This is a genomic window from Pseudoalteromonas shioyasakiensis, from assembly GCF_001550135.1.
GTDB classification, from domain to species: Bacteria; Pseudomonadota; Gammaproteobacteria; order Enterobacterales; family Alteromonadaceae; genus Pseudoalteromonas; species Pseudoalteromonas shioyasakiensis.
In genome coordinates, this window is record NZ_LRUE01000018.1 from 203,834 (window position 1) to 252,539 (window position 48,706).

Below are 48,706 nucleotides of genomic sequence, written 5' to 3' on the forward strand. Positions count from 1 at the left end.
TTAAGCGTGATGACACAATATTACTGTCACGCAATGCCAGTGATTGATGTGCCGCCAGAGTGCTTTAAACCAGCACCTAAAGTAGATTCAGCGGTTATTCGCTTGATCCCTAAAAAGCCTGAGCAACGTTCAGCTAAAAGCACTAAGCTATTAAACACGGTATGTTTAGAAGCCTTTAATCAACGCCGTAAGACTCTGCGTAATAGTTTATCTAACTTACTTACAGCTGAAGAACTAACAAGCATAGGCATTGATATCACTCTGCGTGCTGAAAGCCTGTCTTTACAACAATTTATTGATATAGCTAATTGGATTTATGACAACAAGCAGTAATTTAGGTTCTCCAATTAAGGTGTCGGTTGAGACCTTCTATGTAGAAGGTCAATCAGAGCCTGAACAAGATAAATACGTTTTTGCTTACTCAATCACCATTAAAAACCACAGTTTATGCAGTGCTAAGCTATTGAGTCGTTACTGGTTAATTACCGATGCCAACGGCAAAGAAGTGGAAGTGCAAGGTGAAGGAGTTGTGGGTGAAACACCGACCATTGCCCCAGGTGAAAGCTACAAATACACCAGCGGTGCAGTGCTTGATACCCCTGTCGGGACGATGCAAGGTCATTACACCATGCGTAACGAATTTGGCACTGAGTTTGAAGCGCCAATCGAGGTGTTTCGTTTAGCCCGCCCAAACATTTTGCACTAGGTAATAATGGCTGACTACGCAATTGGTGACTTACAAGGTTGTTACAGTGAATTTGATGCGTTACTAAAACGTGTCAACTTCAACCCAAGCCAAGATCACCTTTACTTAGTTGGCGATATTGTTGCTCGAGGCCCTGATTCACTCGCTTGCCTCGAGCGCCTTCATACTATGCAAGGCAGTGTAACTATTACTCTTGGTAATCATGATTTACACCTAATTGCTTGTCATTATCTAAATAAACCAGCAAATCCAAAAGATAAGCTTGCAGATGTTTTTGACAGCCCAAAGCGCCCTGAATATATTCACTTTTTGCAACAACAGCCATTAGCTATTTGGCTTGAACGCTATGACATGCTGATAAGCCATGCTGGCTTAAACCCAAATTGGTCAATAAAAAAAGCATTAAAACGCGCTCGCTTTGCCGAAAGTTGCTACCAAGGTAATGATGCCCATCATTACTTTGCCAATATGTATGACCCCCACCCATTAGAATGGCAATCAACGCTACCTAACGAGGCTAAATTTCGTTATATCGTTAATTACTTCACACGCATGCGCTTCGTTAATTTGCTTGGTGAACTCGATTTCAGCAATAAAACCAGCATTAGTGAAGATAGCTCAATAATCCCTTGGTTTGAGCATCCGAGTATAAGTAAGCTCAAGCAACAGATCACATTTGGTCATTGGGCTGCTTTAGAAGGTAAAGTTAAAGCCGAAAATATTCATGCCCTCGACACTGGCTGTGTATGGGGAGGCGCGATGACCCTCATGGAACTCAGTCAAAAAGACTGTTTTGTCGAAAAATCCCACTCTTTTATCTAAATAAACTGAAAAATAGCTGAACATCTGTTAGATTTATAACAATTAAAGTTAATTTAATTTAAAGCTAATTAAATTTAAATACTTAACTAATTGGCAACCTTGCCGATAAGTGATGATTAGTACTATTTTCTGGAATTACATATGAACTTGACCGTTAGACAGCGTATTTGGGGTGGCTTTATTGTTATTACGTTACTCCTGCTATTTATTGGTGGTAACTCGTTGATCAGAATTACCAACATTGATCAATCGACACAGCGAGTTAATCAGCTGTCATTACCGGCTCTCGATAAAAGTTATGAATTGCAGGTTGAATTCATCCTGATGAGTAAATCAGCGCAAGCTAGCTTTTACACCACATCACAAGATGAATTAGCAACTATTCGCAAGAACTTTACCGAGCAGAAAAAACGTTACGATAGCTCTTATCAAGACCTACAACAAATAGTGAGTAACGACCCTAAATTAAAACAAAGCAGTCAAGAAGTTGAGCAAACTTATAAGCGCTTTGCCAAGTCTGTCGATAACCTTTTTAAAGATAAACAAACTCAACTTGAACTTAACAATATGCTGCGCACCCAGCTTGAAGATATTGAGATCAGCGCAGAAGATGCTAACTCTGTTGTGCTTGATATAATTGATATTGATGGCCTTGAAGAAAACAATTCACGTGCCTACCAAGCTGCTAACAACATGGAAAACAACTTCCAGTCGGTAGTGACTAACAGTACCGATATGCTAACGGTTAAAACTCTTAACACGTTAGATATCGTTAAAAACGAACAAGTTTATTATCTAGAAGAAGTAGAGCGAAGCCTTGGCCTAATCCGCCCTGCTATCATTGAAAGTAATGCTGATTTATATAACGACCTAAACAGTTATGTTGAAAACCTTGTAAATAACGTACGTGGCAACAACAGCCTATCAGCAAATAAAAAGCGTTTAATTGATGCAATTGCACAAACTCAAGCTGAGCTAGCCAATGCAGAAAAATCAACCACTGAGGCCCTAAAACAACTTAAAGAGCTTGTTGACCAAGCAACGGTACTTGCCTTTGACTTACAGCAAGATGTAAGTGGTAACGTATCTACGGCAACCATCTGGACTTGGATTGCCATGGTTATCGCCACTTTAATTGCAATTGCTGTTGCAGCAATTACTGTTAGCCGTATTACTAAACCACTTTCTGAAGTAAACCGTATCCTTGATATTGTTGCTAGCGGTGATATGACTCAACGCCTAGACGACTCAGCTAAAGACGAATTCGGTGAGTTATCACGTAGTTGTAATACGCTAATCGAAAGTTTACGTACACTTATTCAAGGCATTATCTCTCGCTCAACCCAGCTTGCTGCGGCCTCTGAAGAAACTTCAGCAATCACTGAAGAATCAAGCCAAGCTATTCGTAACCAACAAGCACAAGTTGAACAAGCTGCTACAGCAACCACGGAAATGAGCAGTACATCACAAGCGGTAAGCAGCAGTGCTCAACAGGCACTTAGCGAAATCAAGAACGCTGATAAAGAAGCTGACCGTGTTAAAGGTATTTCTTCGCAAAACAAAGCGACTATCGAACAACTTGCCCGTGAAGTTGATGATGCTTCACAAGTTATCAATAAGCTACACAAAGATAGCGCATCAATTGGTGGCATCTTAGATGTTATTCGTGGCATTGCAGAGCAAACAAACCTACTTGCACTTAATGCAGCCATTGAAGCAGCCCGTGCCGGTGAACAAGGCCGAGGCTTCGCCGTAGTTGCTGACGAAGTGCGCTCTCTAGCGAGCAAGACTCAAGAATCGACCCAAGAGATCCAAGCGATGATTGAATCGCTTCAGGTTGGCGCTGAGGCTGCTGTATCAGCAATGTCGAAAGGTAAACAACAAGCTGAGTCATGTGTTGAGCAATCAGACCTTGCAAATACCGCCCTTGATTCAATCACTGCAGCAGTTGCGCAAGCTCATAACGTAAGTGAAGAGATTTCAACAGCCGCTCATGAGCAACAGCAAGTTTCACAAGAAATTAGCGAACGCTTAGAGTCGATAGTAGCAATTGCTGAACAAACAGCTGAAGGCGCAAACCAAACCAATATTTCAAGTTCAGAAGTTGCTAAATTAGCGGAAGAACTACGTTTATCGGTGGATGCGTTTAAAGTTTAAGAAGCTGTAAACGAGTTACGAGTTACGAGTTACGAGTTACGAGTTACGAGTTACGAGTTACGAGTTACGAGTTACGAGTTACGAGTTACGAGTTACGAGTTACGAGTTACGAGTTAACAAATATAGAAGCCGTGTTTGTGAATGCAAACACGGTTTTTTTGTATCTATCAACTTTATAAGGTGTTTTTCAGGCATAAAAAAACCGCAACGAGTGCGGTTTCTTAAATTCTATTTGCGTTTCAATTAAAGGCCTGCGCGGTCTTTAATAACAGCGATTAGTGGAGAACCACCGTGGCCGTTTGATTCTGCCCATGCGATGTCTGCACCGTCTTCTAAAGAGCTTTTAGATAAGTTCTTAACGATGTATTCACCAGCATCCGCAGCGCCGCTTTCAATTGCATGACGAAGCATATTGTTGCCGTTACATTTTACAGCATCAAAGATGTTACGAATTTTCACACGTGAGCTTTTAAGCTTACTACGTAAACGGTTTTTATCATCAGCTGCGATGTACTCACAGATAGAAACCGCTAATTGATCATCAGCTTTTGCTGGTGCTGTATACGCAACTGACGCTGAAACAACAGCCGCTGCAAGTAACATATTTGGTAACTTCATCATATTTTGCCCTTATGTAATACTTTCTTCTTACCAAGATTGTGTAATATTGTACCAACTAATTAATTTTACCGCAATAATGTTACGAGTTTTTGTACAGGGTTACAAAAGTATACGAGTAAGGGTTTTTGTTATCAGGCTGATGCTTTTCTTGCTCGGCAACTGTCCAATTAGCAACACTTTCGTAATCTGGGAACTGCGTATCACCGGCCACTTCAAGGTCGATGAATGTTAAGTATAGACGATCTGCTTGAGATAGAAATTGTTCGTATATATTTCCGCCACCTATAATCATTACTTCTTCAACATCAGCAACCAATTCCAGCGCAGCCTCTGGTGAAGTAACCACCTCAATACCTTCAGCTGTGTAATCAGCATTACGCGTGATAATAATATTTTGACGACCCGGTAAAGGCCGACCTATTGATTCAAATGTTTTACGGCCCATGATCACAGGCTTTGCCATGGTTACTTTTTTAAAGTGTTGCAGATCGGCGGGTAAATGCCATGGCATTTGGTTGTCTTGGCCAATTACTCTGTTATTTGCCATAGCAGCAATCATTGAAATTTTCACACTAAACCTTAATACTTTTTTCTTATTAATAAAAAAGGAGCGCATGGCTCCTTTTCAGTTTTAAATTTTATCGTTGGTAGATAACTTCTACATCGTAGTCATCATCATCCCAGTCGTCATCCCAATCATCATCGTCTTGAGATGTTGCTTTCTGATGATAAGTATCCCACTTAAATTCAACTTCTTCTTTCTCTTCTTCAGCGAATTTCTCTTTCGGCATACTATCAAGTAGCGCCATAATGTCGTGACATAGTGCTTGGGTATTTTGCTTATTTGCAGCAGAGATACGGTAAACATTAACCTCTTCACCTAGCTCTTCGGCAATTTCATTACACAGCGCTTCAGCTTCATCTTCTGGTAATAGGTCAATTTTGTTAAATACTAACCAGCGCGGCTTTTCAGCAAGCTTAGGACTATATTGGTGTAGCTCATTAATAATCGCAAAGGCATTATCAACTGGATTTGTGCCATCAACAGGCATAACATCAATGATATGCAGTAATACACGACAACGCTCTAAGTGCTTTAAGAAGCGAATACCAAGGCCTGCGCCATCCGAAGCCCCTTCGATTAGACCTGGGATATCAGCAATTACAAATGACTTATTCGCATCTGGGCGTACTACACCAAGATTAGGAATAAGCGTCGTAAACGGGTAATCTGCCACTTTTGGTTTAGCTGCAGAAACACTGCGGATAAACGTTGATTTACCAGCATTTGGTAAACCAAGTAAGCCAACATCAGCAAGTAGCATTAGCTCTAAGCGTAAGCTGCGAACTTCACCAGGTGTACCTAGTGTTTTTTGACGTGGCGCACGGTTTGTACTTGATTTAAAACGTGCGTTCCCCAAGCCATGGAAACCACCTTTTGCAACAACAACCTTTTGACCATGCTTAGTCAGATCACCTAATGACTCTTCAGTATCAACATCAATGATACGTGTACCAACAGGTACTTTAAGCGTTAAATCTGCGCCTTTTTTACCAGTCATGTTACGGCTTTGACCATTTGTGCCGCGCTCTGCTTTATGAAAACGCTCAAATTGGTAATCAATTAACGTATTTAAGTTTTCATCGGCTTGTAGATAAACGCTGCCGCCATCGCCGCCGTCGCCGCCATCAGGACCGCCATCTGGTACATATTTTTCACGTCGGAAAGATACGACACCGCTGCCGCCATCACCCGCGTCACAACGAATTTCTACTTCATCTACAAACTTCATGATTACTCACTTTAAGATTGGCTTGTTAATAACTCTATTATATACCTAAGTGCCCTATTCAGCACCCAATGCCAAGGCGCTTAGGTATATATTTATACGCACTATTATGTGCCTTAAAACAAAAAACCCCGCAAAGGCGGGGTTTTTCAAATATCGAGATGATTACTCAGCTACGATATTTACGTATTTACGGTTTAAAGGACCTTTCTGTTCGAATTGAACTTTACCATCTGCTTTTGCGAAGATAGTGTGGTCTTTACCGATACCTACGTTTGCGCCAGCGTGGAAACGAGTACCACGTTGACGAACAATGATGCTACCCGCTAGAACTGATTCGCCACCAAAACGCTTAACACCTAGGCGTTTGCTTTCTGAATCGCGACCGTTACGAGTACTACCAGCTGCTTTTTTATGTGCCATTTCTCAGTACCTCTAATTAAGCGCTAATGCCAGTGATTTTAACTTCAGTGAACCATTGACGATGGCCCATTTGCTTACGAGAATGCTTACGACGTCTAAATTTAACAATCTTAACTTTCTCACCGCGACCGTGTGAAACAACCTCAGCTGTTACTTTACCACCGTTTACGAACGGTACACCGATCTCGATTTTCTCACCATCAGCAACTAAAAGTACTGAATCAAATTCAACTGCTGCACCAGTTTCAACGTCTAATTTCTCAAGACGAATTGTTTGACCTTCAGTCACACGGTGCTGTTTACCACCACTTTGGAAAACCGCGTACATAATTAACTCCGTCTGTGCGCCCTCAAATCGACGCAACTAAAATATTCTTCAATAGGGCGCGAAGTTTACGCTAATGTGCAAAAACTAGCAAGCCTCTTTTTCGATAAAATGAATAAAAAATAGCTGCATTGAGAGCAATTCAATATTTTCCCCTATTCTATCCTAAAAACACCACATGCCAAGCGGTTTTTACGATCTCATGACAATTAAATTACGCTAATAATACGCACCTTGAAAATTCAAAAAGCTGATCACTTATTAATCAAGGTTATAAATTTATCTTGGCAAAATTGATCTCAAATAAAAAACTTTACAGTGTTTTTTTACTGAATCATCACAAAATATCGAGCAAGCGCTTTTTTTGTTGTACAATCAGCCCCGTATACCCATAAATATTGGCTCGGAGATCAATGGATATAAAAGCTATCCAGACGTTAATCGAAAATGAAATGGATGACGTCAATCAACTTATACATGCCCAAATGCGCTCAGATGTCGCATTGGTTAACCAACTCGGTTTATACATAGTAAACAGTGGCGGTAAACGCGTTCGTCCTATGTTGGCCATTTTAGCGGCAAAAGCACTTGGTTATGAGGGCAAAGACCATATTACGCTTGCCACTATCATCGAATTTATTCATACCGCAACTTTATTGCATGACGACGTTGTCGACGAGTCACATTTGCGCCGTGGTACGCCTACAGCCAACGCAGAGTTTGGTAATGCAGCGAGCGTTTTGGTGGGTGACTTTATCTATACACGTTCATTTCAGCTTATGGTTGGCCTAGGTAAAATGCCAATCATGCAAATTTTAGCTGATGCAACCAATGTTATCGCTGAAGGTGAAGTATTACAGCTAATGAATTGTAATGACCCTGACACGACAGAACAAAGCTATATGCAGGTTATTTACAGCAAAACGGCAAAATTGTTCGAAGCTGCAACCGGCCTTGCTGCAATTATTACCGAGCAAGACGAACAAACCCTTGAAGCATTAAACTTATACGGTATGCATCTTGGCACTGCATTCCAATTAGTGGATGATGTTCTTGATTACAACGCTGATGCCGAGCAACTTGGTAAAAACATTGGCGATGATTTAGCTGAAGGTAAACCTACCCTACCGCTTATCTACGCAATGCAAAAAGGCACACCAGAGCAAGTTAAGCTAGTACGCGAAGCAATTGAGCTTGGTAATGGTATGGACCACTTAGAGAGCATTCTAGCGGCATTAGCTGACACTAAGGCCCTTGAGTTTGCAATGCAAAAAGCTGAGCAAGAAGCTGACAAAGCAATTGCTTGTATTGCGTTCTTACCAGATACACCGTACAAACAAGCACTAGAGAGTTTGGCCCGTATCGCCGTTGCCCGCGATCACTAAACGCTATTTATTCGAGCCATTAAAAAAGCCTGCATTTGCAGGCTTTTTTGTTTTTCGGCGATTTAAAAAATCGCCTATCATCTGTCGGAATTAACCGTTGATGAAATCAACACCTTCCTGGATGTCTTTGTTAAGTGTAGCTAGCATGTCGTTTTTAGCTTGCTCTTCGAATGCACTTAACTCACCGTAAGAAAGGATTTCTTCAACGCCGTTTTTACCTAGACGAACTGGGTGTGCGAAGTATGCTGCGTCACCGTTTTCAACTGCAACGTATGCGTAATCAACTACTTCTTCACCTTGTAAGCCTTTAACTAAAGACATACAGAAGCGTGCTGCTGCAGCACCCATAGAAAGAGTCGCTGAACCGCCACCCGCTTTAGCGTTAACAACTTCAGTACCTGCGTTTTGGATACGTGGAGTTAATGCCGCAACTTCTTCGTCAGTGAAAGTAACACCTTCAACTTGAGATAGAAGAGGAAGGATTGTAGTACCTGAGTGACCGCCGATCACTGGAACTTTAACGTCAGTTGCGCTTAAACCTTTAAGTTCAGCAACAAATGCTTCTGAACGGATCACGTCAAGCGTTGTGATACCGAATACACGGTTAGCATCGTAAGTACCCGCTTTTTTGAATACTTCAGCAACGATTGGCACTGTGCCGTTTACTGGGTTAGTGATGATACCTACTAACGCTTTAGGACAGTTTTTAACGATGCCTTCAGCTAATGTTTTGATGATACCTGCGTTTACGTTGAAAAGGTCCGCACGGTCCATGCCTGGCTTACGTGGCATACCCGCTGGGATAAGAACGATATCACAACCAGCTAATGCTGCGTCTAGGCTGTCAGCACCAAAGCCTTCAACTTTAACGTCTGTTGGGATGTGAGAAAGATCAACCGCTACACCAGGAACAACAGGGGCAACATCGTATAACGATAATTCAGAACCTGCAGGTAAACTTGTTTTTAATAATAAAGACAATGCTTGGCCGATACCGCCAGCTGCGCCTAAAACAGCAACTTTCATTGGAATTCTCCGTAATTTGAGGTAGGAAATATTTGTGGCCCTAAAGATAATGAAATTAGCGACTAAAAACAAATTTATCCTGCTTATTTCGCGTATAATTTCGACCATAGTTGTAAACTTGCCTGTAAAGACACAGCATTTTGGACGACTTTGTAAACTAATACTGCATAAATATGCAGAGTTGTGTAGAATTACCCTACATTTTATGAATAAAGAAACGGCAACATGCAACCACAAGACAAACAAGAAGCACTGATCAAAGCGTTTAAAGCGCTATTAAAAGAAGAAAACTTCGGCTCACAAGGTGAGATTGTCGAAGCATTAAAAGAGCAAGGCTTTGATAATATTAGTCAAAGTAAAGTCTCTCGCATGTTAAGCAAGTTCGGTGCAGTACGTACTCGTAATGCAAAACAAGAAATGGTCTATTGTTTACCGGCTGAAATGGGTGTGCCAACAGCGAAAAGCCCACTGCGTCAGCTTGTTATTGATATTATGCATAACGAAATGATGATTATTATTCGCACCAGTCCAGGCGCAGCACAATTAATTGCTCGTTTACTTGATTCACTCGGTAAGGCGGATGGTGTACTCGGTACCATTGCAGGCGACGACACTATTTTTATCGCCCCTGCGAAGATTTCTGAAATCGATGTGACGCTTGATCGCGTGCGCACTTTATTTGATACCGTTTAAAGTTGCTTTAAGAAGTTTACTGACGGGGCGAAAAACGCAGATCCCATATCGGCTTGAGTAAAATCGAGCCAATGATCATAGCAATCGCCCTGCCCCAAACGACTCTTTAATACCTGCTCAAACGCATCCCCTTGCGCAGCACACGAAACCATTAAAATTCCCTGCTTATGCACATCACCAAATGGCATGCTTTGGTTTAGCAATAGTGGCTGGCCATGCTCATCTTTTAATTCACTACGAACCGCATGACTGGTTTCTACAGCAGGCACAATCAAGGTGTTATCTAGACGCGTGCGCCCCATGATTTGCTCTTGCTCAGACAACGATAAATGCTGCCAGACACTCAAATCATGCACAAAGCGCTGAACATGAATATAACTGCCTTGGTCTTCAAAGTGACCCGGTTTATCGATAAGTGCTGTACTACGCTTTTGACGGCCATGAGGTGTATCGCCTGCATAAATAAAGCCGTTAAAATCACGTCCATCTAAAAACCGAAAATTACGGACCTGCTCCACCAGCTCAACATCCGGTGTTAATAATTTTAGAATTTGCAGAGCAAATAGATGATTTACATCTTCACGGTCTGAGCGAATTTGCACAAACAAGTCAAATGGCTGAGCACTAATCACATGCTCACTATGGGTCACATTCGGAAAGCTTTGCAATTGACTAGGGATAAACTCGGGCAAAATATGCGGCCAATACTGAGCACCAAGGGCAACCACACACGATAGCATGGCTTCTGAGAACTGATCAGCAAACTCCTCTTGAATTACGCTAACGCGTTTTAGTTTTTTACGTAATGACTCATCATGGCCATCGTAAACATTAAAAAACAGGTGCAAACCATGTAAGTTTGCTTCAGCACAAATCCCAGATTGCGCTTGCGCCATAGTGAATCCTTAGCTTCTCGTTATTTGCACAAAGCCAAGGATTCAAGATTGTTATTTATTACTAATCATGAAAAAAATTGACTGTGTGCGGCATTATTTTTATTTTTACAGGCTGCTCAACAGCTAACACGCGGTCTTGCTCTGCAGCAACTTCACACTCTTGCCCTGCAATATTGATTCGATATACATAACGCGTACCGATAAAGCGCCTGTGCAAGATAGTTAAACTGTTTGCGTCACTGTGCGCAGCTTCACACAACTGAATATGATGTGGTCTTATATACACTTGACCTTGCTGACAATCTGCATTGTTCGGTGTCAATGAGTGAATCACACCAAACGCCGTCTCATATTCAGTTGGCGTTAATACTTTTGCCGTTAAGTATATGCCCGTACCAAGAAACTCTGCAACCACCTTTGAGTTAGGTTGGCTAAATAACTGCTCAGGAGAGCCTTGTTGGGCGATTTTTCCACCATGCATAACCGCAAGCGTGTCGGCAAACGCGAAAGCTTCTTCCTTCGAGTGGGTAACAAATACCGCAGAAACCTGCTGAGCTTTAATAATGCGACGTATATCGGCAATAAGCTCAAAACGCACTTGTGTATCAATATTCGAGAATGGCTCATCAAGTAATAATAAACTTGGTTTGTAAGCAAGTGCACGGGCTATTGCCACTCGTTGCTGCTGTCCACCAGAAAGCTGATGCGGATATCGCTTTGCACAACCATCGAGTTTAACAAGGCTAAGCATTTCATCTACACGCTCGCGCTTTTGCGCTTTACTCATATTGCTTAGCCCAAACGCAATGTTGTCGCTTACCGTTAAATGAGGAAACAACGCATAGTCTTGGAACATCATGCCAATATTACGTTTTTCCGGTGCAACAAACAGTCCACTATCGTTGACCACTTTTGAATCAATACTCATATAGCCTTGCTCTGGCTGTAAAATTCCGGCAATTGCCTTTAAAGTGGTGGTTTTGCCGCAGCCACTTGCGCCAAGCAAACAGACGATTTCATCTTGTTCTACATTGAGGTTTAGTTCACTCAACACCTGAGTCGCATTGTACTGATAAGCTAAGTCTTTAATTATCAAATGACTCATGAGTGATTTTGCTCCATCGAACGATTAACGAAATACAAAGGGATTAACCCAACTAACACGATAAACAAGGCTGAAATTGACGCAAGCTCCAATTGCTCATCACTAACATATTGAAAAACATGAGTTGCCAGGGTTTCAAAATTAAAAGGTCTGAGTAATAAAGCCGCAGGTAACTCTTTCATGCACTCAATAAACACTAACAAGCCAGCTGTTAGAATGCCGCGCTTTAACAGTGGTAAATGTACTCGCCACAAGGTTTGTAAGGGCCCTTTGCCCATTGATTGGCTAGCCATATCTAATGAAGGGCTAATACGTAAAAAACTGCTTTCAAGCGCGCCATGCGCAATCGCATAAAAACGTACAACATAAGCAAAAATCATCGCAAATAAAGTGCCGCTCAGAAGTAACCCTGGTGATAAACCAAAAGGCTCAAGCCAATTGTTTAATGCATCATCTAACTGAGTTAATGGGAGCAATACGGCAATAGCTAACACAGTACCAGGTAAGGCGTAGCCAGTACTTGCTAAACGTCCTGGGATCAAAGGGTAAGCTTGTTTCGCAATGCGTTGATAAAACAATACCAATAAGCTCAATAGGATAGTTGCAATACTCACCACAATAGCCACTTTGAAGCTTTGCCAAGCGTAATTAAAGAATGCCCCATTCCATGCTTCATCTGCATAAACAATGGCGTATTTAACTAACACCCCAACCGGCAGGATAAAAGCCAGTATTAGCACAACGGTACAAGCCAAGCTTGCAGCCCACGCCGCACCGCCTTTTAAGCGATACAAGGTTGCGCTGTTTACGCTTGACTGACGTTCATACACGGCTTGATTACGACGACTAAAGCGTTCAACCATGATGGTTAAAAACAAAATCAGTAACATAATGCCTGAGATTTTCGCCGCAGCAGTTAATGAGTAATAGCCAAGCCACGTATCGTATACAGCGGTAGTGAGCGTACTTACAGCAAAGTAATTGACGGTAGCAAAATCAGCCATAGCTTCCATACTGATTAATGTAACCCCTGCCACAATCGCCCCACGACCAAGAGGCAAACTAACGCGTAAAAAGCTTTGTAATGGTGATAGACCCATCAGCTGACTAGCTTGTACTAGTTTAAAAGACTGCTCTCTGAGTGCCGTTTTAAAAATAAGGAATAAGTAAGGATAGAGTACCAAGGCAATCATAATAATAGCCCCAGTTAATGTACGAATATCAAAAAACCAGTAATCGTCTGGTGATTGCCAACCAAACCAGTCTCTAAGGGTGATTTGTACTGGCCCTGCGTAATCAAGTAAGTCGGTATACACATAGGCGATGAGATAAGTTGGCATTGCTAATGGCAGCATTAATGCCCATTCAAATTGCTTACGCCCAGGAAACTCGCAATATGCGGTTAGCCAAGCTAGCGGCAATGCAATTACACAACTTAACAGCCCTACCCCTGCAATGAGTATGAGTGTATTACGGGTATAATCCCACAGCACAGTATCGAAAAGGTGCTGAAATACATCTGAATCTCCTTGCAGAGATTCAAATAATAAAAAGCCTAATGGCGTAACAAGCAACAGGCCAATAAGCCAGGCTATAAGCTGCCAACGCGACAGCGAAAACTTCACATGCATAAGTGGATTAATACCAGATAAAATAAAAGCTGTTAAAAAACAGCTTTTATAAAAATGTGTTACGAGAAATATCCTCGTTATAAATCAAACTTTACTTCGTCAATCAGCTTCAGTGCCACAGGGCGATATTTGCTGATCTCATCAAGAGGAAGGCTATCTTCTTTAAACTCCCCCCATGATGCAACCATCTCAGATAATGCAACCCCTTGCTTTACAGGGTATTCCATATTAACTGAAGCATACATATTTTGCGCCTTATTGTCGGTCATATACTCAACCAGTTTCAAGGCATTTTCAGGGTTTTTAGCATAACGGGTCATAACAACGCCCGATACATTGATATGAGAGCCACGGTTTGTTTGGTTAGGGAAGTTAATATAAACCGCTTCAGCCCATGATTTTTGCTGCTCATCTTGCATCATTTTGCCAAAATAATAGCTGTTGCCTAACGCCAGATCGCATAAACCTTCTTTTACGGCTTTGACTTGCGCTCTGTCATTACCTTGCGGCTTACGTGCTAAATTGGCTTTTACGCCCTCAAGCCATTGCTTAGTTTTTGCTTCGCCATGGTGAGCAACCATAGAAGCAACTAAACCTAAATTGTAAGGGTGTTTACCAGATCGAGTGCAGATCTTACCTTTGTATTTTGGGTCTGCTAAATCTTCGTAAGTTAATTCAGCAAGTGCACCAACACGCTCTTTTGCAGAGTAAACATTACGTACACGTTTAGTAAGTGCTATCCATTGACCGTCGCCATCGCGAAAAGTGCTTGGCACATTCGCATTAACCACATCACTATTAATTGATTGCGTTAAGCCTAAGTCCTCTAATTGAATCAGCGCACTAAAATTAGAGGTTAATACTAAATCAGCCTTACTGTGCTTACCTTCACGCTTTACACGTTCAATTAACCCTTTTTTGGCAAAAACCACGTTAGTTTTAATACCTGTTTGCTTAGTGAAATCATCCAAAATAGGCTGAATTAAGAATGGTTGACGAAACGAGTAAATATTTACTACATCTGCAGCAAATGTAGGCGCGCTTAATAATGCGCTAAGTAATACTAAGGCTGTTTTCTTCATTTTATAGCACCTAAATAGTAACAATTATCAAAATATTTTACCTAGAGTTAGGGCAAAGTGCACCCGTTTAAACTTATATTTCAATCAACCTAACTGCCATTTAGGAATTTACATGTAAGACATATCTCACCCACATGGCAGTTATTGAGTAAAAACCACCAGCAAACACTGCACAAAACAAGATAAACATTTGAAATATAACAACATACTTTAAATGACAATAAAATAACCAGCAGATTAAGTAAGATTTTGACCTACTCAGCTTTGCCCATTTCTCTATAATTACTTACATCAACTAAGCAAGAAGCTTAATGAGTAGATGGATAAGGAAGCATTACTCATAATACCGCGGAATAAGGTTCATTAGGAGAATAAGGAATCAAGGACAGGCTCAGGAAGAGTAACGCAATGGAGTGACAACCTACGGACAACATCAGGATGATGTGGAATGGCATGACAACAGGACGTTGTTATACAGGAAGTTCAAAAAGTGGAATAAAGGACAGGCCGTTAGGGCATCGCAACGGATTTGCAAATAAAGGGATAGTGTCAGGATGGCACGTAAGGGAGTGGTAAAGTATTTACCAGCAAGGATGTAAAGGACTGACAAGGAAACAAGGCGGGATTGCCTTATATTACACAGAACCAATAAGTAAAGTGTAATAGCATGGATTGGCAAAGTTTAGGGAGTTGATTAGATTCAATTGCAGGATGCAAAAAATTAAGAAGATTCCGCAAGCGCGACTAGAGATAGTACGCGCTTTTCTTTTGCCTACAATAAATTATTACTCCGGTCGTCCCTTATTACGCTTACCTAGCAGATAGGCATCTCTAAACTTAATAAAATGTTGCTCAAGCTTTTGTGTAGCATCTTTCTCACCCGCAAGGGCAAGTACCATAATAGCCACCTCAGCGGTGCCTAGCTGATGCTCATGCGGGGCAACACGTAATCGATAATCAGATAGCTTTTCAGGCGTAATTGAAAGCACAGGAAAATTATCTAGATAAGGGCTTTTACGGATCATTTTCTTTGCTTCGCGCCAAGTCCCATCTAAAAAGATAAACAATGGACGCTTACCTTCAACAGAAGTTACTTCGGTGATCACGCGCTCTTCATCATCAACATCGCTGGCAGGAAAAATAACCATAGGCTGATACTGAGGATCTGCCAACAAGCTTAATAAGGCGTCATCTGGATTTGTTCTATCCCACTTAAAGGCATGGTTATCTGGCACGATTTCAGCAATTAAACGACCAGTATTTGACGGCTTAAAACTCTCATTATGGTACATAAGTAAACAGACCGCGGCATCACACTGAGCTTGCTCAACGCCTTCACAAATACAATAGTGTTCCGCTAATAAACAACGCTCACAACGCGTTAGCTTTGCTCCTCGCGCTTTGAATTCACGACGAGACTCAGTCATTTGCTGAGCACGAAGCATTAACACTGAATTATTTGAGATAGTAGCCACTGTATTTACCAGATAATTAAACGGCGCGTATTGTAGCTAAAAATATGGGGAATAGATATTGATCTAAGTATTAAGCTGCAAGCTATAAGCAGCTAGATCTTAAAGCTTATAGTTAAAAAACAAAAAACCCAGCCGGAGCTGGGTTTTTAAAACGATTAGTCAAAAGAACTTACTTCTTTTTAACTGCTTTTTTGTTTGGAAGGTCAGTGATTGAACCTTCGAAGATTTCAGCAGCTAGACCGATTGATTCGTTTAATGTTGGGTGAGCGTGAATAGTTAACGCTAGGTCTTCACCGTCTGCGCCCATTTCAACTGCTAAGCCGATTTCACCAAGCATTTCACCTGCGTTGATACCAACCATAGCACCACCGATAACGCGACCTGAGTCTTTATCGAAGATTAGCTTAGTTTGACCTTCAGTACGTGCTGAAGCGATTGCACGACCAGAAGCAGCCCAAGGGAATACAGCAGTTTCGATGCTTAAACCTTGCTCTTTAGCTTCTTTCTCAGTTACACCAACCCATGCGATTTCTGGATCTGTGTATGCGATTGAAGGAATGCACTTAGGATCGAAGAAGTGTTTCTGACCAGAGATAACTTCTGCAGCAACGTGAGCTTCGTGAACCGCTTTGTGTGCAAGCATTGGTTGACCAACGATATCACCGATAGCGAAGATGTGATCAACGTTTGTTTTAAGCTGTTTATCAACATTGATGAAACCACGCTCATCAACGTTAACGCCTGCCTTATCAGCGTCAAGTAATTTACCGTTAGGTGTACGACCAACAGCAACAAGTACTTTGTCGTAACGTACTGCGTCAGCTGGTGCGTTTTTACCTTCGAATGAAACGTATAGACCGTCTTCTTTCGCTTCAACGCCAACAACTTTAGTAGAAAGCATTACGTTGAACTTGTTCTTAACGTATTTTTGGTAGATCTTGATAACGTCTTTATCAGCTGCTGGTACTAATTGATCAGCAAACTCAACTACGTCGATTTCAGAACCTAGTGCACGGTATACAGTACCCATTTCAAGACCGATGATACCACCACCTAAAACTAGTAGTTTCTCAGGAACGTCTTTAAGCTCTAGCGCACCAGTTGAGTCAATTACACGGTCATCTTCAGGGATGAAAGGTAAGTTAACAGGTTGAGAACCCGCTGCAATAATAGCATTGTCAAAAGTGATTGTTGTTGTACCGTCTTCACCTTCAACAGCAAGTGTGTTGCTGCCAGTGAATTTACCGTAGCCGCTAACTACTTTCACTTTACGCATTTTAGCCATGCCGTCTAGGCCGCCAGTTAGTTGACCGATTACAGACTCTTTCCAATCACGGATTTTGTCTAGGTCGATTTCAGGCTTGCCAAAAGTAACGCCGTGAGATGACATTTCAGCTGCGTCATCAATCACTTTAGCTACGTGTAAAAGTGCTTTTGAAGGAATACAACCCACATTTAGACATACACCGCCTAATGTGTTGCGAGATTCTACCAGTGTAACTTCTAAGCCCAAGTCAGCAGCACGGAAAGCCGCAGAATAACCACCAGGACCACCGCCTAGTACAACAACTTGAGTTTTTAATTCGTTGCTCATGCTATTACCTTAAATGTTTGAACGGGACACTGCCCCTAAGTTTAACTGCCATGTTTCTGCAAGGCAGAAAGGGAGAGCAGATATCTATACCAAGATTGTTCTATGGCAAAGATTGTATCATTGCCAATGGTAAAAATCCCAGCAAAAAACAACTTGCTGGGATTTGATTCTTATAAATTATGAGACGATTACATCACCAATTGACGAATATCGCTCATGTAGCTTGCTAGCGTCACAGTAAAGCGTGCTGCTAGTGCACCGTCAATAACCCTATGGTCGTATGACATTGATAATGGAACCATTAATTTAGGTTCAAACTCTTTGCCATTCCACTTAGGTTTCATTTCTGACTTAGATACACCCAAGATAGCAACTTCTGGCGCATTCACAATTGGCGTGAACGCTGTACCACCGATACCACCAAGGCTTGAGATTGTGAAACAACCGCCTTGCATATCAGATGAAGTTAGCTTGCCGTCACGTGCTTTCTTAGAAATATCCATTAACTCACGAGAAAGTTCAATGATGCCTTTCTTATCAACATCTTTAAACACTGGAACAACTAGACCATTTGGCGTATCAACTGCAACACCGATATTGATGTATTTCTTCAAGATTAAGCTTTCGCCGTCTTCAGACAGAGAAGAGTTAAACGTTGGGAATTCAGCCAATGCTTTCGCCGCTGCTTTCATCACAAATACAAGTGGTGTGATTTTAACACCCAGCTTTTTCTTCTCAGCAAGGGCATTTTGCTCTTTACGGAATACTTCAAGGCTTGTGATATCAGCTTCGTCAAACTGTGTAACATGCGGGATTTGCACCCAGTTACGATGTAAGTTAGCACCTGATAGCTTCTGGATACGAGAAAGTTTCTTCTCTTCGATTTCACCAAACTTAGCAAAATCAACCTTAGGCCAAGGGATAAGACCTAACTCACCGCCACCGGCATTACCTTTACCTGCAGATAGCTGACCTGACTCAACTTTCTTCACAAGGTCTTTCACGTAGTTTTGTACGTCTTCTTTCACAACACGATTCTTACGACCCGTGCCTTTTACGTTTGCTAGGTTAATACCAAACTCACGCGCTAAACGACGAACAACAGGCGATGCATGTGCATACGCTTTGTTATCTGCAAAACCTTCGTTGCTTGTAGGTGCTGATACAGGCTTTTCAGCCGCAGGCGCTTTTGCTGCAGGTGCAGACGCAGGCGCAGGCGCTGCTTCAGCTTTTGCAGGGGCTGGTGCCGCTGCAGCTGGTGCACTACCCGCTACTTCAAATACAAAGATAAGTGAGCCAGTTGATACTTTATCCCCAGCTGCTACTTTGATTTCTTTAACAGTACCGGCAAATGGTGCTGGTACTTCCATTGATGCTTTATCGCCTTCAACGTTTAAGATTGATTGATCTTCTTCAACCTTATCGCCAACAGCAACCATCACTTCGGTTACTTCAACTTCGTCACCACCGATATCAGGCACGTTTACTTCTTTAGTGCTTGATGCCGCTGCTGCCGGCGCTGCTTCAGCTGGTGCTGGTTCTGCAGCAGGCGCTTCTGAACCGCTTGAAGCTGTTTCAAAAACGAAGATTAGAGAGCCCGTTTTCACTTTATCGCCAGTCGCGATTTTGATCTCTTTAACCGTACCCGCCATTGGAGCAGGTACTTCCATTGATGCTTTATCGCCTTCAACGCTTAATAAAGATTGCTCTTCTTCAACCGTGTCACCTACCGCAACCATGATTTCAGTTACTTCAACTTCATCATCGCCGATATCTGGCACAGTTACTTCCTGTGTAGCAGAAGTTGCAGGCGCAGCTGCTGGAGCTGGCGTATCTTCTTTAGCCTCTGCAGGAGCCGCAGCTTGTTCTTCACCTTCGAAGATCATGATAAGTGAACCCGTCGTTACCGTATCACCTTCAGCTACTTTAATTTCTTTAACCGTACCTGCTTGTGCAGCAGGTACTTCCATTGATGCTTTGTCGCCTTCAACCGTTAATAACGATTGGTCAACCTCAACCTTATCACCAACGCTAACAAGGATTTCGGTTACTTCAACTTCATCGCCACCGATATCTGGTACATTAATTTCAATACTCATTGGAACCTCTTATGCGTATAGCGGGTTAACTTTGTTTGTGTCGATGTCGAATTTCTTGATTGCTTCAACAACTACTGACTTCTCAACTTCACCACGTTTAGCAAGCTCAGATAGTGTTGCAACCACAACATAACCAGCATTCACTTCGAAGTGACGACGTAAGTTTTCACGGCTATCAGAACGACCGTAACCATCAGTACCTAACACTTTGTAGTTGCTGCTTGGTACGAATGAACGAACTTGTTCTGCGTAGTTCTTCATGTAGTCTGTTGCTGCAACAGTCACGGCATCTGTTAATGCGTTCGTGATGTAAGCAGTCTTTTGCTCTGCTTCAGGGTTAAGCATGTTGAAACGCTCAGCGTCTTGACCGTCACGAGTTAACTCGTTGAATGATGTTACAGAGAATACATCTGAACCAATACCATACTCTTCGCTCAGGATTTGTGCCGCTTTACGCACTTCAATCATGATAGTACCTGAACCTAGTAACTGTACTTTCGCTTTATCGCCAGCCACAGTTTCAAGTTTATAGATACCTTTACGAATACCTTCTTCAGCGCCTTCTGGCATTGCTGGTTGATGGTAGTTTTCGTTCATTAACGTTAGGTAATAGAACACGTTTTCTTGGTCTTCACCGTACATGCGACGGATACCGTCTTGCATGATTACCGCTACTTCGTATGCGAATGTCGGATCATAAGAAATACAGTTAGGAACCGTGTTAGCAAGAATGTGGCTGTGACCATCTTCGTGCTGTAAACCTTCACCGTTTAGTGTAGTACGACCTGCCGTAGCACCTAGTAGGAAACCACGTGCTTGTTGGTCACCAGCCATCCATGCCATATCACCTACACGTTGGAAACCAAACATTGAGTAGTAGATGTAGAATGGGATCATTGGTAAATCGTTAGTGCTGTATGATGTTGCAGCAGCAACCCATGATGACATTGCACCTAACTCGTTGATACCTTCTTGTAGTACCTGACCTGATGTTGCTTCTTTATAGTAAGAAACGATGTCACGGTCTTGTGGCGTGTAGTTTTGGCCATGCGGGTTATAAATACCGATTTGACGGAATAAACCTTCCATACCAAATGTACGCGCTTCATCAGCGATGATAGGAACGATGTTTTTACCAATGCCTTTGTCTTTTAGTAATACGTTAAGTGCACGTACAAAGCCCATTGTTGTAGAGATGTCACGTTTTTGCTCTTCAAGTAGTGGCTTGAACGCGTCAACTTCTGGCAATGTTAAGCTTTCAGAAAACTTAGGAATACGCTTAGGTGTGTAACCTTGTAGCGCTTCACGGCGAGCGTGAAGATACTTGTACTCTTCAGAGCCTTCTTCAAGAGTAAGATATGGCAAGTCTTTAATTTCTTCATCAGAAACTAAATCTTGTAGACCTAAACGTGAACGTAAGTGCTCAACGTGGGTCATGTCCATTTTCTTAACTTGGTGCGCGATGTTTTTACCTTCAGCCGCTTCACCCATGCCGTAACCTTTTACAGTTTTAGCTAGGATAACAGTTGGACGATCTTTGGTTTCTTCCGCTTTTTTGAATGCAGCGTAAAGTTTTGAAGGCTCATGGCCACCACGCTTAAGTGCGAAGATTTCTTCATCAGTCATATCAGCAACAAGTGCTGCTGTTTCTGGGTAACGACCGAAGAAGTGCTCACGAACATATGCACCGTCTTTTGCTTTATATGTTTGGTAATCACCGTCAATAGTTTCATTCATTAACTGCAGTAATTTACCTGATGTATCTTTAGCAAGTAGGATATCCCAACCACTACCCCATACAACTTTAATCACGTTCCAGCCTGCACCTTTGAATAGGCCTTCAAGCTCTTGAATGATCTTACCATTACCCATTACTGGGCCATCTAAACGCTGTAAGTTACAGTTGATTAGGTAACATAGGTTATCTAGCTTCTCACGTGCAGCGAATGAGATTGCACCACGTGATTCTGGCTCATCCATTTCACCATCGCCTAAGAAAGCGTATACACGTTGGTTTTTAGTGTCTTTTAAGCCACGACCATCTAGGTATTTTAAGAAACGAGCTTGGTAGATTGATGCAATTGGACCAAGACCCATTGATACCGTAGGGAACTGCCAGAATTCAGGCATTAACTTAGGGTGTGGGTATGAAGGAAGACCTTTACCATCAACTTCTTGACGGAAGTTGTCAAGTTGCTCAGCTGTTAAACGACCTTCAACAAATGCACGTGCATAGATACCTGGAGAAATGTGACCTTGGTAATAAACTAAATCACCGCCATCTACATCGTTTGGTGCTTTGAAGAAGTGGTTAAAACATACTTCATAAAATGCAGCTGAAGACTGGTAAGACGCCATATGGCCGCCTAAGTCTAGATCTTTTTTCGACGCGCGTAATACGATCATGATCGCATTCCAACGAATGATTGAACGGATACGACGTTCAATGTTTACGTCACCTGGGTAAGCAGGTTCTTGATCTACCGGGATGGTATTAACGTAGTTAGTGGTTGTGCCAGTAGGCATATCAACACCGTCTAAACGGGCTTGCTCTAACACTTGCTCAAGTAAGAATTGAGCACGTTCAACACCTTCTTCACGCACAACAGACTCAAGGGCTTGTAACCACTCTTGTGTTTCTAGCGCGTCTACGTCAATTTTATTGACTTCAGACATATGGAGGTTTCCTTATGTTTAAAATACTAATTATTTTAATAAATCTTAAAATTAAGTAGTTAACTAAACTTAGCTAATCACTTGCTTAATGTTGTTTGGTGCGTCTTAAACTACGTTCAATCCGCGAATGCTCTTTGCCAGCCTCAAGTAAGGCTTCTTCGATAAAGGCTAAGTGAGCATTACTAGCAAGACGTGCTTGCTCTGGGTTACCTTCAATAACCGCATCCATCAACAGTCGTCTATGTTCTGCGAGCTGCTGGCTGATCTGTGGTTTTTTTAACAGTACAGTTAAATTCTGTAATACATTTTGCTCTAGCAAGGCCTGCATACCACGTACTAAATGTAGCAGTACAACGTTATGAGACGCTTCTGCCACACTAAAATGAAATGCATTAATTGCTTTTGCTTTTTGCACAATGTCGTCATTAACGAGCGCAATGTTGTCAAAGCTTTGTTTTACTTTTTTGAAGTCATTCGTTGTGCCGCGCATAGCTGCATAATATGCTGCGATTCCTTCAAGGGCATGACGAAATTCGAGTAAATCAAATTGTGACTCTGGATGCTTACTAATCAAATCAAAAAGCGGATCAGTGAGCCCCTCTTCAAGCTGATTTTTTACGAACGTTCCGCCACCTTGGCGACGCGTTACTAACCCCTTTGCTTCTAGCTTTTGAATCGCCTCACGCAGTGAAGGTCGCGATACTTCAAATTGTTTCGCTAATTCACGTTCAGGAGGCAGCTTTTCGCCTGGCGCTAACGACCCCTCAAGAATCATATTCTCAAGTTGTTGTAAAATTACATCAGATAATTTTGCTGCTTTAATCTTTAAAGACATTTATTAACGTCCGCATTGTTATGCGCTAACCCCATAAATATCGGGTATTTAGCCTTGTGCCTTGACCAAAAAGGTAAATTGGTCATACCAAATTTGTCGCATACGTTATCAAAAACCCGTATTTCTGTCAATTTCACTACGTTCAGCGCCTAGTTACACCCTAACGTAATTCGTCTAAAGATTAAACAGTATGGATTAAAGTGGCTTTTTCTGAAGGAAAAAACAATAAAAAATAAATGGTCAGACCAGATTGACAGACAAAGCTATTAGAGGCCAAATTTAAGATGTTAGATGAATTGAGTAGCTTTGTAGCAGCGGGTTTACCCCCCGCGACAAAAGCTTTTAGAGGTCAGGTTTTAGATGTTAGTTGAATTGAGTAGCTTTGTAGCAGCGGGTTTACCCCGCGACAAAAGCTTTTAGAGATCAGATTTTAGATGTTAGTTGAATTGAATGCTGAAAAATATTCGAAGTAGGATGCACTTCAGTGCTGAAAAATTAAAACTCAATCGAAGTGCATTAGTAGAGCGATTAATGAATAAAGTTATACAACAAGCCTTACTCTTGTAACTTGCTAACTTTACTCTCGTAACTTGCTAACTTTACACGCTAAGCCAACCCACCAAATAAGGTAAGCGCTGCGATGATCACTAAAAAGAACAATACATTTCTTTTTACAAGCTTCATCATGCAAGTGGCTTCATAAGTACAGCCAAAATGTTGCTGCTCAATTTGTTCAGCGGCAAGTGCAGTTTGCGTAACTACTTTTCGGTTACTCACTGAAAAGTCGAGTACATACTTCAGCCAACAACTGGTACCTTTATTAAAGTTACCAATCACTAAATAACCAAAGCTTGCAACCCGAGCTGGTAACCAATCGAGCCAAAACAGTAAGCTATGTACTAGTTTAAAACGCTTAGCATAGGCAACACTGTGATCATCCCTTACTTTGTCAGCAAAAGTACGAACTAATGCGTAAAGCACCGCGCCAGGCACACCTAAAACCACAAACCAAAAAATAACTGCACAATAAAAGCGAAAATTTAACCAAGCTAAAGTTTGGCCAAAAGTTTCACCATGAGGGTCATCTTCTGTCTTCTTTTGGCCCATTTGTAACGCAAATAGGGTTGCAGCCTCTTGGTCGTTGCGGGTTAACGCATTTAAGTAAGACTTATACAAAGCACGTTGCTTAGCACAGCCAAAACAAACCAGCAGTACAGCAACATTCAAAGCCAACTGCCAGATGATAAATTCGGATAGTTGATAAATTAATGCAACAGCCACTACAGGTAACATTAACCAAATCAAAAAGCCAATTGGCGAATTAAATAAGCCTTTTTCTGAGAGTTGTTTTTGCGAGTGCTTAAGATAGGTATTGGCATAAAAACCGATTTGCCAGTAGTTAGCTCGAGCCCCTAAACGCTCAATTACCAAAGCAATAATTATTGAAATTAAGATCATGCTTTTACCTATATCCTTTAACTAAAACACTAAATCAAAATAGTATTGCCAATCAAAACTCGCACCAGGGTCAGTTTTTCTGCCCGGTGCAATATCACAATGGCCAACAATGCGCGAACGGTTTATCTCAGGGTACTTTGCCATCAACGCCTTAGTCACTAAGTGTAATGCATTATACTGGGCTTGGGTATACGCCAGAGTGTCGGTCCCTTCAAGCTCAATGCCCACACTAAAATCATTACAGCGCTCTCTACCTTCAAACGTTGAGATACCAGCATGCCAAGCTCGTTTTTTAAAAGGCACGTACTGAATAATTTCACCGGTACGACGAATAAAGCAATGCGCAGACACTCTTAAACCTTTTAAATCTGCAAAGCTTTCGTGTGCCGTACAATCAATTGCTCCCATAAATAAATCATCAACATAAGGCGTAGCAAACTGCCCTGCTGGCAATGAAATATTATGAATAACAAGTAATGACACCTCGCCCTCAGGACGCTCATCGTAATGTGTACAAGGCCTCTGTAACACAGTGTTTAGTTGACCCAATTCATTTATATGCATATTAAAAACTAACGATGACAACAAAGTTAAATAGTGTAAAGGGTTAAAATCTCAGGGTCTAGTTGCTTTGATTCAATCACTTAAAGTAATAGTAAGGATACTTTACTGTGGCCGATCTTTGTCTTCTATTAAGGGGTTAAACATAGTAAAATTTCGCCAATTTATTAATAAACAATGAGCTTTCGACATGTCAGTCCCTCACACTTTAATTAGCCAACTGGTAAAACTCGCCCTTGATGAAGATTTAGATTACCAAAGCGCAAATGACGGTGATATTACCGCGCAACTAATTCCAGAAAATGAGCTAGCTAATGCTAAGGTAATTACTCGTGAAGACTGTGTATTTTGTGGTAAAGACATTATTTTAGAAGTATTTAAGCAAGTCGACCCTACAGTAAATGTTGAAGTACTCGTAAATGACGGCGACAAAGTAGCAGCAAATAGTACACTATTTACAGCATCAGGCTCAGCTCGCGCAATTTTAACCGCAGAGCGCACTGCCCTTAACTTTGTACAAACACTCTCAGGTACAGCAACAACAACAGCTCATTATGTAAAAGAGCTTGAGGGCACGACTACGCAGCTACTCGACACTCGTAAAACAATTCCAGGTTTACGTGCGCTACAAAAATACGCTGTGAAATGTGGTGGTGGCGCGAATCATCGCATCGGCCTTTTTGATGCGTTCTTAATTAAAGAAAACCACATTGCAGCCTGTGGTGGTATTGATAAAGCAGTCGCTCAAGCTAAATTAAACCACCCGACTAAACCAGTTGAAGTAGAAGTAGAATCACTTGCTGAGCTTGAACAAGCGATAACAGCTGGTGCTGATATCATCATGCTTGATAACTTTACTGTAGAGCAAATTCAACAAGCAGTTGTGCTAACAGACAAACGAGCAAAGCTTGAGGTATCTGGCAACATGACACTTGAAACTTTAAAAGCTTATTCACAGGCCGGTGTTGACTTTATTTCAAGTGGCGCCCTTACAAAAAATTTACAATCAATCGATCTTTCAATGAGATTTAACGGCTAAAATTTCTCTTATACGTATTTAATGTTTTACCTAATTCGTTGACAAGAAAATAAAAAAAGCATTAAATACGTAAAAAGCCGAACAGATAACAAAAAATCAATATCTTTTCAGCGCTTTTGACTATTTTGTATACGCACGTCCTGAACCTACACAAGATTGCAATCAATTCAATAAGTTCCTGCAAGGATGCGGTGTCTATAAATAGTACAAATATGTGTAACTAAGCTTATTTTACATCAAACAAAGGTAGGAAAGTTCTGAAAAACTGCTTACTGAACAGGAAAATAGCTTCCAAAAACATTTATTGATGCTAAAGTAAATTTATACACGCTTAACAAGTAAAGTTTTTGCTGCTTTGTTAACATTTAAAGGTTAATAAAAGTAGTTTTAAGTAAAACTGTAAGATTTATCCTGTAAATTGAGCACTGGTTTTACAACGCTGAAGTTACAGCTAAACTTACTAAATCATCATATCCTTTAGGAGAGGAACAAATGACACAACAAAAGCAACAGGGTTTCACCCTAATTGAATTAATGATTGTAATTGCAATCATCGGTATTCTTGCAGCCATCGCTCTACCGCAATACCAAACTTACACCAAAAAAGCACGATTCTCTGAAGTAGTTTTAGCTGCGTCTTCGGCTAAAGGTCTTGTAGATGTGTGCTATCAAACGCGAGGTGCTGGAGTTTTAACTGCATGCGATACTGCTACAGAAATTGGTTTAAATGCATCTGGTGCTGCTGCTGGTAGCCATGTAGCTAGTGTTGCAATTGCGGAAACTACTGCTGCGATCACTGCAACAGGTGCTGCTTCTGTTGATAGTGTGACATATGTTCTAACACCAACTGAGAGTAATGGAACTTTAACTTGGGCTCAAACAGGTACATGTATCGCTGCTGGTATATGCTAATTTTGAGTTCATGTAATTGTGAATAAACCTAAAGGTTTTACACTAGTAGAGCTAATGATTACAGTGGCAATTTTAGGCTTACTGTTATCGTTGGCTCTTCCCGCCTATAACAATCATTTTAAACGTTCAAAATTCACTGAAGTTGTACTTGCTAGTAATGGAGTTCAAAGAGCTGTCGAGCTATGTTACCATCGGTATGTTGATCTATCTAAATGCGATGATTTCAGTAAGTTAGGCAGAAAAAAATCTGACTTTACCGCCCCAAAACACGTCTCTAATATCGAAATTTCAAACTCTAGTGGATTTACTATTACATCCACTGCAACTGCTGATGCATCAAAATCGAACGGTGATACATATATTATACAAGGCCAATTAAATGCAGGCCAACTAATATGGCAGTTGTCACAAACGAGCACCTGTATAAGAAATGGCACTTGCTAAAAAAAGACCATACCATTTTCTTTATTTTTGAATTGAACCAGACCTGATTTTGTAATAACTTCGCAAGATGATTCGTAACACTCGCTCGACACTGAAATTTCCAAAAAGTATTCATACATTTCAATCGGTGGTATGGCATTCTTTATCATCATTTCATAAAAAGCTCTTTCATTACTTTGCACTCTAGGCTCATTAAAATGATATAGAGCCTCTTCATGATTTGCTCTTCTATCCTCCTTTTTTAACACTGTAAAATAGGAGTCTTGCCATTTAACTATATAGGCCAAGCGTTGACCATCTACCTGAGTAATCCCATAACCAAGTGATAAAAATTGCAATATAAGAATACAACTAAAATTAATAGTATTTTCACGCTTCGATTTCAGTGGTGATAATAACCAAAAGTTAAAGACTGGGCCTAAAATAAGATCTATTGAAAGGATAATGACTGCTATACCCACTAAATCCGTAAGTAAATATCGCCCATTATTGAACCAACTAAAAAAAAGTAAAGCGCCGACTACGAATAAGAGCAGACCGCTCACAAGAAAATGAATGAAACTCCAAACAAACTTAGTTCTATAAACCTTTAATGTATTTTGCACTTTTGAGACCTTAATCATCTGAATCTTCGTATTTAAGCAAGATAACATCACCTTATCAATTGTTTAAGCTTCAAAAGGCCGCTACTATTAAGTTACTAAACATCAATCAGTAACATATGGATTTACAATGAGTAAAGTTCAAGAAAAGCAATCTTTAGATACTTTTGAATGGGTTGGTGTAAGTGCTCGAGGAAAGAAATTAGAAGGCGAACTTTCAGGACAAAGCATAGCTTTAGTCAAAGCCCAACTTCGTAAGCAAGGCATAACTCCTTCAAAAGTAAAACGTAAAGCGAAGCCTTTGTTCGGAGCAAGAGTACAAAAAATCACTGCTAAAGATATTGCGCTTATAACTAGACAAATAGCTACAATGTTGATGGCTGGTGTACCACTAATTCAATCAATTGAAATGATCGGTTCAGGAGCAAAGAATAAAAGCGTCGCTAAGCTAATGGAAAGTATTAGTGATGACGTAAAAGCGGGTATGCCTTTATCACAAAGCCTCAGAAAGCACCCTCGCTATTTTGATGATTTATATTGTGATCTAGTAGCCTCAGGTGAGCAATCGGGTGCCCTTGATAAAATTTTTGACCGCGTAGCCCTTTATAAAGAAAAAGCAGAAGCATTAAAATCAAAAATTAAAAAAGCTATGTTTTACCCCATTGCTGTTTTAGTGGTTGCTCTAATCGTTACATCTATTCTTCTTATATTTGTAGTTCCACAATTCCAGGATATTTTTAATGGCTTTGGTGCTGAGTTACCTGCATTCACCCTTATGGTGATTGGCATTTCAGAGTTTATGCAGGAATATTGGTGGATCGTACTTCTAGTATTATTTGCTGCAGGCTATACGTATAAAGAAGCTTTACTTAGAAGCAAAAAACTCAGAGATGCTAATGATAGAGCGATATTAAAACTACCTGTTATTGGCATGATTTTAAATAAAGCAGCGGTTGCTCGCTATGCCCGTACACTTTCTACTACGTTTGCTGCTGGTGTACCTCTGGTTGATGCACTTGATTCTGCAGCGGGCGCTTCCGGTAATGCAGTGTATCGTTATGCAATTTTAGAAATAAAGGCCGAGGTCAGTTCAGGAAATTTAATGAACTGGGCAATGCGAAACTCTAAAATTTTCCCCGATATGGTCGTACAAATGGTGGCCATAGGTGAAGAGTCTGGCTCTCTCGATGGCATGCTTGCCAAAGTAGCAACCATTTATGAGCAAGAAGTTGATGATGCCGTTGATGGTTTATCAAGCTTACTTGAGCCCCTTATAATGGCGGTTTTAGGTGTACTTGTCGGTGGTTTAATTATTGCGATGTACTTACCTATATTCCAATTAGGTTCGGTGATTTAAACATAGCTGTAAGCTGTAAGCTGTAAGCTGTAAGCTGTAAGCAAACTCTAAATGCTTGTTGATTGCTTGCAACATAAAATAAATAATAAAAACAGCTCAACACAGCGAAATAAAAATCGGCCTTTAAATGGCCAGAAGTTAGGTATTTTAATGGAAAACTTTTTTCTTGATATAACCACTGCGATGCAAAGTCAGCAGTGGTTTTATTTTTTGACGGTGGGCTTAGTAAGCCTGTGTATTGGTAGCTTTTTGAATGTGGTGATTTATCGTTTGCCACTGATGATGAAAAGAGAATGGCAAACTGAGTGCCGTATTGTATTGGCCGATGAGCTCAATTCAAAACAGCAAACAGAACAAGCTCCCTTTAATTTAGTAAAACCTAATTCAACTTGCCCTAAATGCCAAGCACCGATTAAAGCTTGGCAAAATATCCCTGTCTTAAGTTGGCTATTGCTAAAAGGTCGCTGTGCAAATTGTCAAACACCGATCTCTGTGCGCTACCCTATTGTAGAAATGCTTACAGCGGTTTTAAGTTTAGTTGTCGCCGCTGTTTTTGGCCCAACAACGCTTGCTCTTCTTTATATATTGATTACTTGGTTTTTAGTTGCATTAACTTTTATCGATGTAGATCACATGTTATTGCCCGACCAGCTCACCCTGCCACTCGTTTGGTTAGCGCTGATTGCTGCCACTATGGATATTACCATTGCACCGAGCGATGCCATTATCGGCGCAGCAGTTGGCTACCTGAGCTTATGGAGTGTCTATTGGTTATTCAAGCTTGCTACGGGTAAAGAAGGCATGGGTTATGGCGACTTTAAACTATTAGCCGTGTTTGGTGCGCTACTTGGCTGGCAAGATATTTTAACTATCGTGCTGCTATCAAGTGTCGTCGGTGCCATCATCGGCATTGCGCAAATCATTATTCAAGGTAAAGACAAAACTACGCCAATCCCGTTTGGGCCTTATCTTGCCATCGCAGGATGGGTCACCTTACTTTGGGGTGAGCAAATTAAAAGTTATTACTTTAACTATTTAGGTTACTAATTATGGCAAACTGGGTTTTAGGGCTAACCGGTGGTATTGGCTCAGGCAAAAGTGCAGTAAGCGCCATGTTTGAAGAGCTTGGTATTCAGGTGGTTGATGCCGATATTGTAGCCCGAGAAGTCGTCGAGCCGGGCTCTGTTGGCCTTACAAAAATTACAGCACATTTTGGTGATGAGATACTCACGAGTAACGGCACGCTTGATCGCGCAAAACTAAGAGCAATTATCTTTGCCGATGAATCACAAAAGCAATGGCTAAATAACTTATTGCATCCACTTATTCGAGAATCAATGCTGAGCCAATTAAAGCAAGCCACCAGCAATTATGTCATCTTAGTTGCTCCCTTACTTTTTGAAAATGGCTTAGAAAAATACTGCAACCATACCTTGCTAATTGATGTTCCGGTTGATGTACAAATAACAAGAACTACAGCCCGTGATAATGTCTCTGTAGAATTAGCTAAGCAAATTATCGCTTCTCAAATGAGCAGAGCTGATAAACAACAAAAAGCGGGAGATATTTTAGATAATAACCGCCCTCTTGAAGAAGTAAAAACGGATGCGCAAAAACTGCATGAAAAGTATCTAAAACACTCTCACTAGGCTATTGATTTTATTTATAGATTCTCATTCAATAGAAGACCCTAAAACCAATACAAAAGTACCAACCCACACTCTAAACAACTGAGTTTTAGGTTAATTTTTTTTGCAATTTTTCTAAAATCAGACAAGACTGATGTAATAGCCTTACTTTTTCTGTTAGATTGTGGCAATAAAGGATCAATCTAGGTGCGCAATGAATATAAACTCACCGCTACTTCGAAAATTTATTACACTCGGTCGCATTGATGCAGAGACCGTAAAATCAAAGCAGCGCGAATATAACTCTACTGCAGAGCTTATTTCTAAAACATGTGGAATGGCTGGCCATGAGCTCGCAGAGCAATGTACAGACCTTTTTCGTGTGCCTTATTTTGACATCAAAGACTTTGACGTTGCGAACATTAGCGAAGAACTAGTTAAAGATAAACTAATTCGTGAGCACCACATTTTACCTCTAGTTAAAAAGGGCCGTAAGCTCTACATTGCAGCCTCAGATCCAACCGACTACGGTGCCTTTGAAAACTTTGAATTTAGTACAGGCCTTTCATGCGAAGTGGTCGTTGTTGATTACACGCAACTTGAAAACAAAATTGAGCAATTACTTGATGCCGCAGGTGGCTTACACTTAAGTGAAGATGAGTTTAAAGAACTTGGTGAGCTTGAAACAGAAGCCCCTCGCGACTTAGCTAGCAAAGATGAAGATAAAGACGATGCCCCTATTATCGTTTACATCAATAAGATTTTGATGGATGCGATTAAAAAAGGGGCCTCGGATCTACACTTTGAGCCTTACGAACACCGCTACCGCGTGCGTTTTCGTATCGATGGTATTTTGCATGAAATGGCAAGTCCGCCAAATAGCTTAGCGAGCCGTTTATCTGCGCGTATCAAGGTTATGTCACGACTAGACATAGCTGAAAAACGTAAACCTCAAGACGGCCGTATTAAGCTTAAAATTACTGAACGTAAAAGTATCGACTTCCGTGTCAGTACATTGCCTACTCTTTGGGGCGAGAAAATCGTAATGCGTATTCTCGACTCATCAAGTGCTATGCTAGGTATCGATGTGCTTGGCTATGAACCTGAGCAGAAAAAACTCTACATGGACGCACTAGAGCAACCACAAGGCATGATCCTAGTAACCGGTCCAACAGGCTCTGGTAAAACGGTATCACTTTATACAGGTTTGAATATTCTTAACCAGCCAGAACGTAATATCAGTACTGCCGAGGATCCAGTAGAGATCAACCTTGAAGGGATTAACCAAGTTCAAATTAATCCAAAGGCAGATATGACCTTTGCCAATGCATTAAAGGCTTTCTTACGACAAGATCCTGACGTAGTAATGGTTGGTGAGATCCGTGACCTTGAAACCGCTGAAATAGCAATTAAAGCGGCGCAAACGGGTCACTTGGTATTATCAACTCTGCATACAAACTCTGCACCAGAAACTCTTACTCGTCTTTTAAATATGGGTGTTCCTGCTTATAATGTAGCAAGCTCTATCAGCCTTATTATTGCGCAGCGTCTAGCAAGACGACTTTGTCCTAAGTGTAAAACACCAGAAAAACTACCTGATGAAGAATTGATTCGCCAAGGTTTTGATAAAGACAAGCTCAATGAAGTTCAGTTATTTGCACCAAAAGGCTGCGATAGCTGTACTGAAGGCTATAAAGGTCGAGTTGGTATTTACGAGGTAATGCAAATTACCCCTGAAATAGCGCAAATTATTATGCGTGGTGGTAACTCACTCGAAATCGCTGAAGTATCTCTGCGCTCAGGCTTTAATGATCTGCGTTTATCTGGCCTGAAAAAAGCCGCCGACGGTGTTACCTCTCTAGCAGAAATAAACCGAGTAACGAGTTTCTAAACAAATTCGTTACTGGATTATCAGCTAACTGTTCAGTAAGATCTGACAAAAGTGCTTATTTGAGAGTTATTCCATGCCAACAGTTGTAAACTGCCCAACATGCAAAGCCAAAGTTGAATGGTCAGAGCAAAGCCCGCATCGTCCATTTTGCTCAAAACGCTGCCAGCTAATTGATTTAGGCGAGTGGTCGTTTGAAAACAATAAAATTTCTAGCCCAATTAGCAATGCTAATGATTTGAGCCAAGATATGATTGAAGACATCGAAGCAATGCTGGCTAAAAACGATGATTCATTCTTTAAAGAATAAAGCGTCAAATACAAAAAATGCGGCAATTGCCGCATTTTTTAATATAACTATCACTTTTAACCTTCAGAACGCTCAGCTTTGCGCTCGCCGCGTGGACCATGGTGGCCCTTTTTGTGACCTTTTTTACGCAGGTGCTTTTTAATCTCTTGATAGCTTTCGCGCTGTTCAGCATTTAAAACCTGCCAAATCGCATGGTCAGATTTCATTTTTAGCATGGCAAACTGCTGACCTTTTTCTTGGCGCGCTTTAATCAGCTCTAATGCGGCATTTTCGTCAAATGCTTTTGTTGCTAATAACGCATCCATTTTCTCTTTGTGTGCAGCACGAGCGGCTTTCATTGCATCTTTATCGCCACGCAGTGCTTCAAATTGTGTTTTCTGCTCGGCAAAAATTGCTTTAAGTTGCGTTTGCTGCTCTTCGGTAAGTTGTAATTTATCAATACCACGCTCAGAAAGTAAAAAACGAGCCTGTGGGTTCATACCACGGTTAAAGTCTCCTTTCGCCATTGCTGAAGTAGCACCTACACTAGCTGCTGCTAAACCACAAACAAGTACGAATTTAGAAAGCTTATTTGAAATAGTCATAATCATTACCTTTTGTTGGGTTGTGCTCTGTTGTCGTTTCCGACTGATGGGTTAACTATAACTAATGCAATGCAAAGGAACGCAAACCAGTGTAAAGGTTGTGTAAAGATTCACTTTTACACAATTTACTGAGTAAAATAACCTTAAAGAAATAAATAGCTAGGTGTCAGAATGAAACTATTAATGATCGACGACGATACAGGATTGTGCGAATTACTCAGCGAGTACTTATCAGCACAAGGTTTTACAGTAGAGTGTGTTCATGATGGCGCTGAAGGCCTAAAGCAAGCTATTAAGCATAACTATGAGCTAATATTGCTTGATGTGATGCTACCCTCTATGGATGGCTTTGATGTGCTAAAGCAATTAAGGCAACATAAGCTCACACCGGTGATCATGTTAACCGCGAAAGGCGAAGATTTTGATCGTATATTTGGTTTAGAACTTGGCGCAGATGATTATATTCCTAAGCCATTCAACCACAGAGAGCTGCTAGCTCGCGTTAAAGCAATTACCCGCCGCATTGAGCATATCAACAGCTTATCTAGCCAACAGACCAGCTCATTGAGTGTTAACAGCATCAATGTTAATTTCGCAACACGAGAAGCTTCTGTTAAAGATAATGTACTGAGCCTAACTGGCACTGAGTATGAGATCCTTGCCATGCTAGTGCAACATGCAGGTGAAGTGATCAGCAAAGAGCAAATAAGTGAGCAAGTCCTTGGTAGACGCCTTGCTCCTTTTGACCGCTCAATCGATATGCATGTCAGCAACATCCGTAAAAAAATTGCAGAGCATGTTAGCAATGAACGGATCAAAACCATGCGTGGCAGTGGTTATGTATTAATACAAGGCGAATAATATGCAAACTCCAAGCTGGCTAAAGCATCCCCGCCATTATTTGTTTTTAAAAATATTTGCTTGGTTTTGGGTTACTGTCATAGCGACTATCACAATACTGGTGTTTTTAAGCCAGTTAACGAGCAATGTCGGCAATGACGACCTGCGTGGACCCATGCTGAAAAATCTTGAGTACACTGCTAAAAGTATTGAACGCATTGTTGCTAAACACGGAAAATCAACTCAAGAGGTTTTATCTCATCCGCGCTTATCAAAGCATAAATTACTGTACTTAAATGGTGAGGTTCATGGTGTTGAAATGCTTAGCGAACCTGTATCCAAAGACATTGATTTAAGCTTGCTGAACTTTACCAAATATATGCGTCCGCAAATTATTTTTACCGATGAATACCAAGCTTATGGACCGGTAGCTTTGAATGTACCCGAAGGTAAATTTTATCTTTATGAAATCGATGAAAAACGCAAAAAACCGTTTTTTGTCAGCCTATGGCTAATGCCAGTTTGGCTTAAACTACTGATAGCTGTAGTTGCATCCTTGATGCTGAGTTTCTTCTTTAGCCGTAACTTAATTGCACCTATTAATAGTTTAAAAGAAACTGCAAAAAAGCTTGCTCATGGCGATTTAACTGCCCGTGCCGATGTATCTCCTACTCGTCAAGATGAGTTAGGTGTACTTGGTCGTGACTTTAATACCATGGCAGTACAACTTGAGCAGCTTATTAGCGCTCAAAAACGACTGCTAGCAGATATTTCTCATGAACTACGTTCACCATTAACGCGCTTAAAAATGGCTACAGGCCTTGCACAAATGCAAGCCGATGATGCTCAACACGCTTATTTAGAGCGCATTGAAAAAGAGGCCAATCAGCTCGATAAAATGATTGCCGATGTCCTTCAAGTTTCACGCTTAGAAGCCAAAAGCCAGACTCTGGCGTTGAGTACACAGTCCTTACAAGTGATTGTAGATCACGTACTCAACGATGCTCAATTTGAGGCCAAGCAAAGTAATAAAGAGCTTATTGTAAATGGTACACTAACAGCCGATTTAAAATGCGATGAAACCTTAATAGCCAGCGCGCTTGAGAATGTACTTCGCAATGCCATTAAATACGCAGAACATTCAATCTCAATAGGCTTAGTTGAATCAGATGCTATCTACATCACTATTTGTGATGACGGTAAAGGGGTTGATGAAGCAAACCTAGCAAGGCTGTGTGAACCTTTCTTCCGTCAGGAGCATGCTCGTGATAGAAGCACAGGCGGCACGGGCTTAGGTCTTGCTATTGCAAAGAATGCTATCTCAGCACATGATGGTACACTAACACTTGAAAACCAAGAACATGGCGGACTGTGCGTAAACATCCGTCTACCTTTTAAGAGTGAGTAAATGTTTTATAGTAGCGAAGCAAGTCTTGTTAACAACCTACCTAATATTAATCAGTTTTTTTCTGAGCAATTACAGCAAGACTTTCTGAGCACCGCTCATGGCAAGCTTTATTATGGCTATGCAATCCCTCAACAAGCAAAAACGGCCATTGTTATCAGTACTGGCCGAATAGAGTCTTTAATTAAGTACAAAGAGTTGCTTTGGGAGCTATACCAAAATGGCTTTGCAGTTTTTAGTGTTGATCACCAGGGGCAAGGTCGCTCTTATCGTCATTTAAAAAACACTCATAAGGGTTATGTAAATCGCTTTACTGATTACGCAGATGACTTTGCGGTATTTATAGAAAAAGTGGTGCATCAACACTGGCAAGGAAAGCAGGTTTTGCTTGGCCACTCTATGGGCAGTGCCATTGCCTATGATTACCTATCGCGCTATCAGCATCAATTTGCGGGTGCTTTTTTATCAGCGCCGATGTTTGATATCTATACCAAAGGCACGCCAAAGCCTGTAGCAAAACTGGCTGCTAAAATTGCATCCTTACTTGGTCTTGGCCGCAGTTACGCATTTGGCCAACGCGATTATTTACCAGTCGACTTTGCAGCTAATGAGCTAACCAGTAGTGAAATTCGATATAAGCTGTTCAGAGAGCTGTATGCAGCAGAAGATGATTTACAGCTAGGTGGCGTAACCTATGGTTGGCTTAATGCATCATTTGATTTTATTGCTTCTTTAGTCGATAAAAAAGTCGATATTCCTTTGTTTATCGCCAGCGCCGAGCAAGATACCGTGGTCGATAACGCTGCGCAATTTGCACTTAGCCATAGGCAAAAAGCACAACTAAAAAGCTATGCGAGCGCTCGCCACGAGTTATTGTGTGAACGCGACGAGATCAGACAAGCAGTGCTCAGCGATTTTTATCAATTTTGTGCTGAGCTTTGACGTGTTTTGTTAACCACAGAAAGTGGGTCTAGGTGCATCAAAATATCCATTTCACAATCAAAATGCGTTTGAATTAACGCTTCTACTTCATCAGCAACTTGATGCGCTCTTATCAATGATAATGAGTCTTCCAGCTCTAAATGCATCTGAATAAACTTAATTTTACCACCTTGGCGAGTACGAATATCATGGGCACCAAATACGTCTTGATGACTATTCACAATGGCCAGTATTTGTTGTTTTTCTTCATCTGGGAGCTCTTTATCCATTAAGTGATCAGCACTTTCGCGAGCAATATCCCAGCTGTTATAAAGTAAATAAACAGCCACCCCAATAGCAAACAATGGATCGGCATAAGCGACGCCGTACTTAGCTAACACAATTGCCAGTAATACCGCCAAGTTTAAGATTAAATCGCCTTTATAGTGAATTGAGTCTGCTTTAATGGCGATTGATTCGGTGTGATTAATCACCTTAGTTTGTACAAACACCACCACGAGCGTACAAACAATAGCGAAAATACTAACCCAAATACCAAGGTCTGAATGCTTTAAGGTTACCGGATTAAATAAGCGCTCAATGCCATGAAACGCTAAAAAGCAACCTGAGCCAGCTATAAAAGCGGCCTGTGCAAGCCCGGCTAATGCTTCGGCTTTTCCGTGACCAAAGCGATGGTCGTCATCAGCAGGGCGTAGTGCATAACCTAGCACTAAAAAACTCATCAGTGAGGCTGTGATATCCATTAACGAATCGGTCAATGAACCCAGCATTGACGCCGAGCCAGATGCAAGCCAAGCCCAGCTTTTTGCTGCGATCATTAAACTCACCATAACAATGGTGACTATACTGGCTGTTTTAACCCAAAACTCATAACTACGATGCTGCACAACAACTTACCTTTAGTGAGTAACTGTGTTGAGTATATCATCTTTTAATTCTAGTTCGTGTATACTCAGCAGCAGATCAAATCCTTATAAATGAGATTCACATGCTTGATATTGTGTTGTACCAACCAGAAATTCCACCAAACACGGGTAATATCATTCGCTTATGCGCAAACACAGGTTATGCGTTACACCTAATTGAACCCCTTGGTTTTGAGTGGGATGATAAACGCGTAAAACGTGCAGGTCTTGATTATCATGAGTTTAGCCATGTACAGCGCCATGCCTCGTTTGAAGCATATCTAGAAAAATGCCAGCCGAAAAAAGTCTATGCTTGCACCACTAAGGGCAGCCAATTTCATCATCAAGCACAATATCAGCCTGGCGATTGTTTAGTGTTTGGCCCTGAAACACGTGGCTTACCTGATGATCTAATTCAGTCGTTGCCGAAAGAGCAACGTGTACGTATTCCAATGCAAAAAGACAGCCGTAGTATGAACTTATCTAACTCAGTTGCTGTATTTGTTTATGAATCTTGGCGTCAGCTGGGTTTTGTGAACGGTCAATAACTCATTGAAAAAGCGCTTGTAATAAATATTCACTAATTGTTTAGCACGACCATTTTTTATGGACTAACCTAAATAGGTGAGTTTGTTCCTAAAGATGGATTTAATGCGCTTTTTTGCCCGAGTATGCAGTATCATTTTGCTGATGCAGCACTTTTCTAGTGCTGCTTCTGCTGCTGTGTCTAATCCCTCTAACTCACAAGTCCCCAATACGACTCCCCTATTACTACTAATCTTTCTAGCGATTGTCATCCTCATTGGTGCGGTTATCTATTATCAAAGAAACCAAAAGATGACGCTGATGGATGCTCTACTTTCCCAGTCTAAAGATGGTATTTGGGTCACCGATGAACAGTTCCGGATCATAGAAATTAATAACGCATTTAGTGAAATATCGGGTTATAAAAAAGCCGATGTACTTGGTAAAAAATTCAAAGCATTAACGCAAGCCGGTCGTGATACACAACTCGAAGAAATTATCCAACAAGAGCTGAGTAATGATGGTTATTGGTCTGGCGAAATTTGGAATTTACGCAAAGATGGGCAACCCTACGCCATTGATTTATGTATAACAAAAGTGACCACACCACGCTTTGCAAAAAGCTCTGTACGTTACGTTGGTATGTTTTCTGATGTAACTGCTCGTAAGAATAACGAGCGAACTATGCTCAAGCTCACGACCAAAGACAGTGTCACGGGTTTATCAAACCGCGCCATTTTTATAGAGTCCCTTGAAAAAGCAATCAATGCTTGTAACGACACTTACCCTAGCCTGTTGATCATCTTTATTGATATAGACAACTTTAAAAAAATTAACGATTCGCTCGGTCACACAATTGGCGATGTACTACTAAAAGAGGTAGCCTGTCGTTTAACTGACTCTCTAAATTCAGGCTTTACCATTGCAAGACTCGGTGCAGATGAATTTGCGGTACTGGTGCCACCCTATCTTTATTCAGGTCAAACCGTATTCTTTGCTAAAAAAACCGCAGACATCGTGCTTCAGCAGTTTAAAACCCCATTTATGTTAGATGGTTTTGAGACTTCACTATCTGCCTGTTGTGGTCTTGCTATCTACCCAGACAACGCCTACAACTGTGAATACTTAATGCGCAGCGCAAATAGTGCTTTGAATCATGCAAAAAAAATGGGCCGTAATACGTATCAATTTTTTGATAAAGAGCGCCATACTCTCGACCCAACCGAATTAACCAAAGAGAGCGCTTTATTTAAAGCCATTACCAACAATGAGTTTGAGCTTTATTTTCAGCCTAAGTTTGATGCCCAGCATAATCAGTTATACGGCTTTGAAGCATTAGTTCGCTGGCCTCAAGAAGATGGCAGTGTTATTAACCCCGATGAGTTCATTCCGCTTGCCGAACAAAATGGTGCCATTATTCCGCTCACCCAATTACTGATGGAGCAGCTGCTTAATCAACTGGCCCAGTGGCGAAAACAAAACATTTCGTTTGGTAATGTCGCTATTAATATTTCAGCCTTACACTTTCAGCAAAGTAGTCTTATTGAAACACTCATCGACAACTTAGCTAAATTTGACGTACCGGCACATTGCTTAGAACTCGAGATCACAGAAAGCGCCATGATGGATAACCCTGAGTTTGCAGAGCAGCAAATGAAACGCATTAAATCGATTGGTGTGCACATCGCGCTGGATGACTTTGGCACCGGTCATTCATCACTCAGTTACTTAAAGCGTTTTCCAATCGATACACTCAAAATCGACAAATCATTCGTTAAAGATATCGATAAAAACGACCAAGATCGTAATATCACCGCCACCATAGTGCGGTTAGCTAAGTATTTGGATATTAATGTGGTTGCTGAAGGAGTAGAAACTGAAGAGCAAGCTTACATGCTGCATATTATGGGCTGTCATTTTCAACAAGGTTATTATTACTGTAAACCACTAAAAGCTGAGCAAGTCAGCGAATTTATTAATGATACGCTTGAAAAGCAGCAATCTAGCTAGTGGTTGCAACTGTACATTAAATAAAAAACGCGATTAATAAATCGCGTTTTTTATTTAACAGTGCACAATCTAAATTATTCAGATTTTTGCTCACGGCCAAGTAGTGCCATCGCAGCTTCTTTTACATCTTTATTTTCATAAAGTACTTGGTAAATTTGCTCCGTTATTGGCATTTCAATACCGGTACGCTCAGCAAGTAAATACACTTCTTTGGTATTTCTATAGCCTTCAACAACCTGACCAATAGATTCAATTGCAGCTTCTACGCCTTCACCCTTGCCAAGAGCAAGACCAAAGCGACGGTTACGAGATTGGTTATCTGTACAGGTTAAGATCAAGTCACCTAGGCCAGCCATACCCATAAAGGTATCTGAACGGGCACCTAATGCACACCCTAAACGGCAAAGCTCAGCTAAACCGCGAGTGATTAAGGCAGTACGTGCGTTGGCACCAAAGCCAAAACCATCAGACATACCAGCGCCAATCGCAATGACATTTTTAACTGCGCCACCAAGCTGTATACCAATGAAGTCATCATTGTTATACACCCTAAATGAGCGACCACAGTGTAAAAGGTCAGCTAATTGCTTAGCGAAGTCTTTAGAGGTCGACGATACCGAAATAGCGGTTGGTAAGCCCATTGCCATTTCTTTGGCAAAAGTAGGCCCTGAAAGCACAGCCAGAGGAACATCATCTCCTAGCTCTTGCACCGCTACCTCTTGTAATAAACGCCCTGTATTTGGCTCTAAACCTTTGGTAGCCCATGCAACTTCAGCACCTTCTGACAACCAAGGTTTGATTTTTTGCAGCGTGCCAGCAAAAGCATGACTCGGAACAACAACCAAAATGATCTTGCTTGCTTTAACTGCCGTTTCTAAATCTGCTTCTAGTTGGAGGGTTTCAGGAAAGCTAACATCCGGAACATAACGTTGATTCTTTCGCTCAGCTGCAAGCGTAGCAACGTCATCGCTATTGCGGCCCCACAAGGTCACTGGGTGGCCATTTCTGGCAAAGCAAATAGCAAGGGCGGTGCCATAAGACCCCGCCCCTAATACTGTAACAGCTGATTGTGCTGTACTCATAGCTTATGCGTCTGCAGTTGCCTGTTGATCTTGAGCTGCACGTTGTTGCATGTATTGAGCAAATAGTGCGTCAAAGTTAACTGGCGCTAAGTTTAATTGTGGGAAAGTACCACGGTTAACTAGGTTTGATACTGCTTCACGTGCGTAAGGGAAAAGTACGTTCGGGCAGAAAGCACCTAACATGTGTGCAAGTTGAACTTCTTCAACTTCACCAATTGTGAAAATACCCGCTTGTTGGATTTCACATAGGAATGCTGTTTCTTCACCGATTGAAGCCGTTACTGTTAAAGCAAGAACAACTTCAAACACACCTTCTTCTAATTTGTTAGAACGAGTATCTAAGTCAAGCTTAACTTCAGGAGTCCACTCTTTTTGGAAAATAGCAGGTGAGTTAGGCGTCTCAAATGAAACATCTTTAGTGTAGATGCGTTGGATTGAGAATTGAGCGCCGGCTTGTTCTGCTGCTGCGTTTTGATTTTCTTCGTTCATTGTAATTCCTAACTTGTATTCGTTTTTATATTTAAAATTTATTAAGCGTTAAGCTTTGCGTCTAAAAGGCCTTGCGCTTCAATTGCCATCATGTCGTCACAACCGCCGATATGTTCATCATTAATGAAAATTTGCGGAACTGTGTAACCACCATTTGCTTTGTCGATCATTTCATCACGACGCTCAGGGTGAACACCAATATCGATATTCGTGTAGTCTACACCTTTACTGTCTAATAACGCCAAAGCACGTTGGCAGAATGGACAGTATGCTTTTGTGTAAAGAACAACATTACTCATAATAATTCCTCTATCGGGCAGTGAGCCTTATTAACGACCGGTCGTTGTTGGTAAGCTAGCTGATTGCCAAGCGCCCATACCGCCCGCTAATACATAAACACGCTCAAAACCTGCTTTATGCATTGCAGTTGCGATACCTGAGGCAGTCATGCCCGTGGTACATACTAGTATAATGGGTTTAGTCTTAAACTTTTCAAGGCTTGAAAAATCAGATTGCTTTGCTTTTTCCGGATTTAAGTGAGTTGCGCCTGCAATACGGCCAGAGTTAAACTCTTTTTGTGCACGTATATCAATCACTTGACCATCATCACGGTTAATTAGCAAGGTAAGTTGCTGTGGGTTGATTTGACGGATAGCCGAAAATTTACTTTTAAACCAACTGCTGATCAGCATAGCGACTAATGCTAACCAGATAATGCTCAAAACCGGATGATTCGAGATAAATTCAATATATTGATCCATGCGTTTTCCACTAAGAAATTTAGGTACCACAGCGCATAGCCATGGGTTAATTAAAATTTGCCACGCAAGTATACGTGCTTCAATTGAAAATGCTAGGGCGTGAAATATTTTAATATGACATATTGATAGCTGATCAAAACCATAAAACACGGTATGCTAGTGATATATAAGTGCCAATCTTCAGGAGCTATAATGACAGAGCATAAAAAACCATTGGTATTAATGATCTTAGACGGTTGGGGATACCGTGAAGACACAGAAAGTAACGCCATACTTGCTGCTAATACCCCAGTACTCGACAACCTTTGGGCAACCCGCCCACATACATTAATTTCAGGTTCGGGACTTGATGTTGGTTTACCTGCAGGACAAATGGGTAACTCTGAAGTAGGCCATGTAAATTTAGGTGCTGGCCGTATCGTTTACCAAGATTTTACTCGCATCACTAAAGCCATTGATGATGGTGAGTTCGATAGCAACCCAGCACTTGTTGATAATATCGACAAAGCTGTAAATGCAGGCAAAGCCGTGCATATTATGGGTCTTTTAAGCCCTGGTGGTGTTCATAGTCACGAAGACCACATTGTGGCAACGATTGAACTTGCTGCTAAGCGCGGTGCAAAAGAAGTTTACTTCCACGGTTTCTTAGACGGCCGTGACACACCGCCACGTAGCGCAAAAGCATCAATTGAGCGCATCGAAGCCTTATTTGCAGAACTTGGCTGTGGCCGCTTAGCAACGCTTGTTGGTCGTTACTATGCAATGGACCGCGATAACCGTTGGAATCGTGTCGAGCTTGCATATGATGTTATGGTTAGTGGTATTGCTGAATACAGCTACACTGACGGTGTAACCGCACTAGAAGCGGCTTATGCACGTGACGAGAACGACGAGTTCGTAGCTGCAACAACTGTTGTACCAGAAGGCCAAACAGCGGCTGAGATCAATGATGGCGACACAGTTATCTTTTCTAACTTCAGAGCAGACCGAGCACGTGAAATGACTCGTGCCTTTGTTGATGCTGACTTCAGTGGTTTTGATAAGAAAAAATCACCACAGTTAAGCGCTTTTGTGATGATGACAGAGTACGCAGCAGACATTAAAGCGCCGATTGCGTTTGCCCCAGAGCCTTTAACAAATGTATTAGGCGAATGGTTAGAGAAGCAAGGTAAAACACAGCTACGTATTTCTGAAACAGAAAAATACGCACACGTGACCTTTTTCTTCAGCGGTGGCCGTGAAGATGAATTTGTTGGTGAGACTCGCGAACTAATTCCATCACCACAAGTCGCAACATACGATCTGCAACCAGAAATGAACTCTGAAATGCTGACCGATAAATTGGTTGAAGCAATCGCTAGCGGTAAATACGATGCCATCATCTGTAACTACCCTAACGGAGACATGGTAGGTCACTCTGGCGTATTCGAAGCAGCAGTGAAAGCATGTGAAGCAGTTGATCAGTGTATTGGTCGCGTAGTTGCAGCACTTGAAGAACATGGTGGTGAAGCGCTTATTACAGCCGATCATGGTAATGCTGAACAAATGGCTAACCCAGCAACGGGCCAAGCACATACCGCACACACCAGTGAGCCAGTGCCATTTATCTATGTTGGCCGTGATGCAACACCACATGATGGTAAAACATTGAGTGACGTGGCTCCAACTATGCTTCACCTACTCGGCTTAGAGCAGCCAAGTGAAATGACTGGCAAACCAATCATGACGCTGAAATAAGCTATGAGTAAATGTATTAACCACTTCCTTAAAACTGGTTTAATACTGACTTCATTAGTAGCAACTTCGGTTGTTGCTAATGAAGATCAAACCAAAAAAGACTTATCAGATATTCAATCAGCTTTACAAAAAACAGAGGCTGAGCTTAAAGGTCAACGCAAGTCCATTGCCCAAATGCGCAAAGATCTGCGCGCCCATGAACTCGACATAGCTCAAAATGCCAAAGCATTAAACCTTGCCGCCCAATCTGTTAAAGAAAATGAGCAACAACAGCGAGAACAACAAGCTAAAGCCGAGCAACTTAAATCCCAGCAAGCACAGCGCCAAACCTTATTAGCTGCACAACTAAAAAGCGCCTACATGGCGGGTAGCCATGACTACTCTAAAATGTTGCTTAACCAACAAGACACAGCCAAAATTGAGCGTACACTAAGTTATTATAATTATCTAAATAAAGCACGTATCGAACAAATCGAAGAGCTCAAAGCACTGCAGCAAGAAATTGCAGACAACCAAGCTGAGCTTGAAAAAACCAAACAACGTCTAGTTGCCTTATATGATGAGCAAAAAAGACGCCAGCAAGCTCTAGTCAATGCACAGCAAGAGCGTAAAACTAACCTCAATAAACTCCAGTCAGCGTTAAAAGAAACGAAGAGCTCAATTGATTACTTAAAAGAAAATGAGCAAACCCTGATCACCGCCATTGAAGAGCTTGAACAAGAGCGAAACGAAAAAGTTGAATTACTAGGCTTACAAAGTAGTAAGGGCAAACTCGACTGGCCAACCAAAGGAGCTTTACGCCACCGCTTTGGACAACGCAAGCACGGCAACATAGATTGGAAAGGCGTACTTATCAGCGCCAAAGAAGGCAGTAATGTTAAAAGCGTACAGAACGGCCAAGTGGTTTACGCTGACTGGCTAAATGGCTTTGGCTGGGTTATCGCAATTGATCATGGCGATGGCTTTATGAGCTTATATGGTCACGCTCAAACTCTACTTCGCGATGTTGGCGACCTTGTTAGAGAAGGCGAAACAATTGCATTAGTCGGTCAAAGCGGCGGACAACCGGATCCTGGTCTATACTTTGAAATACGCCACAAAGGACGCGCAGTAAATCCTGTAAAATGGTGCAGACGCATTTAATTGATTAAATAGCTGCACTCTATGAGGAGCAGCTGATGCTAAACACAACTTACTCTTACAAAGCTCATTTTTCCCCAGCTAAGTTTTTTACTCAGCTGTCTTTTTTATTACTTGTCAGCTTGCTATGCCTGATACTGCAATCGTTTCAGGCTGTTGCAAAACCCTCGTTGCAGTCTCTACAGCATCAGCAACTAAACGAAATCCTATTTAATATCCATACATATTATGTTGATGATCTGAAGCTACAAAACTCATTTGTAACCCAGCCTGATAACTTACAAGTTGAGGCGTTATTCGAACGCCTTGATCCATACTCAAAATATCTCGACGAAACTGAGCTCGATGCTATCTTCAGTAGCACTAATGGTAGATACACAGGACTCGGTATAGAAGTAAAAGTTGAAGATGGTCGGGTTTATATTGTTAACACTATTAATAACTCACCTGCGGCGCTTGCGGGTCTTCAGGTAAATGATGAAGTTATAGCGATTAATCAACAACCTATTTTAGACAAAAGCATCGAAGAAGTGGCTAAATTAATTCGCCAAAGCGGTCAAAGTGCTGTCGATGTCGCTGTAAAAAGAGAGAAAGATACTGAGCTAAACTTCTCGATTAAGCGCCAACAAATCAACTTACAAAGCGTTCATGGCCATTTAGCAGATACAGGCGTTGCGCTTATCAGTATCAACTCATTCAATAACCACACATTACACGATGTTGCTCGGGAGCTTGCAAAAATGCAGGTCACCAATAGCTTCCCTCTTTCAGGTTTAATTATTGATTTACGCGATAACCCAGGCGGTACATTACAAGGGGCCATTGAAGTTGCAGATCTGTTCTTAGATAACGGCACCATAGTGTCAACCAAAGGCCGCTTTAATGAAGCTAATCAGAAGTATAAAGCCCATAAAGGCGACATACTCAGTGGCGCTCCCATTGCTGTACTGATTAACGAAAACTCTGCCTCTGCGGCTGAAATACTCGCAGCAGCACTGAGAGATAATCAACGAGCGGTGCTAATTGGCGAAACTTCTTTTGGTAAGGGCTCAGTGCAATCGCTGATACCTTTAGGTAACGGTAATACCGCATTGAAACTGACTACAGCACGTTATTACACACCCGCGGGTCAATCTATCGATGGAAAGGGGATCACCCCAGATGTGAGTATTAATCAAACAATGCTTTCAGAAATTGACCAAGGCGTTATAATAAAAAACATCCAAGAATTGGCGCTTTTTAGCTCACTTCTAGATGGACAAGACAAAAAGCAACTTACAGCAAAGCAGCTCTTTATTATGCAGTAAGTAAATGCTCACAACGGATATAATAATTACAAAAAGTGAATTTAAAAACAGGCTTATTACTCGCCGTATGTTGCCTACCGCTATTCTGCCAAGCAAAGCAAATAGCCATAGTAATTGATGATATAGGCAATCATCAGCGCGACCTTGAAATATTAAACTTACCAGGGCAAGTGACCTTCTCAATCTTGCCCCATACACCCTATTCACAAATATTTGCTGAGCGCGCTAGTAAAACTCATAAAGAATTACTTTTACATGTACCAATGCAAGCGCTTGATAAAACTAAAGCACTTGGTCCGGGTGCACTCACCGATACTATGAGTAAGTCAGAGTTACAAACAACCCTTGGTCATGCGTTAGCCTCTCTACCACAAGTAAAAGGGGTCAATAACCACATGGGTTCTGAGTTAACACAACTTACAGAGCCAATGAAATGGACGATGGAAATATTAAAGAAACGCGGTTTATACTTCTTAGATAGCCGAACAACCAGTCAAAGTGAAGCACAAAACGTTGCTAACCTCTATGGTGTGGCTAATGTATCTCGCCATGTATTTCTTGATAACAATGTCACCCAAAGCCAGCTACAACATCAACTTGAAGAACTAAAAAGCAAAGCTGAACACTTCAACTACGCAATCGCCATAGCCCACCCCTATCCAGAAACCGTTGCTTTTCTACAACAAGCTCTCCCAGAATTACAACAGCAAGGCTTCGAGCTTGTTCCCCTCTCACAACTAGTCGAAACAAAATACATTCAGCTTGCCAAAGCAGAGCAAAGGCAAGGGGAATGAGTGTTATAAAAGTAAGTTAGCGAGAGTAAAGTTAGCGAGGGGAAAGTTTTAAGGTCTGGCGTAGGTTGGGTAGAGCGAAGCGAAACCCAACACAGAGCTTTCAGCCGTCAGCGATCAGCCGCGCGGTTTGGGTGTTTGGTGCTGCGTCTTCCTATGCCGGAGGCTCTAGGTTCTAGGTTCTAGGTTCTAGGTTCTAGGTTCTAGGTTCTAGGTTCTAGGTTCTAGGTTCTAGGTTCTAGGTTCTAGGTTCTAGGTTCTAGGTTCTAGGTTCTAGGTTCTAGGTTCTAGGTTCTAGGTTCTAGGTTCTAGGTTCTAGGTTCTAGGTTCTAGGTTCTAGGCAAAGTGTACTTGTAGGAATGGCCTTAGCCATGAATGTGTTTGTTATGGTCTAGATTCGGCACTGAAGTGCCTCCTACTGGGGTGTTGCTGAGGGAGACTCTGTGTTTCAACTGACGTCTGACGGCTGAAAGCTGACAGCTCCAAATGCAAAAAAGCCCGACTCTTTCGAATCGGGCTTTCTCTTATTTGGAGCCTGGCGATGACCTACTTTCACATAGCAGCTGCTACACTATCATCGGCGCTGTTTCGTTTCACTACTGAGTTCGGCATGGGGTCAGGTGGGTCCAAAACGCTATTGTCACCAAG

Annotated in this window: 47 protein-coding genes and 1 rRNA gene (1 of these 48 only partly in view); 23 read left to right on the forward strand and 25 right to left on the reverse strand. The window is 41.5% G+C overall.

Annotation, left to right across the window (positions count from 1 at the left end; genetic code table 11):
* The 4 genes from rsmA to PASHI_RS14800 form a co-directional block, all read left to right on the forward strand.
* On the forward strand, nucleotides 1-333 hold the final stretch of the coding sequence (gene rsmA, locus PASHI_RS14785; RefSeq protein WP_054550997.1) for a 16S rRNA (adenine(1518)-N(6)/adenine(1519)-N(6))-dimethyltransferase RsmA. 474 nt of this gene lie to the left of the window's left edge; only the last 333 of its 807 coding nucleotides appear in the window; its start codon lies off the left edge, out of view; the stop codon is at nucleotides 331-333.
* Entirely contained in the window at nucleotides 317-706 is a 390-nt protein-coding gene (apaG, locus tag PASHI_RS14790) for a Co2+/Mg2+ efflux protein ApaG (protein ID WP_054550996.1), read from the forward strand. The genes rsmA and apaG overlap by 17 nt, the downstream gene beginning before the upstream one ends.
* A 6-nt stretch (nucleotides 707-712) precedes the next feature.
* Nucleotides 713-1,528, forward strand: coding sequence for a symmetrical bis(5'-nucleosyl)-tetraphosphatase (locus tag PASHI_RS14795; protein ID WP_062566164.1), 816 nt, complete (start codon nucleotides 713-715; stop codon nucleotides 1,526-1,528).
* Nucleotides 1,529-1,669: 141 nt separating this feature from the next.
* Nucleotides 1,670-3,685, forward strand: a complete 2,016-nt coding sequence (locus PASHI_RS14800) for a methyl-accepting chemotaxis protein (protein WP_062566165.1) — start codon at nucleotides 1,670-1,672, stop codon at nucleotides 3,683-3,685.
* 243 nt (nucleotides 3,686-3,928) lie between these two features.
* On the opposite strand, the gene PASHI_RS14805 is transcribed toward PASHI_RS14800, so the two are convergent.
* From PASHI_RS14805 to rplU, 5 genes are all read right to left on the reverse strand, one after another.
* Complete coding sequence (locus PASHI_RS14805) at nucleotides 3,929-4,306, reverse strand: DUF3718 domain-containing protein (protein ID WP_062566166.1); 378 nt, start codon at nucleotides 4,304-4,306, stop codon at nucleotides 3,929-3,931.
* 79 nt (nucleotides 4,307-4,385) lie between these two features.
* Nucleotides 4,386-4,865 carry a type 3 dihydrofolate reductase gene (gene folA, locus PASHI_RS14810; RefSeq protein WP_082401652.1) on the reverse strand — a complete coding sequence of 160 codons (480 nt, stop codon included), beginning with the start codon at nucleotides 4,863-4,865 and terminating at the stop codon, nucleotides 4,386-4,388.
* A 79-nt stretch (nucleotides 4,866-4,944) separates the two neighbouring features.
* On the reverse strand, nucleotides 4,945-6,099 hold the full coding sequence (gene cgtA, locus PASHI_RS14815) for an Obg family GTPase CgtA (RefSeq protein ID WP_054551016.1): 1,155 nt from the start codon (nucleotides 6,097-6,099) through the stop codon (nucleotides 4,945-4,947).
* Nucleotides 6,100-6,261: 162 nt separating this feature from the next.
* A complete protein-coding gene (gene rpmA / locus PASHI_RS14820) occupies nucleotides 6,262-6,519 on the reverse strand; it encodes a 50S ribosomal protein L27 (protein WP_054551015.1) in 258 nt (85 codons plus the stop codon).
* 16 nt (nucleotides 6,520-6,535) lie between these two features.
* Entirely contained in the window at nucleotides 6,536-6,847 is a 312-nt protein-coding gene (rplU, locus tag PASHI_RS14825) for a 50S ribosomal protein L21 (RefSeq protein WP_036965957.1), read from the reverse strand.
* A 410-nt stretch (nucleotides 6,848-7,257) separates the two neighbouring features.
* On the opposite strand from rplU, the gene ispB reads away from it, so the two are divergent.
* Nucleotides 7,258-8,229 (forward strand): octaprenyl diphosphate synthase, encoded by a 972-nt coding sequence (ispB, locus tag PASHI_RS14830; RefSeq protein ID WP_054562777.1) that lies wholly within the window; start codon nucleotides 7,258-7,260, stop codon nucleotides 8,227-8,229.
* 90 nt (nucleotides 8,230-8,319) lie between these two features.
* Here ispB and mdh read toward each other — a convergent pair whose 3' ends face one another.
* Complete coding sequence (gene mdh / locus PASHI_RS14835) at nucleotides 8,320-9,255, reverse strand: malate dehydrogenase (RefSeq protein WP_054562778.1); 936 nt, start codon at nucleotides 9,253-9,255, stop codon at nucleotides 8,320-8,322.
* Between the two features lie 225 nt (nucleotides 9,256-9,480).
* On the opposite strand from mdh, the gene argR reads away from it, so the two are divergent.
* Complete coding sequence (gene argR / locus PASHI_RS14840; RefSeq protein WP_054551012.1) at nucleotides 9,481-9,948, forward strand: transcriptional regulator ArgR; 468 nt, start codon at nucleotides 9,481-9,483, stop codon at nucleotides 9,946-9,948.
* Here argR and PASHI_RS14845 read toward each other — a convergent pair.
* The 11 genes from PASHI_RS14845 to ampD all read right to left on the reverse strand — a co-directional run bounded on the left by PASHI_RS14845 (nucleotide 9,945) and on the right by ampD (nucleotide 25,363).
* Nucleotides 9,945-10,844: a Dyp-type peroxidase gene (locus tag PASHI_RS14845; protein WP_062566167.1), complete on the reverse strand. Its 900-nt coding sequence runs from the start codon at nucleotides 10,842-10,844 to the stop codon at nucleotides 9,945-9,947. The genes argR and PASHI_RS14845 overlap by 4 nt on opposite strands.
* 61 nt (nucleotides 10,845-10,905) lie before the next feature.
* Nucleotides 10,906-11,949: an ABC transporter ATP-binding protein gene (locus PASHI_RS14850; protein WP_062566168.1), complete on the reverse strand. Its 1,044-nt coding sequence runs from the start codon at nucleotides 11,947-11,949 to the stop codon at nucleotides 10,906-10,908.
* Nucleotides 11,946-13,580: an ABC transporter permease gene (locus tag PASHI_RS14855; RefSeq protein ID WP_062566169.1), complete on the reverse strand. Its 1,635-nt coding sequence runs from the start codon at nucleotides 13,578-13,580 to the stop codon at nucleotides 11,946-11,948. The genes PASHI_RS14850 and PASHI_RS14855 overlap by 4 nt, the downstream gene beginning before the upstream one ends.
* Before the next feature lie 77 nt (nucleotides 13,581-13,657).
* A complete protein-coding gene (locus PASHI_RS14860; RefSeq protein ID WP_062566170.1) occupies nucleotides 13,658-14,662 on the reverse strand; it encodes a Fe(3+) ABC transporter substrate-binding protein in 1,005 nt (334 codons plus the stop codon).
* A gap of 785 nt (nucleotides 14,663-15,447) precedes the next feature.
* Nucleotides 15,448-16,107: a tRNA-uridine aminocarboxypropyltransferase gene (locus PASHI_RS14865; protein ID WP_062566192.1), complete on the reverse strand. Its 660-nt coding sequence runs from the start codon at nucleotides 16,105-16,107 to the stop codon at nucleotides 15,448-15,450.
* A 199-nt stretch (nucleotides 16,108-16,306) separates the two neighbouring features.
* Nucleotides 16,307-17,731, reverse strand: a complete 1,425-nt coding sequence (gene lpdA / locus PASHI_RS14870) for a dihydrolipoyl dehydrogenase (RefSeq protein WP_054562783.1) — start codon at nucleotides 17,729-17,731, stop codon at nucleotides 16,307-16,309.
* A gap of 188 nt (nucleotides 17,732-17,919) precedes the next feature.
* A complete protein-coding gene (aceF, locus tag PASHI_RS14875; protein WP_062566171.1) occupies nucleotides 17,920-19,830 on the reverse strand; it encodes a pyruvate dehydrogenase complex dihydrolipoyllysine-residue acetyltransferase in 1,911 nt (636 codons plus the stop codon).
* Nucleotides 19,831-19,839: 9 nt separating this feature from the next.
* Nucleotides 19,840-22,506 carry a pyruvate dehydrogenase (acetyl-transferring), homodimeric type gene (aceE, locus tag PASHI_RS14880; protein ID WP_062566172.1) on the reverse strand — a complete coding sequence of 889 codons (2,667 nt, stop codon included), beginning with the start codon at nucleotides 22,504-22,506 and terminating at the stop codon, nucleotides 19,840-19,842.
* Between the two features lie 85 nt (nucleotides 22,507-22,591).
* Nucleotides 22,592-23,341 carry a pyruvate dehydrogenase complex transcriptional repressor PdhR gene (pdhR, locus tag PASHI_RS14885; RefSeq protein ID WP_036965924.1) on the reverse strand — a complete coding sequence of 250 codons (750 nt, stop codon included), beginning with the start codon at nucleotides 23,339-23,341 and terminating at the stop codon, nucleotides 22,592-22,594.
* Nucleotides 23,342-23,947: 606 nt separating this feature from the next.
* Nucleotides 23,948-24,799: a beta-lactamase regulator AmpE gene (gene ampE / locus PASHI_RS14890; RefSeq protein ID WP_062566173.1), complete on the reverse strand. Its 852-nt coding sequence runs from the start codon at nucleotides 24,797-24,799 to the stop codon at nucleotides 23,948-23,950.
* A 21-nt stretch (nucleotides 24,800-24,820) separates the two neighbouring features.
* The gene (ampD, locus tag PASHI_RS14895; RefSeq protein WP_062566174.1) at nucleotides 24,821-25,363 is read right to left on the reverse strand and encodes a 1,6-anhydro-N-acetylmuramyl-L-alanine amidase AmpD; all 543 of its coding nucleotides are present in this window, start codon (nucleotides 25,361-25,363) and stop codon (nucleotides 24,821-24,823) included.
* Between the two features lie 187 nt (nucleotides 25,364-25,550).
* Here ampD and nadC point away from each other — a divergent pair, with 187 nt between their 5' ends.
* The 3 genes from nadC (at nucleotide 25,551) to PASHI_RS14910 (ending at nucleotide 27,755) form a co-directional block, all read left to right on the forward strand.
* Nucleotides 25,551-26,399 (forward strand): carboxylating nicotinate-nucleotide diphosphorylase, encoded by an 849-nt coding sequence (gene nadC / locus PASHI_RS14900; protein WP_062566175.1) that lies wholly within the window; start codon nucleotides 25,551-25,553, stop codon nucleotides 26,397-26,399.
* A gap of 492 nt (nucleotides 26,400-26,891) precedes the next feature.
* On the forward strand, nucleotides 26,892-27,311 hold the full coding sequence (locus PASHI_RS14905) for a pilin (RefSeq protein WP_062566176.1): 420 nt from the start codon (nucleotides 26,892-26,894) through the stop codon (nucleotides 27,309-27,311).
* Between the two features lie 18 nt (nucleotides 27,312-27,329).
* Nucleotides 27,330-27,755, forward strand: coding sequence for a pilin (locus tag PASHI_RS14910; protein ID WP_082710950.1), 426 nt, complete (start codon nucleotides 27,330-27,332; stop codon nucleotides 27,753-27,755).
* On the opposite strand, the gene PASHI_RS14915 is transcribed toward PASHI_RS14910, so the two are convergent.
* Nucleotides 27,752-28,360: a fimbrial assembly protein gene (locus PASHI_RS14915; RefSeq protein ID WP_244269406.1), complete on the reverse strand. Its 609-nt coding sequence runs from the start codon at nucleotides 28,358-28,360 to the stop codon at nucleotides 27,752-27,754. The genes PASHI_RS14910 and PASHI_RS14915 overlap by 4 nt on opposite strands.
* Nucleotides 28,361-28,487: 127 nt before the next feature.
* Between PASHI_RS14915 and PASHI_RS14920 the strand changes: the two genes are divergently transcribed.
* The 5 genes from PASHI_RS14920 to yacG all read left to right on the forward strand — a co-directional run bounded on the left by PASHI_RS14920 (nucleotide 28,488) and on the right by yacG (nucleotide 33,540).
* Nucleotides 28,488-29,714: a type II secretion system F family protein gene (locus PASHI_RS14920; protein WP_062566178.1), complete on the forward strand. Its 1,227-nt coding sequence runs from the start codon at nucleotides 28,488-28,490 to the stop codon at nucleotides 29,712-29,714.
* A gap of 150 nt (nucleotides 29,715-29,864) precedes the next feature.
* Nucleotides 29,865-30,761 (forward strand): prepilin peptidase, encoded by an 897-nt coding sequence (locus PASHI_RS14925; RefSeq protein WP_062566194.1) that lies wholly within the window; start codon nucleotides 29,865-29,867, stop codon nucleotides 30,759-30,761.
* 2 nt (nucleotides 30,762-30,763) lie between these two features.
* Nucleotides 30,764-31,363 carry a dephospho-CoA kinase gene (coaE, locus tag PASHI_RS14930; RefSeq protein WP_062566179.1) on the forward strand — a complete coding sequence of 200 codons (600 nt, stop codon included), beginning with the start codon at nucleotides 30,764-30,766 and terminating at the stop codon, nucleotides 31,361-31,363.
* A 193-nt stretch (nucleotides 31,364-31,556) separates the two neighbouring features.
* Complete coding sequence (pilB, locus tag PASHI_RS14935; RefSeq protein ID WP_055022084.1) at nucleotides 31,557-33,233, forward strand: type IV-A pilus assembly ATPase PilB; 1,677 nt, start codon at nucleotides 31,557-31,559, stop codon at nucleotides 33,231-33,233.
* Nucleotides 33,234-33,306: 73 nt separating this feature from the next.
* Nucleotides 33,307-33,540 (forward strand): DNA gyrase inhibitor YacG, encoded by a 234-nt coding sequence (gene yacG / locus PASHI_RS14940; protein WP_054562797.1) that lies wholly within the window; start codon nucleotides 33,307-33,309, stop codon nucleotides 33,538-33,540.
* A 56-nt stretch (nucleotides 33,541-33,596) separates the two neighbouring features.
* On the opposite strand, the gene PASHI_RS14945 is transcribed toward yacG, so the two are convergent.
* Nucleotides 33,597-34,124, reverse strand: coding sequence for a Spy/CpxP family protein refolding chaperone (locus PASHI_RS14945; RefSeq protein WP_062566180.1), 528 nt, complete (start codon nucleotides 34,122-34,124; stop codon nucleotides 33,597-33,599).
* Between the two features lie 171 nt (nucleotides 34,125-34,295).
* On the opposite strand from PASHI_RS14945, the gene PASHI_RS14950 reads away from it, so the two are divergent.
* The 3 genes from PASHI_RS14950 to PASHI_RS14960 are packed head-to-tail and all read left to right on the forward strand — an operon-like array spanning nucleotide 34,296 to nucleotide 37,311.
* A complete protein-coding gene (locus PASHI_RS14950) occupies nucleotides 34,296-34,985 on the forward strand; it encodes a response regulator (protein ID WP_062566181.1) in 690 nt (229 codons plus the stop codon).
* Between the two features lies 1 nt (nucleotide 34,986).
* Entirely contained in the window at nucleotides 34,987-36,372 is a 1,386-nt protein-coding gene (locus PASHI_RS14955) for an ATP-binding protein (protein WP_082710951.1), read from the forward strand.
* Nucleotides 36,373-37,311 carry an alpha/beta fold hydrolase gene (locus PASHI_RS14960; RefSeq protein WP_062566182.1) on the forward strand — a complete coding sequence of 313 codons (939 nt, stop codon included), beginning with the start codon at nucleotides 36,373-36,375 and terminating at the stop codon, nucleotides 37,309-37,311.
* On the opposite strand, the gene PASHI_RS14965 is transcribed toward PASHI_RS14960, so the two are convergent.
* A complete protein-coding gene (locus PASHI_RS14965; protein ID WP_082401648.1) occupies nucleotides 37,290-38,198 on the reverse strand; it encodes a cation diffusion facilitator family transporter in 909 nt (302 codons plus the stop codon). The genes PASHI_RS14960 and PASHI_RS14965 overlap by 22 nt on opposite strands.
* Nucleotides 38,199-38,299: 101 nt before the next feature.
* On the opposite strand from PASHI_RS14965, the gene trmL reads away from it, so the two are divergent.
* The gene (trmL, locus tag PASHI_RS14970) at nucleotides 38,300-38,764 is read left to right on the forward strand and encodes a tRNA (uridine(34)/cytosine(34)/5-carboxymethylaminomethyluridine(34)-2'-O)-methyltransferase TrmL (protein ID WP_058586636.1); all 465 of its coding nucleotides are present in this window, start codon (nucleotides 38,300-38,302) and stop codon (nucleotides 38,762-38,764) included.
* A 103-nt stretch (nucleotides 38,765-38,867) separates the two neighbouring features.
* Entirely contained in the window at nucleotides 38,868-40,751 is a 1,884-nt protein-coding gene (locus tag PASHI_RS14975) for a putative bifunctional diguanylate cyclase/phosphodiesterase (protein ID WP_167542020.1), read from the forward strand.
* 74 nt (nucleotides 40,752-40,825) lie between these two features.
* Here PASHI_RS14975 and gpsA read toward each other — a convergent pair whose 3' ends face one another.
* The 4 genes from gpsA to PASHI_RS14995 are packed head-to-tail and all read right to left on the reverse strand — an operon-like array spanning nucleotide 40,826 to nucleotide 43,083.
* Nucleotides 40,826-41,833, reverse strand: coding sequence for an NAD(P)H-dependent glycerol-3-phosphate dehydrogenase (gene gpsA, locus PASHI_RS14980; RefSeq protein WP_055022087.1), 1,008 nt, complete (start codon nucleotides 41,831-41,833; stop codon nucleotides 40,826-40,828).
* Between the two features lie 3 nt (nucleotides 41,834-41,836).
* Entirely contained in the window at nucleotides 41,837-42,322 is a 486-nt protein-coding gene (secB, locus tag PASHI_RS14985) for a protein-export chaperone SecB (protein WP_054550974.1), read from the reverse strand.
* Nucleotides 42,323-42,363: 41 nt separating this feature from the next.
* Nucleotides 42,364-42,621: a glutaredoxin 3 gene (gene grxC / locus PASHI_RS14990; RefSeq protein ID WP_054550973.1), complete on the reverse strand. Its 258-nt coding sequence runs from the start codon at nucleotides 42,619-42,621 to the stop codon at nucleotides 42,364-42,366.
* A gap of 30 nt (nucleotides 42,622-42,651) precedes the next feature.
* Nucleotides 42,652-43,083, reverse strand: a complete 432-nt coding sequence (locus PASHI_RS14995; RefSeq protein ID WP_054562817.1) for a rhodanese-like domain-containing protein — start codon at nucleotides 43,081-43,083, stop codon at nucleotides 42,652-42,654.
* Between the two features lie 192 nt (nucleotides 43,084-43,275).
* Here PASHI_RS14995 and gpmM point away from each other — a divergent pair, with 192 nt between their 5' ends.
* The 4 genes from gpmM to PASHI_RS15015 are packed head-to-tail and all read left to right on the forward strand — an operon-like array spanning nucleotide 43,276 to nucleotide 48,061.
* Nucleotides 43,276-44,820: a 2,3-bisphosphoglycerate-independent phosphoglycerate mutase gene (gpmM, locus tag PASHI_RS15000; RefSeq protein WP_062566184.1), complete on the forward strand. Its 1,545-nt coding sequence runs from the start codon at nucleotides 43,276-43,278 to the stop codon at nucleotides 44,818-44,820.
* Nucleotides 44,821-44,823: 3 nt separating this feature from the next.
* A complete protein-coding gene (locus PASHI_RS15005) occupies nucleotides 44,824-45,963 on the forward strand; it encodes a murein hydrolase activator EnvC family protein (RefSeq protein WP_062566185.1) in 1,140 nt (379 codons plus the stop codon).
* 35 nt (nucleotides 45,964-45,998) lie between these two features.
* Nucleotides 45,999-47,267, forward strand: coding sequence for a S41 family peptidase (locus PASHI_RS15010; RefSeq protein ID WP_058586641.1), 1,269 nt, complete (start codon nucleotides 45,999-46,001; stop codon nucleotides 47,265-47,267).
* 35 nt (nucleotides 47,268-47,302) lie between these two features.
* A complete protein-coding gene (locus PASHI_RS15015; protein ID WP_062566186.1) occupies nucleotides 47,303-48,061 on the forward strand; it encodes a divergent polysaccharide deacetylase family protein in 759 nt (252 codons plus the stop codon).
* Nucleotides 48,062-48,591: 530 nt separating this feature from the next.
* Here the strand turns inward: PASHI_RS15015 and rrf are convergent.
* Nucleotides 48,592-48,706, reverse strand: a 5S ribosomal RNA gene (gene rrf / locus PASHI_RS15020).

Excerpts from the sequence above, each read along its gene's own strand:
- ampE (WP_062566173.1), bottom strand. The coding sequence starts at position 24,799 with ATGATCTTAATTTCAATAATTATTGCTTTGGTAATTGAGCGTTTAGGG.
- lpdA (WP_054562783.1), bottom strand. The coding sequence starts at position 17,731 with ATGAGCAACGAATTAAAAACTCAAGTTGTTGTACTAGGCGGTGGTCCT.
- PASHI_RS14860 (WP_062566170.1), bottom strand. The coding sequence starts at position 14,662 with ATGAAGAAAACAGCCTTAGTATTACTTAGCGCATTATTAAGCGCGCCT.
- aceE (WP_062566172.1), bottom strand. The coding sequence starts at position 22,506 with ATGTCTGAAGTCAATAAAATTGACGTAGACGCGCTAGAAACACAAGAG.
- PASHI_RS14850 (WP_062566168.1), bottom strand. The coding sequence starts at position 11,949 with ATGAGTCATTTGATAATTAAAGACTTAGCTTATCAGTACAATGCGACT.
- PASHI_RS14945 (WP_062566180.1), bottom strand. The coding sequence starts at position 34,124 with ATGACTATTTCAAATAAGCTTTCTAAATTCGTACTTGTTTGTGGTTTA.
- folA (WP_082401652.1), bottom strand. The coding sequence starts at position 4,865 with ATGATTGCTGCTATGGCAAATAACAGAGTAATTGGCCAAGACAACCAA.
- trmL (WP_058586636.1), top strand. The coding sequence starts at position 38,300 with ATGCTTGATATTGTGTTGTACCAACCAGAAATTCCACCAAACACGGGT.
- nadC (WP_062566175.1), top strand. The coding sequence starts at position 25,551 with ATGTCAGTCCCTCACACTTTAATTAGCCAACTGGTAAAACTCGCCCTT.
- PASHI_RS14955 (WP_082710951.1), top strand. The coding sequence starts at position 34,987 with ATGCAAACTCCAAGCTGGCTAAAGCATCCCCGCCATTATTTGTTTTTA.
- grxC (WP_054550973.1), bottom strand. The coding sequence starts at position 42,621 with ATGAGTAATGTTGTTCTTTACACAAAAGCATACTGTCCATTCTGCCAA.
- PASHI_RS14925 (WP_062566194.1), top strand. The coding sequence starts at position 29,865 with ATGGAAAACTTTTTTCTTGATATAACCACTGCGATGCAAAGTCAGCAG.
- coaE (WP_062566179.1), top strand. The coding sequence starts at position 30,764 with ATGGCAAACTGGGTTTTAGGGCTAACCGGTGGTATTGGCTCAGGCAAA.
- yacG (WP_054562797.1), top strand. The coding sequence starts at position 33,307 with ATGCCAACAGTTGTAAACTGCCCAACATGCAAAGCCAAAGTTGAATGG.
- pdhR (WP_036965924.1), bottom strand. The coding sequence starts at position 23,341 with ATGTCTTTAAAGATTAAAGCAGCAAAATTATCTGATGTAATTTTACAA.
- argR (WP_054551012.1), top strand. The coding sequence starts at position 9,481 with ATGCAACCACAAGACAAACAAGAAGCACTGATCAAAGCGTTTAAAGCG.
- pilB (WP_055022084.1), top strand. The coding sequence starts at position 31,557 with ATGAATATAAACTCACCGCTACTTCGAAAATTTATTACACTCGGTCGC.
- PASHI_RS14865 (WP_062566192.1), bottom strand. The coding sequence starts at position 16,107 with ATGCTTCGTGCTCAGCAAATGACTGAGTCTCGTCGTGAATTCAAAGCG.
- aceF (WP_062566171.1), bottom strand. The coding sequence starts at position 19,830 with ATGAGTATTGAAATTAATGTACCAGATATCGGTGGCGATGAAGTTGAA.
- PASHI_RS14905 (WP_062566176.1), top strand. The coding sequence starts at position 26,892 with ATGACACAACAAAAGCAACAGGGTTTCACCCTAATTGAATTAATGATT.
- cgtA (WP_054551016.1), bottom strand. The coding sequence starts at position 6,099 with ATGAAGTTTGTAGATGAAGTAGAAATTCGTTGTGACGCGGGTGATGGC.
- PASHI_RS14975 (WP_167542020.1), top strand. The coding sequence starts at position 38,868 with ATGCGCTTTTTTGCCCGAGTATGCAGTATCATTTTGCTGATGCAGCAC.
- mdh (WP_054562778.1), bottom strand. The coding sequence starts at position 9,255 with ATGAAAGTTGCTGTTTTAGGCGCAGCTGGCGGTATCGGCCAAGCATTG.
- apaG (WP_054550996.1), top strand. The coding sequence starts at position 317 with ATGACAACAAGCAGTAATTTAGGTTCTCCAATTAAGGTGTCGGTTGAG.
- PASHI_RS15005 (WP_062566185.1), top strand. The coding sequence starts at position 44,824 with ATGAGTAAATGTATTAACCACTTCCTTAAAACTGGTTTAATACTGACT.
- PASHI_RS14920 (WP_062566178.1), top strand. The coding sequence starts at position 28,488 with ATGAGTAAAGTTCAAGAAAAGCAATCTTTAGATACTTTTGAATGGGTT.
- rpmA (WP_054551015.1), bottom strand. The coding sequence starts at position 6,519 with ATGGCACATAAAAAAGCAGCTGGTAGTACTCGTAACGGTCGCGATTCA.
- rplU (WP_036965957.1), bottom strand. The coding sequence starts at position 6,847 with ATGTACGCGGTTTTCCAAAGTGGTGGTAAACAGCACCGTGTGACTGAA.
- gpsA (WP_055022087.1), bottom strand. The coding sequence starts at position 41,833 with ATGAGTACAGCACAATCAGCTGTTACAGTATTAGGGGCGGGGTCTTAT.
- PASHI_RS14950 (WP_062566181.1), top strand. The coding sequence starts at position 34,296 with ATGAAACTATTAATGATCGACGACGATACAGGATTGTGCGAATTACTC.
- PASHI_RS14855 (WP_062566169.1), bottom strand. The coding sequence starts at position 13,580 with ATGCATGTGAAGTTTTCGCTGTCGCGTTGGCAGCTTATAGCCTGGCTT.
- PASHI_RS14995 (WP_054562817.1), bottom strand. The coding sequence starts at position 43,083 with ATGGATCAATATATTGAATTTATCTCGAATCATCCGGTTTTGAGCATT.
- ampD (WP_062566174.1), bottom strand. The coding sequence starts at position 25,363 with ATGCATATAAATGAATTGGGTCAACTAAACACTGTGTTACAGAGGCCT.
- PASHI_RS14795 (WP_062566164.1), top strand. The coding sequence starts at position 713 with ATGGCTGACTACGCAATTGGTGACTTACAAGGTTGTTACAGTGAATTT.
- PASHI_RS14800 (WP_062566165.1), top strand. The coding sequence starts at position 1,670 with ATGAACTTGACCGTTAGACAGCGTATTTGGGGTGGCTTTATTGTTATT.
- PASHI_RS14805 (WP_062566166.1), bottom strand. The coding sequence starts at position 4,306 with ATGATGAAGTTACCAAATATGTTACTTGCAGCGGCTGTTGTTTCAGCG.
- gpmM (WP_062566184.1), top strand. The coding sequence starts at position 43,276 with ATGACAGAGCATAAAAAACCATTGGTATTAATGATCTTAGACGGTTGG.
- secB (WP_054550974.1), bottom strand. The coding sequence starts at position 42,322 with ATGAACGAAGAAAATCAAAACGCAGCAGCAGAACAAGCCGGCGCTCAA.
- ispB (WP_054562777.1), top strand. The coding sequence starts at position 7,258 with ATGGATATAAAAGCTATCCAGACGTTAATCGAAAATGAAATGGATGAC.
- PASHI_RS14960 (WP_062566182.1), top strand. The coding sequence starts at position 36,373 with ATGTTTTATAGTAGCGAAGCAAGTCTTGTTAACAACCTACCTAATATT.
- PASHI_RS14845 (WP_062566167.1), bottom strand. The coding sequence starts at position 10,844 with ATGGCGCAAGCGCAATCTGGGATTTGTGCTGAAGCAAACTTACATGGT.
- PASHI_RS15010 (WP_058586641.1), top strand. The coding sequence starts at position 45,999 with ATGCTAAACACAACTTACTCTTACAAAGCTCATTTTTCCCCAGCTAAG.